The sequence below is a fragment of the Lentibacillus songyuanensis genome, assembly GCF_039548255.1.
GTDB lineage: Bacteria > Bacillota > Bacilli > Bacillales > Amphibacillaceae > Lentibacillus_C > Lentibacillus_C songyuanensis.
The window spans coordinates 1-57,671 of sequence record NZ_JBCLVH010000022.1 but is presented as its reverse complement, the minus strand read 5'-3'; the positions used below and the strand labels follow the sequence as shown (position 1 = coordinate 57,671).

At 38.8% G+C, this 57,671-nt stretch carries 45 protein-coding genes and 3 pseudogenes (1 of these 48 running past the window's edge); 13 read left to right on the top strand and 35 right to left on the bottom strand.

Going from position 1 to position 57,671, the window contains the following annotated elements:
* Positions 1-73: the beginning of an FAD-binding oxidoreductase gene (locus tag WMZ97_RS17520; RefSeq protein WP_343273387.1), read on the bottom strand. 1,244 nt of this gene lie to the left of the window's left edge; 73 of the gene's 1,317 nt are visible here — the first part of the coding sequence; the start codon lies at positions 71-73; the stop codon falls past the left edge of the window.
* Between the two features lie 270 nt (positions 74-343).
* On the bottom strand, positions 344-2,533 hold the full coding sequence (locus WMZ97_RS17515) for a malate synthase G (RefSeq protein ID WP_343273386.1): 2,190 nt from the start codon (positions 2,531-2,533) through the stop codon (positions 344-346).
* Positions 2,534-2,686: 153 nt separating this feature from the next.
* Here WMZ97_RS17515 and WMZ97_RS17510 point away from each other — a divergent pair, with 153 nt between their 5' ends.
* Positions 2,687-3,571, top strand: coding sequence for a LysR family transcriptional regulator (locus tag WMZ97_RS17510; RefSeq protein ID WP_343273399.1), 885 nt, complete (start codon positions 2,687-2,689; stop codon positions 3,569-3,571).
* 212 nt (positions 3,572-3,783) lie between these two features.
* Here WMZ97_RS17510 and WMZ97_RS17505 read toward each other — a convergent pair whose 3' ends face one another.
* From WMZ97_RS17505 to WMZ97_RS17480, 6 genes are all read right to left on the bottom strand, one after another.
* Positions 3,784-4,914 carry a Fic family protein gene (locus WMZ97_RS17505; protein ID WP_343273385.1) on the bottom strand — a complete coding sequence of 377 codons (1,131 nt, stop codon included), beginning with the start codon at positions 4,912-4,914 and terminating at the stop codon, positions 3,784-3,786.
* 141 nt (positions 4,915-5,055) lie between these two features.
* Positions 5,056-6,162: an amidohydrolase gene (locus WMZ97_RS17500; protein WP_343273384.1), complete on the bottom strand. Its 1,107-nt coding sequence runs from the start codon at positions 6,160-6,162 to the stop codon at positions 5,056-5,058.
* A gap of 178 nt (positions 6,163-6,340) precedes the next feature.
* Entirely contained in the window at positions 6,341-7,453 is a 1,113-nt protein-coding gene (locus WMZ97_RS17495) for a mandelate racemase/muconate lactonizing enzyme family protein (protein ID WP_343273383.1), read from the bottom strand.
* Between the two features lie 407 nt (positions 7,454-7,860).
* Positions 7,861-9,249, bottom strand: a complete 1,389-nt coding sequence (locus WMZ97_RS17490) for a YjiH family protein (RefSeq protein ID WP_343273382.1) — start codon at positions 9,247-9,249, stop codon at positions 7,861-7,863.
* A 10-nt stretch (positions 9,250-9,259) separates the two neighbouring features.
* Complete coding sequence (locus WMZ97_RS17485; RefSeq protein ID WP_343273381.1) at positions 9,260-10,105, bottom strand: MurR/RpiR family transcriptional regulator; 846 nt, start codon at positions 10,103-10,105, stop codon at positions 9,260-9,262.
* A 327-nt stretch (positions 10,106-10,432) separates the two neighbouring features.
* On the bottom strand, positions 10,433-11,419 hold the full coding sequence (locus WMZ97_RS17480; RefSeq protein ID WP_343273380.1) for a diaminopimelate dehydrogenase: 987 nt from the start codon (positions 11,417-11,419) through the stop codon (positions 10,433-10,435).
* Between the two features lie 184 nt (positions 11,420-11,603).
* Between WMZ97_RS17480 and WMZ97_RS17475 the strand changes: the two genes are divergently transcribed.
* On the top strand, positions 11,604-12,875 hold the full coding sequence (locus tag WMZ97_RS17475) for a SulP family inorganic anion transporter (RefSeq protein ID WP_343273379.1): 1,272 nt from the start codon (positions 11,604-11,606) through the stop codon (positions 12,873-12,875).
* Positions 12,876-13,263: 388 nt separating this feature from the next.
* On the opposite strand, the gene WMZ97_RS17470 is transcribed toward WMZ97_RS17475, so the two are convergent.
* On the bottom strand, positions 13,264-14,604 hold the full coding sequence (locus WMZ97_RS17470; protein WP_343273378.1) for a C1 family peptidase: 1,341 nt from the start codon (positions 14,602-14,604) through the stop codon (positions 13,264-13,266).
* Between the two features lie 448 nt (positions 14,605-15,052).
* On the opposite strand from WMZ97_RS17470, the gene WMZ97_RS17465 reads away from it, so the two are divergent.
* Positions 15,053-15,949 (top strand): AEC family transporter, encoded by an 897-nt coding sequence (locus WMZ97_RS17465; protein WP_343273377.1) that lies wholly within the window; start codon positions 15,053-15,055, stop codon positions 15,947-15,949.
* Positions 15,950-16,423: 474 nt separating this feature from the next.
* On the top strand, positions 16,424-17,413 hold the full coding sequence (locus WMZ97_RS17460) for a DUF2397 family protein (RefSeq protein ID WP_343273376.1): 990 nt from the start codon (positions 16,424-16,426) through the stop codon (positions 17,411-17,413).
* A gap of 55 nt (positions 17,414-17,468) precedes the next feature.
* On the opposite strand, the gene WMZ97_RS17455 is transcribed toward WMZ97_RS17460, so the two are convergent.
* From WMZ97_RS17455 to WMZ97_RS17425, 7 genes are all read right to left on the bottom strand, one after another.
* Complete coding sequence (locus WMZ97_RS17455) at positions 17,469-18,500, bottom strand: C40 family peptidase (RefSeq protein WP_343273375.1); 1,032 nt, start codon at positions 18,498-18,500, stop codon at positions 17,469-17,471.
* 89 nt (positions 18,501-18,589) lie between these two features.
* Entirely contained in the window at positions 18,590-19,636 is a 1,047-nt protein-coding gene (locus WMZ97_RS17450) for a dipeptide epimerase (protein ID WP_343273374.1), read from the bottom strand.
* A gap of 39 nt (positions 19,637-19,675) precedes the next feature.
* Positions 19,676-20,836, bottom strand: coding sequence for a DUF819 family protein (locus WMZ97_RS17445; protein ID WP_343273373.1), 1,161 nt, complete (start codon positions 20,834-20,836; stop codon positions 19,676-19,678).
* 122 nt (positions 20,837-20,958) lie between these two features.
* A complete protein-coding gene (locus WMZ97_RS17440) occupies positions 20,959-21,282 on the bottom strand; it encodes a DUF3870 domain-containing protein (RefSeq protein WP_343273372.1) in 324 nt (107 codons plus the stop codon).
* 828 nt (positions 21,283-22,110) lie between these two features.
* The gene (locus tag WMZ97_RS17435) at positions 22,111-23,535 is read right to left on the bottom strand and encodes an MFS transporter (protein WP_343273371.1); all 1,425 of its coding nucleotides are present in this window, start codon (positions 23,533-23,535) and stop codon (positions 22,111-22,113) included.
* Between the two features lie 250 nt (positions 23,536-23,785).
* Positions 23,786-24,913, bottom strand: coding sequence for a mandelate racemase/muconate lactonizing enzyme family protein (locus tag WMZ97_RS17430; RefSeq protein ID WP_343273370.1), 1,128 nt, complete (start codon positions 24,911-24,913; stop codon positions 23,786-23,788).
* 15 nt (positions 24,914-24,928) lie between these two features.
* Complete coding sequence (locus tag WMZ97_RS17425; RefSeq protein WP_343273369.1) at positions 24,929-25,783, bottom strand: NAD(P)-dependent oxidoreductase; 855 nt, start codon at positions 25,781-25,783, stop codon at positions 24,929-24,931.
* Between the two features lie 493 nt (positions 25,784-26,276).
* Here WMZ97_RS17425 and WMZ97_RS17420 point away from each other — a divergent pair, with 493 nt between their 5' ends.
* Both WMZ97_RS17420 and WMZ97_RS17415 read left to right on the top strand, forming a co-directional pair.
* Positions 26,277-27,716 carry an NAD-dependent succinate-semialdehyde dehydrogenase gene (locus WMZ97_RS17420; RefSeq protein WP_343273368.1) on the top strand — a complete coding sequence of 480 codons (1,440 nt, stop codon included), beginning with the start codon at positions 26,277-26,279 and terminating at the stop codon, positions 27,714-27,716.
* Between the two features lie 101 nt (positions 27,717-27,817).
* Positions 27,818-28,570 carry a GntR family transcriptional regulator gene (locus WMZ97_RS17415; protein WP_343273367.1) on the top strand — a complete coding sequence of 251 codons (753 nt, stop codon included), beginning with the start codon at positions 27,818-27,820 and terminating at the stop codon, positions 28,568-28,570.
* Between the two features lie 67 nt (positions 28,571-28,637).
* Here the strand turns inward: WMZ97_RS17415 and WMZ97_RS17410 are convergent.
* Together WMZ97_RS17410 and WMZ97_RS17405 are read right to left on the bottom strand one after the other, a co-directional pair.
* A pseudogene (locus WMZ97_RS17410) lies at positions 28,638-29,198 on the bottom strand (transposase); the annotation flags it as partial.
* 37 nt (positions 29,199-29,235) lie between these two features.
* Positions 29,236-29,403 carry a hypothetical protein gene (locus WMZ97_RS17405; protein ID WP_343273366.1) on the bottom strand — a complete coding sequence of 56 codons (168 nt, stop codon included), beginning with the start codon at positions 29,401-29,403 and terminating at the stop codon, positions 29,236-29,238.
* A gap of 862 nt (positions 29,404-30,265) precedes the next feature.
* Between WMZ97_RS17405 and WMZ97_RS17400 the strand changes: the two genes are divergently transcribed.
* A complete protein-coding gene (locus WMZ97_RS17400; RefSeq protein WP_343273365.1) occupies positions 30,266-31,153 on the top strand; it encodes a glycerophosphodiester phosphodiesterase in 888 nt (295 codons plus the stop codon).
* A 329-nt stretch (positions 31,154-31,482) separates the two neighbouring features.
* On the opposite strand, the gene WMZ97_RS17395 is transcribed toward WMZ97_RS17400, so the two are convergent.
* The 4 genes from WMZ97_RS17395 to WMZ97_RS17380 are packed head-to-tail and all read right to left on the bottom strand — an operon-like array spanning position 31,483 to position 36,169.
* Complete coding sequence (locus WMZ97_RS17395; RefSeq protein WP_343273364.1) at positions 31,483-32,274, bottom strand: HAD-IIA family hydrolase; 792 nt, start codon at positions 32,272-32,274, stop codon at positions 31,483-31,485.
* Positions 32,275-32,297: 23 nt separating this feature from the next.
* Positions 32,298-34,001, bottom strand: a complete 1,704-nt coding sequence (locus WMZ97_RS17390) for an ABC transporter permease (RefSeq protein ID WP_343273363.1) — start codon at positions 33,999-34,001, stop codon at positions 32,298-32,300.
* Positions 33,998-35,119 (bottom strand): ABC transporter ATP-binding protein, encoded by a 1,122-nt coding sequence (locus tag WMZ97_RS17385; RefSeq protein ID WP_343273362.1) that lies wholly within the window; start codon positions 35,117-35,119, stop codon positions 33,998-34,000. Before WMZ97_RS17385 ends, WMZ97_RS17390 begins: the two co-directional genes overlap by 4 nt.
* A 12-nt stretch (positions 35,120-35,131) precedes the next feature.
* The gene (locus WMZ97_RS17380; RefSeq protein ID WP_343273361.1) at positions 35,132-36,169 is read right to left on the bottom strand and encodes an ABC transporter substrate-binding protein; all 1,038 of its coding nucleotides are present in this window, start codon (positions 36,167-36,169) and stop codon (positions 35,132-35,134) included.
* Between the two features lie 752 nt (positions 36,170-36,921).
* On the opposite strand from WMZ97_RS17380, the gene WMZ97_RS17375 reads away from it, so the two are divergent.
* Positions 36,922-37,488, top strand: a complete 567-nt coding sequence (locus WMZ97_RS17375; RefSeq protein WP_343273360.1) for a glycerol-3-phosphate responsive antiterminator — start codon at positions 36,922-36,924, stop codon at positions 37,486-37,488.
* 579 nt (positions 37,489-38,067) lie between these two features.
* On the opposite strand, the gene WMZ97_RS17370 is transcribed toward WMZ97_RS17375, so the two are convergent.
* The 9 genes from WMZ97_RS17370 to WMZ97_RS17330 all read right to left on the bottom strand — a co-directional run bounded on the left by WMZ97_RS17370 (position 38,068) and on the right by WMZ97_RS17330 (position 49,078).
* The gene (locus tag WMZ97_RS17370) at positions 38,068-38,763 is read right to left on the bottom strand and encodes an L-ribulose-5-phosphate 4-epimerase (RefSeq protein ID WP_343273359.1); all 696 of its coding nucleotides are present in this window, start codon (positions 38,761-38,763) and stop codon (positions 38,068-38,070) included.
* 31 nt (positions 38,764-38,794) lie between these two features.
* The gene (locus tag WMZ97_RS17365; protein ID WP_343273358.1) at positions 38,795-39,853 is read right to left on the bottom strand and encodes a galactitol-1-phosphate 5-dehydrogenase; all 1,059 of its coding nucleotides are present in this window, start codon (positions 39,851-39,853) and stop codon (positions 38,795-38,797) included.
* Between the two features lie 359 nt (positions 39,854-40,212).
* On the bottom strand, positions 40,213-41,910 hold the full coding sequence (locus WMZ97_RS17360) for a ribulokinase (RefSeq protein WP_343273357.1): 1,698 nt from the start codon (positions 41,908-41,910) through the stop codon (positions 40,213-40,215).
* A 394-nt stretch (positions 41,911-42,304) separates the two neighbouring features.
* Positions 42,305-43,426 (bottom strand): ABC transporter ATP-binding protein, encoded by a 1,122-nt coding sequence (locus WMZ97_RS17355; RefSeq protein WP_343273356.1) that lies wholly within the window; start codon positions 43,424-43,426, stop codon positions 42,305-42,307.
* Positions 43,414-44,559, bottom strand: coding sequence for an ABC transporter ATP-binding protein (locus WMZ97_RS17350; protein ID WP_343273355.1), 1,146 nt, complete (start codon positions 44,557-44,559; stop codon positions 43,414-43,416). The genes WMZ97_RS17355 and WMZ97_RS17350 overlap by 13 nt, the downstream gene beginning before the upstream one ends.
* 17 nt (positions 44,560-44,576) lie before the next feature.
* Positions 44,577-45,392 carry a carbohydrate ABC transporter permease gene (locus WMZ97_RS17345; RefSeq protein WP_343273354.1) on the bottom strand — a complete coding sequence of 272 codons (816 nt, stop codon included), beginning with the start codon at positions 45,390-45,392 and terminating at the stop codon, positions 44,577-44,579.
* A gap of 9 nt (positions 45,393-45,401) precedes the next feature.
* Positions 45,402-46,364, bottom strand: a complete 963-nt coding sequence (locus WMZ97_RS17340) for a carbohydrate ABC transporter permease (RefSeq protein ID WP_343273353.1) — start codon at positions 46,362-46,364, stop codon at positions 45,402-45,404.
* Between the two features lie 60 nt (positions 46,365-46,424).
* Positions 46,425-47,840 (bottom strand): ABC transporter substrate-binding protein, encoded by a 1,416-nt coding sequence (locus WMZ97_RS17335; RefSeq protein ID WP_343273352.1) that lies wholly within the window; start codon positions 47,838-47,840, stop codon positions 46,425-46,427.
* A 170-nt stretch (positions 47,841-48,010) separates the two neighbouring features.
* Positions 48,011-49,078 carry an MDR/zinc-dependent alcohol dehydrogenase-like family protein gene (locus WMZ97_RS17330; protein WP_343273351.1) on the bottom strand — a complete coding sequence of 356 codons (1,068 nt, stop codon included), beginning with the start codon at positions 49,076-49,078 and terminating at the stop codon, positions 48,011-48,013.
* A gap of 303 nt (positions 49,079-49,381) precedes the next feature.
* On the opposite strand from WMZ97_RS17330, the pseudogene WMZ97_RS17325 reads away from it, so the two are divergent.
* A pseudogene (locus WMZ97_RS17325) lies at positions 49,382-49,678 on the top strand (DeoR family transcriptional regulator); the annotation flags it as partial.
* Positions 49,679-49,904: 226 nt separating this feature from the next.
* Here WMZ97_RS17325 and WMZ97_RS17320 read toward each other — a convergent pair.
* On the bottom strand, positions 49,905-50,699 hold the full coding sequence (locus WMZ97_RS17320; RefSeq protein ID WP_343273350.1) for a DeoR/GlpR family DNA-binding transcription regulator: 795 nt from the start codon (positions 50,697-50,699) through the stop codon (positions 49,905-49,907).
* Positions 50,700-51,227: 528 nt separating this feature from the next.
* Here WMZ97_RS17320 and rpiB point away from each other — a divergent pair.
* Genes rpiB through glpX form a run of 4 tightly spaced genes read left to right on the top strand, consistent with a single transcriptional unit; the run spans position 51,228 to position 54,361 of the window.
* Positions 51,228-51,695, top strand: coding sequence for a ribose 5-phosphate isomerase B (gene rpiB / locus WMZ97_RS17315; RefSeq protein ID WP_343273349.1), 468 nt, complete (start codon positions 51,228-51,230; stop codon positions 51,693-51,695).
* Complete coding sequence (locus WMZ97_RS17310) at positions 51,692-52,696, top strand: dihydroxyacetone kinase subunit DhaK (protein ID WP_343273348.1); 1,005 nt, start codon at positions 51,692-51,694, stop codon at positions 52,694-52,696. The genes rpiB and WMZ97_RS17310 overlap by 4 nt, the downstream gene beginning before the upstream one ends.
* Positions 52,697-52,708: 12 nt before the next feature.
* Positions 52,709-53,365 carry a dihydroxyacetone kinase subunit DhaL gene (gene dhaL / locus WMZ97_RS17305; protein ID WP_343273347.1) on the top strand — a complete coding sequence of 219 codons (657 nt, stop codon included), beginning with the start codon at positions 52,709-52,711 and terminating at the stop codon, positions 53,363-53,365.
* A 24-nt stretch (positions 53,366-53,389) separates the two neighbouring features.
* On the top strand, positions 53,390-54,361 hold the full coding sequence (gene glpX, locus WMZ97_RS17300; protein ID WP_343273346.1) for a class II fructose-bisphosphatase: 972 nt from the start codon (positions 53,390-53,392) through the stop codon (positions 54,359-54,361).
* Between the two features lie 634 nt (positions 54,362-54,995).
* On the opposite strand, the gene aspA is transcribed toward glpX, so the two are convergent.
* The 3 genes and pseudogenes from aspA to WMZ97_RS17285 form a co-directional block, all read right to left on the bottom strand.
* Positions 54,996-56,417 carry an aspartate ammonia-lyase gene (gene aspA, locus WMZ97_RS17295; protein ID WP_405027711.1) on the bottom strand — a complete coding sequence of 474 codons (1,422 nt, stop codon included), beginning with the start codon at positions 56,415-56,417 and terminating at the stop codon, positions 54,996-54,998.
* A 193-nt stretch (positions 56,418-56,610) separates the two neighbouring features.
* The gene (locus tag WMZ97_RS17290; protein WP_343273398.1) at positions 56,611-56,937 is read right to left on the bottom strand and encodes an MFS transporter; all 327 of its coding nucleotides are present in this window, start codon (positions 56,935-56,937) and stop codon (positions 56,611-56,613) included.
* A gap of 26 nt (positions 56,938-56,963) precedes the next feature.
* Positions 56,964-57,566, bottom strand: a pseudogene (locus WMZ97_RS17285) (MFS transporter); the annotation flags it as partial.
* Positions 57,567-57,671: the final 105 nt, after the last annotated feature.

The window sequence follows — 57,671 nt, the reverse complement described above, 5'->3', positions numbered from 1 at the left end:
ATGGGTGCCCTGCTTCTTCATTGTCTCTTATTTGTTCCCTTGGCAAAACCTCTTCTAAAACGGAAGAAATCATGCGAATCGCTCCCCCTGCCGTACTTTTGGATAAAAAGCCCTTCTTATTATATATATTAAACCATCAGACTATTAACAAGTCAATGCAGTATTTACAAAAATCAGAATTTTTTCACCTGAAAAGCAGTTAATAGATTCCTTTTAATGGAGTAGAAAATCTGACATCAAGCTAAAGAAAGCAGGGGGAACAATCATGTTTGATCGTTCATGACTTCCCCTTGTCTATCCATTCTTGTAGACATGCGTTCGTCAATCCCCTACTATCCATTTACTAGTTATTAAACTTTTCCTTTGCCTCCAAACGACGGGCATGAAGGATTGGTTCGGTGTACCCGTTTGGCTGTTCCCTGCCTTTAAATACCAGGTCGCATGCTGCTTGGAAGGCAACCGAATCAGAGAAGTTAGGTGCCATCGGACGATATTGCGGATCATCGGCGTTTTGTTCATCCACTACTTCAGCCATTCGCTTTAGCGTGTTCATCGTTTGCTCTTTTGTACCAATACCATGATATAGCCAATTGGCGATAAACTGACTGGAAATACGCAATGTTGCCCGGTCTTCCATCAGCCCAATATTGTTAATGTCCGGTACTTTGGAACAACCAACCCCTTGATCTACCCAACGAACCACATAACCAAGCAATGTTTGTGCGCTATTATCAAGCTCTGCCTGAATTTCTGCGTCAGACCAATTGATGTTTTCGACAACAGGAATACACAAAATATCATCACGATAATCATTGCTATCTTTGGAAAGCTCTGCTTGAACGGTTTGGACATCAACCTGATGATAGTGAATCGCATGCAAGGTTGCTGCCGTTGGTGAAGGTACCCAGGCTGTATTTCCACCAGCTTTCACGTGGCCAATTTTTTGTTCCAGCATCGCAGCCATCATATCAGGCATTGCCCACATTCCTTTACCAATTTGTGCTTTTCCTTTTAAACCGGCTGCCAGCCCAACACGCACGTTATTTTTCTCGTACCCATTTAACCAAACAGAAGCTTTCATGTCCCCTTTCTTAATCATTGGACCTGCTTCCATCGTGGTATGAATGTTATCACCCGTACGATCGAGGAACCCTGTATTGATAAAGCAAATTCTTTCTTTTACCTCATGAAGACAATTTTTTAAGTTCAGACTTGTACGGGCCTCCTCATCCATGAGTCCAATTTTAAGGGTGTGCCGTGCCATGCCCAGCATATCCTCTACTCGGTTAAACAATTCATTCGCAAAAGCAGCTTCCTTCGAGCCGTGCATTTTCGGTTTGACAATATAGATCGATTTTTTCGGCGAATTTTGATAGATTCCATTATCCAAAAGATCATGTTTTGCCATTAAACTGGTAAACACCGCATCCATGATTCCTTCATAGACTTCATTCCCATTTTCATCAAGAACTGCGTTGTTTGTCATTAAATGCCCAACGTTACGCACCAGCATCAGGACGCGGCCAGACAAGGTTAGTTGCCCCTCACCAGATGGGCTTGTATAGATACGATCAGGGTTTAAGGTCCGGGTTACTTCTTTACCGTTTTTAGTAAATACCGATGTTAGATCACCCTTGTTGAGCCCTAGCCAGTTACGATAGATGTGGGTTTTATCTGCAGCATCCACCGCCGCTACCGAGTCCTCACAGTCCATAATGCTTGAGGTTGCCGATTCCAAATACACATCCTTAACGCCAGCTTGATCCATTTTTCCGATTGGATGGCCAGAGTCAATTTGAATTTCCACATGTAATTGATGGTGCCTTAGTAAAATGGCGCTCGGTTTTTCTGCTGTCCCTTGATAACCTGCGAATAAAGCAGGATTTTGTAGTTGCGTTGTTTCACCGTTGGCCAGCGTGATTTCCAGTTCCCCATTTACGACAGCATAGTTTGTTGCGTCCGCATGGGATGATGATGGAAGCGGTACGTGTTCATCAAGGAATTGTTTCGCGAAAGCAATAACCTTTTCCCCACGAACAGGATTATACGATCCCGCTTTTCCTGCCCCGCCTTCTTCACTGATAACATCGGTTCCATATAACGCATCATAAAGGGATCCCCACCGTGCATTGGCAGCATTAAGCGCATAACGCTCATTGTCCATTGGTACAACCAGCTGTGGACCCGCTTGCTTGGTAATGACGTCATCAATGTTTTCAGTCAAATTTGTAAAATCGTCTACATCCCGCTCCAAATAGCCGATTTCCTGTAAAAACGCCTTATACGTGGCAACATCTGGTTTCTTATTTTCGCTAAGCCATGTATTAATTTGCTTCTGCAGACTTTCACGCTCTGCTAATAAAGCAACGTTTTTTGGAGTCAGTTCGGCCACAAGGTTTCCAAAATTCTGCCAAAATGTATCTTGATTAAGCCCAGTGTCAGGGAGTGCTTCTAAATTAACAAAATCATAAAGCTCTTTTGCGACTTGAAGATTACCTACTGTTACATAATCTGCCGTGATATAATTTGCCATTTTTTCGATTCCTCCCAATACTTTGTATTATCTATTATTCTAATGGGAATGGGCTAGAATCAAAAATACATATTTTGCATGATCACTATTCCATTTGGCTATACCTTGCCGTATAATAATGTTTACACGTATAGCGGAAAGGAGATGGAGATCCTGGATATTAGACAAATCGCCTACTTTGCCGAAGTCGCCCGACAACTAAATTTCACCAAAGCAGCCGCGACTCTACATATCTCCCAACCGTCGCTAAGTAAAACGATTAAAAACCTGGAATCGGAAATCGGTGGGTCCCTCTTATATCGAGACGCGAAGCAGTTGGAGTTAACCGATGCGGGCAAGGCATTCTTAGTCAATGCCAAACTCGTGCTGGAGGCTTTCGACAATTTGACTTCTGAACTAAATGATGTGATGGAGTTAAAAAAAGGGGAAATCAAAATTGGTATCCCTCCCATTATTGGTGCGGCTTTTTTTTCTAGGCTAATCAGCGAGTATAAAGAAAGCTATCCATCGATTGATTTGCACTTAACCGAAGTTGGCAGCAACAAAATTAAACAAGGAGTTGAGGAAGGGATGCTTGATATTGGTTTAATTTGCAATGTACCGGTCCAAGCGGAAAATTTCGAGACCATTCGACTGGTAAATGACCCACTCATGCTCATCATTCATAAGGACAACCCTTTAGCCAAGCAAGAAGCCATCGATTTATCGGATGTGGAAGATGAATCTTTTATCTTATACCGGCATGACTTCTCCCTGCATGACAGCATTATTGCCGCATGCCAGAAACATGGATTTTATCCAAACATTGCCTGCGAAAGCTCTCAAAAGGACTTTATGATTGAAATGGTGGAAGCCAAATTGGGAGTGGCTCTATTGCCAAGTAAAATTTGCCGCCAGATCACCAATGACAGTATCGTCTCGTTGCCTTTTCGTAAACCCGTCGTAAAACTGGAACTAGGCATGATCTGGAAAAAAAATAAATATCTTTCTTACGCTGTACGTGAATTTATTGAGAGGTCTAAAGCATTTACGATTTGAGACACGGGAGAAGGCAGGCTAGATCACTAACAAATAGTATGAAAGTTGACGGTGCAAGTCTAAGGCGATCGTGTGCCTGGACTAATCAAGAATGGATCCTATTGTATGACTTTTATTTGGGTACAGCACTGAAATATAAACAAAATGGAACTTCTATCCAAACATCCAGAAGTTCCATTCTCAACTTAATCCCGCAGCAATGTTTTCCTCTACTATTCTTTCAAAATACGCATAAAGTCATAATTACGATATTTACGATTTCGCTTTACATCCGTATCAACAAATAATATTTTTTTCTCCGCAAGTGCGTTTAATGCACTTCGAGCCGTATTGGCAGAAACCCCAATGTTTGCTGAAACGTTTTTTGCGGTTGTAAAAGGATCCGAAAATGTATAGAGCCATACTTTTTTCTCGGAATCTGTATTACATTGAGCTAGACCTTGCTTTGCCAGCTGTTCAGCGCCATCCAACTTACGACTGATGCGGTCAGCCGTTCGATCACAGGCGGTTAGAAAAAACAATATCCAATCACCCCAGTTTGGCTGATCTCCTCTGACCCCATTTAGCATGTCGTAGTAACGATGCCGCTCTTTTTCAAGTTCCTCACTTACAAAGAAAAATGGGTGCGTCAGTAGTTTTGACTGAATAAGATATAGCACAATTAAAATACGGCCAAGTCGACCGTTTCCATCTAAAAATGGGTGGATGGATTCGAATTGGGCATGAATGATGGCCGTCTTCAATAAGGGTTCCGCGTTCTCACTGATGATATAATCTTCTTCATTATAATGATCGGTCGCTAACTGTTCATTGTATGGATGGCGATTGATATAATATTCAAGGTTTTGCATATACGTATCAATTTCTTCCGCAGAAACCGGAATGTACGATGCATCCCCGATATTATTCGTAGGTCCAATGAAGTTTTGTATTTTCCGAAAATCACCTGAAGATTGTATCGAGCCTCCTGCTCTCTGCATTAACGTCTGATGTAATTCCTTAATCAACCTTGAGGATAGAGGATATCCATTCCTAATACGCTCATACCCTTCTCGAAGGGCTTGCTGATAATTGTTCACCTCAATAATTTCCCAGCGAGGGTGTTTGTCATTTCGTTCCTCGACCATATCGGTAAAAGTAACTTGAGTACCCTCAATTCTAGTCGATTCAACTGACTCACTTAAGGACAAAATTTGAACCAGACGTTGACTAACAACCGAATGATTTACTTTTTCCTCCAGCCGGCCAATTTTATGATTAACCTTTGCCAAAATTTCCATGACACGCAATGCATCTGCCGGTTTTATTCCAATTGGAAGTTTACTAATTCCTCTTTTCGCCAAGTTAACTCACACTTCCCATTAATTTTAGCTAATTACACCACACGACTATACTAAACACAAAACAAAAGAAAATTTTAGCTAAAAATAAGATGTGGAGTCCAGTGTCCCACTCAGATCATTATTGTTGAAAACACCAGCCTTTTAAGACGAACTCCCCACTGCCAAACACGCTTCCACTAAAATGTCGATGCCATTCGCAATGGCTTCTTGGTTAAATGTCATTTTCGGGTGGTGCAAGCCTGGCGTAACGTCTGCTCCAAGTGCCAGCATCGTGGCTTTTATCGTGGGTCTTAGAATAGTATAATAGTGAAAATCATCTGAACCAGGTGTGATAATCGACGGTCGCGTATGCTGTTTTCCCAGATATTTTACAATCGCGTCATGTACGATGGCTTCTGCTTCATTATGGATGACTGCTGCTGGGACATCGTCATCCAAGGAAACATCAATGGTTACGCCATATATCGCTTCCAGATACTTGCAAATGTTTGCGATCTTTTCCTTTATTTCATCCATCACATCATTGGTTTGCGCGCGAACATCAAGACCGAATGATGCGTTGCCCGGGATAATGTTTAAATTATTATTCCCTGCATGAAAATTGGTCATTTTAATCGTCGCTGGTATCTGTGGGTTGGTATGAATATGCTGCAGCTGCTGAACAATTGCGGTTCCAACCTCGACAGCATTGACCCCTTCATGCGGACGTGCTCCATGATGATCTGCGCCATTAATTTTACCTTTCACAAATAAACAAGCACCGTGTTGAATACCGGGAGCACAATCAGGAAAAGCAATCTCACTGTTTGGTCGCACATGGACACCAAACAAGTAATCCAAATCGTCAACTATCCCCTCGTGAACAACTCGTACGGCACCGTTACCTTGTTCCTCCGCTGGCTGAAAAATGGCTCGCACCGTTCCAGAGAATTGATCTTCCATTTTCTTCAATCGATGCATGACACCAGTCACGATCGTCATATGTGCATCATGACCACAAGAATGATTCGCTTGTAATTTTCCATCGACTTCCTGTAATAGAGCGTCCATATCCGCACGTAAGCCTATTTTTGGCTGTCCACTCCCAATTTCCACATAAAATCCAGGAATAGATTTGAACGCAACCGGTTGGAATCCCGCATCGCTAAAGTGATTCATCAAATAGGCTGTTGTATTTACTTCATTTAAACTTACTTCTGGGTGTGCGTGCAAATAGTTCCATAATGCATCTAAATCTTGTGCTGACATATTATTGCCTCCAATCTGATCGGGTATGGCCCACTGAAAAAAGTTATTCGATTGGTTAATATGCTTTCTCGATCGCTTGGCTTTCCTTCTCGATCGGTTAGCATGCTTTCTCGATCATTTCCAATGATAACAATCGATCCAGAGCCGAGCCAGATAACCCACCTGCCCCCCAAAAAACTCAATCCCGGACTTCTTCCTTTCTAATAGCAAGTTGTTCCAAAACATTCATATCTATCGTAATACCCAGACCTGGTTTATCGGTTATATTTACGTGTGGGAGTGAATAGCTTAAATCGCCAATGTCAGTTGAAAATTTAGTTGGGCCGGATAATTCGGTCGATACAATATTTTCCTTGGACAAGGCTACATGGAATCCGGCTGCTGAACCGATGCTGGATTCGACCATGGATCCGATTTGACACTGAATGCCAAAAAGATCTGCCTGAGTTGCCAGCTTGTACGATGGGTAAATTCCACCGCTTTTCATTAGTTTAATATTGATATAATCCACCGATCGTTGTTCCACAAACGTCCGCAAATCCTGCGTGTTAATTAAACTTTCGTCAGCCATTAATGGAATGGAACTGGCCTGCTTTAATTCCCGAAACATGGACAGGCTTTCTTGGGCAATCGGCTGTTCCACCCATGTAACACCGAATGGCTCCAGTTGACGCATCATATCTTTAGCAATCTGCGCGCTTTGCCAGCCCTGATTCACATCCACGCGAATTTTCACTCGATCTCCCACTGCTTCTCGAACGGCCTTTACGCGTAAAATATCTTTGGCATGATCAATACCGAGCTTCATCTTAATTTCATCATACCCCTCGGTAACCGCAGTTTTTGCTTGTTCAGCGAGCACTTCAGGTTCTAGAATACTTAATACTTTCGGGATTACCGGTTGAGCCTCTTTTCTTCCCCCAAGCAAGGTATAGATTGGCAAGTTGCTAAATTTGCCCAAAATATCATAACAGGCAATGTCGACCGCAGCCTTGGCCGCACCATTGCCCACCAGTTCTTGATCCATAATCGTATGTATTCCCTGAATGTTTCGTGGATCTTTTCCTAAAATTGCTGGAATCAGCTGGTATTTTAATGCTGCAAAAACACTATGTACTGATTCTCCGGTTACATGCTCATCTGGCACGCTTTCCCCGAAACCGAAGATCCCTTCATTCGTCTCGATACGAAGAATAATTGCCGGCATGGTGTGGAAACTCGTATAGGAAATAATGAACGGTTCCTTTAGTGGTAAATTAATTTGGTAAATATCAGCTCTGGTAATTTTCATGTTATTTTAGCCCCCTGTATGATATGTCGCCTGCATATATGTTGCTAGTCACAAACTATCCGAAACCTATGACAGTATCAATATTTCGCGAATTGTTATCATGCATACTACTCCGTCGATAATTATTCATGAAAATCAACCGTTAGTTATCATTTACATCTTAATAGTTAAAACTTCGTGTCGTAAAGAAAGCCCCTATTAATTGTTAGTTGAGCAGAAGCGGCCCTTTGTCATGCAGTTGTCCCACTTATCTTTTTTAGTTCCATCTCCAAATCCTGAAGTGAAAATCTCGTTGCTCGTTTAGAATGGGATAAATGCAAATTAATTATATTTTTCTAATAATTGATTTGCATGAAAATCATGCACAGCAGCGTGAGTGGTGGCACATATAATTTCTAATTAAAGACTTAGAAAATTATATGTGCCATTCCAACAACAATTGGCAGCGTGATGCATGTCCGCAGCAAGAAGATCCAAATCAAATCCAGTAAACTGATCGGCAATTTAGAACCAAGGATTAATCCTCCCATTTCCGACAAATAAACAAGCTGCGTTACAGAAACACATGCAATGATAAAGCGTGTCATCTCACTTTCAACTCCGCTGCCAAACACAGCTGGCATAAGCATATCCGCAAATCCGACGACCATCGTTTGCGCTGCCTCAGCAGCTTCTGGAACTTGCATCCAGGCTAAAATTGGTTCAAACGGTTTGCCAACAATGGTGAAAAACGATGTGAATTCAGCAATGACTAATGCGATTGTACCAATGGCCATCACAATCGGAAGCACACCCAGCCACATATCCAGTACATTTTGGGTTCCCTCTTTTAAAATAGCACGAACGCCACTACTCTTTTTCGCTTTTTCAACTGCCTGATTCAAACCCCATTTCACACTCGATGTGCCTGCTGGAATCTCGACTTCACTCTTTAATTCTACATTTTCGTACCCTGTATCAGCTTTCTTTGATAATGGCGGGATCCGTGGCATGATAAAGGCAGCGACCAGCCCGGCAATAACGATGGTTGTGTAGTACGACAAGAAATACGGTTCCAAATCCAAATACGAAAGAACAACAATCGTAAATGTGATGGAGACGACCGAAAACGTCGTAGAAATAACTGCTGCTTCACGTTTCGTATAATAACCTTCCTCGTATTGCCTTGCTGTTAAAAGAACACCTATTGTTGCATCCCCCACCCATGAAGCTAAACAGTCTAATGAGGAACGGCCAGGAAGTTTAAACAAGGGTCTCATAATCTTTAACAGTAATGCACCAAAAAACTCCAATAGCCCAAAATTCAGCAAAAGTGGTAGCAGAAATCCGGCTAACAGAAACATCGAAAACAGGATAGGAATTAAGTCATACATCAACAATCCACCTGTGTCTTCAGAAAAAATCATAGATGAACCTACTTGGAAAATAGTTACTATTGCAAAGACGGTTCCAATTAACCGCACGATCAGCCAAAAATAGCCGACATTTAATAGTGTATTTAAATAACGATTTTCTAATATAAAACGTGGCTTCATAAATACAGCTACAATCGTACCTAATGTTGACAGTCCCATCAATATAGCTGTAATGGCTGGAATGAACTTACCGAAATACGCATTAATTTGTTCCGCAAAGTATGCAACAGGTATCGTCATCCCGTCTCCTGTAGAAATGGGTACAATAAATAACAGAATTCCAATTAAAGAAGGAACGAGAAACTTTAATATATTTCCTATCGTATAAGCATTGTCTACTGTTTGTTCGATTGGTTCCATGGTTTTCGTTGTCTCTTTCATTATTTCACCCTTATTCTAAAAATAATCCTTGGTCCGTATAAAGCTGTTCTAATTTCTGCTGGCGAATACTAATTGGTTTATGATCTCGTTCTAAAAAGCCTGCAATGATAATTTCTAGTAAACTGACGACAGATGCAATCGAGTGATGGCCCGCATTTTCTCTTTCCTCCGTAGTTAACGTGATATCGGCAAATTGTCCAACTGCAGAGAATTGATTATTAGAAACGGCTATCATATGCACGTCTTGCTTCGCTAAACATTTGATCAATTCCATTGCTTCTCGTCGATACCTTGGGAAGGAGAAAACAACCCCTGCCGATTCGTGATTCAGATCAACGATATCCTCCAGTGAGAACCCCGTTGGACTTGAGATGAATACATTTTCCCGGTATTGCCTTAATGCATAATAGAACCAATACGCTGCACCGTACGAACTTCCAAACCCACCTATGTAAATACGTTTGGCAGCAATTAGCTGATCAACTGCGTCCCAAATAATCTTTGTATCCATTTGTTCAAGCAATTGATTTAAAACGGCTTTTTCCTTTTCAACAACTTGAACAAAACCTTCAAAGGTGTTCTCTTTTTGTGAAACATAGATGTCCCGATCTTCTTTTGTTGCCAACCAATCTTTCCGCAGCACATCCTGCATTTCGGAATAACCTTTAAATCCTAGGGCATAGGCAAACCGTATAACAGTTGTTTCACTTACTCCAACTTTTTCCCCCAGTTGAAAAGCAGTCAGCAGCACCCCTTCATCCTTATTGTGGTTTATAAATTCTGCAACCTTTTTTTGTCCGGGGGATAAACTAGTGTAGCTATCTTTCAAGATTTGCGAAATTGATTTAGTTTCCATAGTGTCTCCTCTTTATTTCTGGTTTGCAGGAAAAACTTCATTTAAATTATTATAATACATTTTATCCTTCAAAAAAAGAGTTTATTTATATTTACCCATATTTTTTTATGATTATACAATTTTTAGCATGATCCGTCATTACTCATTATCAAACATAATCAACCAAGTCTATCGAAGTATGTTTGCATAGATACAACCATTCATAAAAGGAAGGTACACAAACAAAATAAAAAATAACCATGACGATCAGCGCCATGGTAGGAAGAAAATTTTTATTATCAGTTTGTGAAATTTTTATTTTTTGAAGGGGACTTGGAACCTCGCTTCTTACAAGTAATCTTTGCGCAATTTCTCGGCAGACTTCGGTGAAATATAGCCTGGTGCGACATCATAGACCGTTTTTGCCCCGTGCTGTCCTTCTTCACTTAAACGGTGAGCGGCTCGCGCATACGCTACTAGCACACTTGAGGTGAATTCCGGGTTGCTATCCAGCCTCAAGCTAAATTCAACAATTTGATCATTACCGTCGCCTGTTTTCCCACTCCGGATCACGAATCCACCGTGCGGCATGGCGGAATGATCCCGCGCTAATTCTTCTTCGTTAATAAAATGTACCGTCGTCTCATACTCATCAAAGTAATTTGGCATTGTTTTAATTTCCTGCTCAATGCGCGCTGTATCGGCACCTTCTTCAGGAACGATATAGCATGTCCTCGTGTGTCGATCCACTTTGGAAACAGCTGGATTCTCCCCATTTCTAACTTGTTCGATCACCTTTTCCGATGGGATCGTATATTGCACGCCATTCTTCACGCCATCTAACCGGCGTACGGCATCCGAATGTCCCTGGCTCAAGCCTTTTCCCCAGAATGTATAAGTTTCTCCCTGTTGCAAGACCGCTTCCGACATCACCCGATTAATGGAAAACAGTCCCGGATCCCAGCCAACAGAAATGATACTTGTCGTCTCACTTGCTTGTGCTACGTGATCCACCGAAGCAAAATATTCCGGGATTTTCGCATGGGTATCAAAACTATCCACCGTATTAAACATTTTCGCAATCGCAGGTACTTGCTCAGGTAAATCGGTAGCAGAACCCCCACATAATATCATGACGTCAATTTGCTCTTGATATTGCTTAGCATCTTCTATATGTAAAACCTTCACATTTGGATCTTTTACTTGTAATGTGTCCGGGTCTCTTCGGGTAAAAATCGCAACAAGCTCCATATCGGGCTGTTGTCCGATTGCTGCTTCGACACCTTTTCCCAAATTCCCATAGCCTACAATACCGACATTTACTTTATTTTCCATCCATTTTTACCTCCGATAACTAAAAGATGTGTTTTATTGTACCGTTTTTACTATCTATGTGCAATAATTAGACGCTTTCACATGGATCAAATGTCTATTATACAGTCCACACCCGTCCATGTCATAAATTACTTTCAAATCGAATATTGTACAAGTATACCTGATTTTTTTGGAGGCTTTTCCTATGATTTTTAAACTATTGCCAGGACTAAAACAGCTTGCCCATTATAATATTTCCTATTTACCAAATGACATTACCGCTGGGCTAGTAGTTGCTTTTTTATTAATCCCACAAAGTATGGCCTACGCTGTGATTGCTGGTGTACCTGTTGTTTATGGCTTATTCGCCGCTATCTTTCCTGTTCTGATTTATGCCCTGTTCGGTAATTCAAAATATCTAAGTGTTGGTCCGGTTTCCATTGTATCACTGTTAGCCTTTACCGGTATTGCTACACTTGCCCAGCCGGATTCACCGCATTTTTTTGCATTAATCATTTTGCTCACACTCATCGTTGGCGCAATTCAGCTGATACTTGGTTTCGTTAAATTTGGTTCACTTTTTGATTATATTTCTCCCGCGGTTATTAGTGGGTTTACTTCAGCCGCTGCCATTATCATTGCCGTCACACAAATTCCAGCAATCATGGGAGTCCGATTGGCTTCATTTCAAAATATTTCCGATTATATACTTGAAGTTTTTCATCATTTCCCAGAGGCAAATATCTTCACTGCCATCATTGGTGTTGGCAGTTTAGGCATGCTAATTCTGATGAAGACAACATTTCACACATCATTAGGACCGCTTTTCATGATCATTTTATCGATCATTGTCGTTAGCTTTTTTCATTTAGAGCAAGTGGGCGTTGCAATTATCGGCGACGTTCCTCAGGAATTACCACGATTGGCCCTAAACCTGCCGACTATGGATACATTACTGTCATTACTTCCAATCGCTTTCATGATTGCTTTCATCTCCTTTGCCGAATCTTATGCAGTTGGTAAAACACTGGCTGTAAAGGAAAAGGAACAGCTTAACCCGAATCAGGAACTATTTGGTTTGGGGCTAGCTAATCTAACCAGCTCCATGGTTGGTGCTATCCCTGTAGCAGGAGGAATTTCACGAACAGCGGTCAATTATCAATCAGGAGCAAAAAGCAATGTATCGCTATATGTAACAGCCGGCCTTGTGCTGATCACATTACTTTATTTGACACCGCTCCTTTACTTTTTACCAAAAGCAACCCTGGCTGCTGTCATCATTGTCGCTGTCGCCAACCTGATTAATGTCAAGGATATGCGGTATTATCTAACGCATTCGCCAATGTCTGCGATCATCATGTTTTCCACATTTCTTGCTACGTTAATGGTAGACATTTTTGCCGGGTTGATTATTGGTATTTTTTTGTCGTTGTTATACACGTTTGTAAAGACCAAGCTATTGCATGTGACTGAATGAGACACGGGGACTAATCGAGACCACTGAAAAAACGAAACTGGTTCGCTCTGAAAACTTTCAGGCGCGTTCTCACATGTTTAAAATCTACTATCGTACATTTCATTTCAGACGTAACTTCGCACGTTTTGGGCGTGACTTCGCACGTTTCGAGTCTGATCTCGCACGTTTTGGACGTAACTTCGCACGTTTCAAGCATATTCCTGCACGTTTTCTAACATGTGAAGATGATGTACTTTTTTCGGTGGTCTTGGACAGGTCCAGTGTCTCACTATAAAATGGAAAGTGTATACCCCTAACTATTTACCCACGAGCTTGCAACACTTCTTTTAGCAAGCATTATTAATCCGTGCAGCCAAGCAATTTCCTATCCTGTCTTCCTACTGTTCCCCTACTTCATCATCGCCAATGAACCCATTGGATCCCATGGCTTAAGCACGGTTGGTTCTTGTTCCCAGGCTTGTTTTAGCTCATCAGAAAGATACTTCTTATGAATGACAATTTGGTATGTATAGGCATCCATCCAAGCATCACTCATCACAAAATAACCTTTGTTTCCAACTTTTTCGCCCCAGCTGTTTTCAACCTTCCACCGATTCGGTTGTTCATTGATCAGATTCACTCCCGTCAGTACCATCGCGTGGGTCAGCATTCCATCATGATAATCCAATCGTTCACCTTTTGACATCTGAATAGGAAACCCGAATGCCTTTTCATAATCGTATAAAGCCGTATCCATAATCCCGTCTTTACGATTGGAATCCTGCCCAACATCGCATCCAAACCAGACACTTTCGTTATCCTTGATCTGTTTGACAGCAAGATCTTTTAACGTAGCCATATCCACATTTAAATATTTAATCGGCGTACCACCGACAACATTGCCCAAATGCTGTACCGTATACGTTTTTCCGTATGGTTTATCAGAAGTAGGCGCATTAATGATACTGACATAATCATGCAGATCAAAGCCCAAGTATTTCGCGTAAAATGCTTGAGGTGTCAGCTCCTCCTCACGATGAAAAACATTGTCCTGATCACGATATTCGAAAGTAAACGTTTGTGGTGGCTCACCTAACGAAAAACTGAGCATCTGATAGATTTCCGACAGCATTTCTTCCTTCGCTTTTTGCAAATCGGCTGCTGGCGTAGACTCCTGATAAAGTTTTCGCAGTTTCATAGCATCCGCTCGCAATTTAGCGTTTAACAGCTGGTTTAGTTCGCGTGAGCTGCTGCTGTGAAATGTTTCCGGCATGATTTGTTTCGGGACAACCCCATATTTTTCAACAAGCGAAACCAGCATATCCCACTGTCCCCCATCTTGCTGTGGGGTGTCCAAAAGCCAGGATACCAATCTTCGTGACAAGGCTTCATCAGCGGTCTCCAGGATATTTTCGTAAAAGTAGTTGACTTTTTCAAATTTATCCCAGAAATTAATGTAGTTCTGTGATAGTTCAAAATCCGTTGTTCCCAATACATCATTTAGTCGGTGGGTAAATGTATTTAACGCGGCAAACATCCAGCAGCGCCCGCTTTGTTGCTGATTGGTAACCTTCCCTGTTTCAATCTCTTCAGAAAACACATGATTCATAGAAACGTTGGATGCATTATTTTCCAATGAATTCTTAATCCCATTTTTCATCATGGCATGCTTGATGACGTCATTTTGTGGTTGTTCATGCATCTTATTCGAAAAGTGTTGAATCTTTTGTTTGTCGATCTCATTTGTCATATTGAATCTCCCCTTTGTAAACTTCTATTTTAATTGTATTCCTTTTATTCCATAATTTCGAGGCTGAGGTTTTGGTCTCTCTCAGTCGGTTATCGCGCTTCCCCGCTCGTTTGGCTTGTGCTCTCTCCCGTTTCAGGCACGGTCCTTCCTGTTTTTCAGCAATTACAACCTGTTCAGGATAGCCGAAAACGTATCTTACCGCGAAGAAAAGTTTGATTGAATTTCTGGTCACTCTATCTACTTTTACGGGGGCACAATCAACTTTCACCCGGACTCGATCTACTTTTCGTCTAGTTCGATCAATTTTCGTGCGATCATGATCAACTAATATACGCCAAATGATGTCCACTTTTTCAGCAGCATGACCTGTCCCCCGTTCAATGTCCCTGTGTCATCCGGTCAAATATGATACACTATTGTTTAGTTTGATTTGATGGAGATGTTTGCAATGGGGTTATTCTTAAGTGTCATTTTGCCAATTATGGCTGTGTTTGCTTCGGGTTTTATTTTACAGCGGATTCGGGTGCTCGATGTGTCATCGGTAGCAGCGGTTTCATTGTATATATTATCACCTGCGCTAGTATTTACCACCTTATATGATGCAACATTTGATCGTGGATTTTTGGTCGTGCTCGTATACATGTTTCTACTATTCTATGTCATGGTGCTGCTTAATAAAATACTTGCAAAGATTTTCAAATGGGATCGCAATACAGAGAGTGCATCCATCCTGGCAACAGGTTTTATGAATTCGGGGAACTACGGTTTGCCGGTGGTACTGTTTAGCGTAGGCGAGGCTGCCGTACCATATGCCATTTTTATCATGGTTATCCAGTCGTTGCAGAATAATTTTTTCGGAATCTATTATGCATCAAGAAGTACAAGCGGAATGCGACGAGCGCTGATGAACGTGCTGAAAATGCCGACAACGTATGCTGCCATTCTAGCGTTTGTCCTGCATTATTTTTCGGTGGCTGTTCCAGATGCGATTCACTCTACCATATCGATGGTCGGAGATGCCGCCATACCGGTCATGATGGTTATGCTTGGCATGCAGCTTGGATCGATAACCGGGCTGAAACTTAACTGGCAGGTTGTCACGTCTGCCGTTACATTGAAAATGATCGCGGCACCACTAATTGCTTGGGTTTTTGTTTCAATTGTCCATGTTGATCCGATTATCGCATCGGTTTTGATTATTATCTCTGCCATGCCAACCGCCGCGACAACGACGATGTATGCGATTGAATTCGATACCGAGCCGGAACTAGTGTCAAGTATTACGTTGATTGCCACTTTAGCGAGTGTTGTTACATTGAGTGTGTTGTTGAATATTGTGGTTTGATGAGGATTTGATGGGTGGTCTTATTCAAAGTTGAGAGATGTAGCCTTGAAATAAAGACTGATCAAAACTTATTAGTAAACCCGTATTTTATAACCTTTATAAGAATCCATTTTGAAAAATATTTTTGCTCAAAATGGATTCAGGATATGGCTTTTTATTAAACTGGACCCCACTTATTTCCTTTAGCAATATTTTTCACGCTCTTCACACTATCAAAATAAAACCCCCCACAATTCTACACCATTCTCACCTCTGTCGATCCATGTTATAATGCTACCAAGTGAGGTGCGTATCATGAACTTGGAGCAACGAATGTTATCCCCTTTTGTAAAAGCAAAATACTTATCAGAACCCAATTATAGACGATATACGAGCATCATTCATTACTTATACCAGCAACATGGAGTATTACTATAGTACTCCTGCACTCCCGGGAAATATTTTAACCACATTGTCGAAAATGACACCTTGCAGTTGTTTCGTGATTATACCGAGAAACAGCTGGATGAAGATCTTAAACAATTGGAGGAATGGGGCAATGTCGTTTCCCATGCCAATAATTCCAGAGTAAGCAAAATTCAAGATTATAACCGTAGCAGACTGCGTTATCAATGCACCGATGAAACGATTGAAATCGAACGGATGTTGGAAAAGCTGGATGGCCAAATACATCGGATCAAAGGTTCTTTAGACTCAAAAATGGTCAGTTCGCTGGCAGCACTCGTGTTACAATTTCAAAAAATGGATTTTCAATCAGCCCTGACAAAAGACGAACGCTCCGAATTCAACGAACTTTGGACAGATATTATCAAACGGTTTAAGACGTTGCACGAAGAGGCATCCGATTATCTGGGTATCATTCAAAGCAGAAACATTGAAAAAGCGATGCAAAGCAAGGACATTAGTGCATTTCGGGTTAAATTTACCACCTATTTGACCGATTTTATCATCGCATTACAAAAAAATACCGCAATCATAGAATATGCATTAAAAGATATTCAGCATCGCGGACTTGTCGAACGAGCCATTCAGGAACTAGTTATCTATCAAAAGGACAAGCCAAATCTGGAAGAAGTAATCAGCGATAAAGAAATGGAAAAAATCTATCACATGCAATGGAGCGGAATTCAAAAATGGTTTGTCCACGATGAATTCGGCGAACGGTATGTGGACTATCTACTTAAACAAACCAATGAAACGATCAGCAAGTTTATGAAATTCCTGGAGCAACTGACCGAACGGGAACAACAAATGAAAAGTAGAAAGCATGAATTCCTGCATTTGGCAAAACTGTTTGAGGAAGAGGTAAACTTTGATAACTGTTTGCACATGTTTGGTGCGATTACCAATATTGAACACCCGCCCCATTACTTCTCCGAGCGAAATCAGGAAATTTACCCTGACGAAAGCCTCATCGGTTTTTACTTATATTGGAAAAACATCTTGGTTTCAGTTTCATGTTAACAGAACAAGAACAAACGGGAAGTGCGCACACCACCCGTTTGACTCGGTTTTATTGTTAATTTTTATCCGGAAGATATCGACGTATTCCGGAAAGTTCCTCATAATACCCTTTGGTTTTGACTGGAATCATTTCTACATCTTTTTTCGAATTGGGTGAATGAATCATCATACCATCCCCTGCATACATGGCAACGTGGTGCACATTCCCTTTGCCATGATCATGTGCGAAAAATAATAAATCACCAGGTTGCATGTTAGCAAATTCTACTGGTTCCCCGTGGGTTGCTTGTACACTGGAATCGCGGGGAATCGTGATGCCTTGGGATTGGTACATCGTGAACGTAAAGCCGGAGCAATCAAAACCAAATCCACTCATTCCTGCCCAAAGATAATGCAATCCCAAAAATTGTTTACCAGTATTCACAAGGTCCTGTCCAGTAGGTGTTGGAATAGCAGCTTGAGAATCATAACGATGACCATCTTCCTTGCTGATCCAAGCATGTTTTCCATCTGGTTTCATGACCCGATAAGCATCCTTTGTTTCACTCAAATATGGTAAGCGCGTATTATAACTTAATTCCATGCCTTGATGATGAAACGATGGGGTCTGGTAAAGATATGCAGTCGGTGAGGTTACCAACACAAATGAATTATCCGCTTTTCCATCGAATTTCTTGGTATACGTCAACTGCGATTCTGGCATCCAGCCACTGTATCCTAATGTTTCATCTGGAGAAGGTTGCCCCGCCACCGCAACTTTTACCCAATCGCCATCTCTTTTTAAAATATTTACCTTATTGCCATAAAGCGCTTGCGTTTCTAACATATTGTCATCAGATAGCTGTAGTTGTTGATCATACGTCATATTCTGTGTCCATTTCCACATATCCACTGGCTTAGTAGCTGAGGGCGCATCCACTTCTCGTAAAATATCCGGTGCCGTCCAAAGTGTTGCCACCGCCACGTCTACATATGCCGTTTTCTTTTGCTCGTTATGCGTTTTTTCTTCTGCGTGAGATACAGATGGGAAAACTACCATACTTCCGAACAGAAAAATGGTTACCATTTTAATTAGTCTACGAAACATGTATATTCCTCCTCAATAGAATGATAGAAAAGAGACGGATCACTTGATTTTTATTTATTGTCGAGACAATAGACCTGTCCCCCCAGTCTCTATATGCCGGGGGTGTTGGACAAGGTGATTTTCTCGCCTTGATACGTAATGGCTTCTGGTGTTTCGGTGAGCCATAGTGGTGCATCTAAATCATAATAAACCACATTCGGGTGGGCGGCGGCGAAATGGGCTGCTGATCCAACGGAATGAGCTGGCTCCATCATACTGCCGATCATGCACGCGATTCCACTGATTTCCGCCAGACTGGCAATTTTCCAGGCGTTGGCGATCCCTCCGGATTTCATCAGTTTAATGTTTAACAGATCGACATAGTGCCCGCTCACTAACTGCAATGCATCTTTTGGTGAAAATAAACTTTCATCCGCCATGATTGGGACATTGACATGTTCGGTTACAAATTTCAGTCCATCCAAATCCCGGGCTGCAACAGGCTGTTCGATGAATTCAATGCCTGCATTCATGTCCTCCATTTGCTGAATTAACTGAACCGCTTGTTTCGGCTTCCATCCCTGATTAGCATCCAGCCGTAGCGTGACATCGTCCGGGACTGCCTGACGAATTGCGGAAATTCGAGCGATATCCAGCTCTGGCTGGGCGCCTACTTTGATTTTCAAACAGGTGAATCCGTCCGTCACACATTTCATTGCATCCGCGGCCATTTTTTCCGGTGTATCAACACCAACCGTCATGGACGTTTTCAACGGCTTGTTGTCACCTAGCAGTTGATATAGCGGAACTTGAAGCATTTTACTATACACATCATAAAGCGCCATATCTGCTGCAGCCTTGGCACTGGTATTTCCAATGCAGCTTGTTTGAATCGCCGAAAGCAATGTCTGAAAATGGCGAATATCCTTATCCACCAATGCCTGCTTAATCGGTCCTAGTAACGCAGCTTGAATACTCTCTGTTGAGTCTCCGGTGATCACCCAGGTTGGCGCAGCTGCTCCCTCTCCAATAATTCCATTTTCCAGTTCGATCGTTACCTCGATGCTCTCGATTTCAGTTGCTGTCCTTAATGCTGTTTTAAACGGTGTGTGTAGCGGTATGTTGCGGTGTGCAATTTGCAAATCCCGGATACGCATAGCCATTCCCCCTCTTTATAAAAATGTAGACTTTTTCCGTTACATGATACCAAGAATTTTTCCAACCAGCATACCGAAATACGTTCCGAGAAACGAGCCGATTAGCGCCATGATGACACCAACAGGGATCAGGGTCCGGCTATAAGCGGCCGCAAGCATCGGTGCGGAGGCCATACCGCCAATATTGGCAAGACTTGCAATTCCAAGTGTGAACAGGTCAAACTTAAACAATTTCCCGAGCAATAGCATGATCACCAAGTGAAACAGCATAATCAGAAAACCAGAAACGAGATAAATTGGTGCCTGAGCAATCTGGGTAAAGTCCGATTGCGATGCGATCAGTGCAACGATAATATAAAGCATCACATTGGAAACATCCAGTGCCCCCGGAATTCGGGATACCGGTGTCTGACCAAGAATCAAACCAACAACGGACGCAATCAAAATGGTCCAAGTCGTGGCACTAAATACGTCTCCCAATGCCGGTAAATGATCACCTGCAAACGTAGCTAGGGCAGAAACAAGCAGCCCAATTCCTAATAAATACATGATATGCTTGAATTGTGGCCCTTGATTCATCTGATCAGTTGAAGGGCTTTCTCCCAGACCATTTTCCATAATGCTCGTATCCGCTTTCGTCCAGCGATTAAATGCACCTGCAAACGGAACAAGCCAAAACATGAACATCACCCATACCGCATAATTAATCGTATCCATCATCAGTGCATATCCAAAAATATTTTCCGGTACCTTGAGGATATCTTGCAATGCCACCATATTTGCTGATCCACCTGTCCAACTTCCGGCAAGCGCACCAAATGCACGCCATGTATCAGCAACATAAAAATGTTTAAAAATACCGTAAACGATAATAAACCCAAGCATGATACTGATAACCGCAACAAGGTAACCACCAAGCATCCGTGGCCCAAGTTTAATGATACTGCGAATATCACATTTCAACAGCATAATCATCAGCATCGCCGGAAGCAATGCGCCTTTCACGTTCGTATACGCGGCCTCCGTGGCGTCATTGTCAAATAGCCCGATTGTCTGTAAGAAAGCGGCACCAATATAAATCAGGACTATCCCTGGAATAAATTTAAAGAAGCGATTAGAGCTAAACTTGTTTTCGATTCCTACCATCAGGGCAGCAAGTGCTACTAAAACACCAATATACAAAAAGCCATCTGTAATCATATTTCTGTTCCCCCTTTAATGTAAATAAGTTGCTGTAGTTAAAGTACAACCTGTATTTTCTCCCTATTAAACGTCAAAAATCCAGCCCAACAGATAAGTGTCAGGCTGGATTTTGACTAGGTTCATGTAGTCAAAGCAGCTTTTGCTTGCTCATATTTATGTTTGGCATCATGAAACGCAACAATAAGCGCTTTCTGTGATGCGCCTTGATACCGCTGGCGTATATCCTCTTCCAAACTATCATCGTTGACATTACGACTGATAAATAAGGAACGGACAAACTGATTGGTTAACTGGATTGTCGCCGAACATTCGCTGTCAACAATTTCATTCGTTGTCGCATCAATAACTAATGCCAGGAAAAATTGACTGTACTTCTTGGTAATCGGGTTGTTTTGCGGTGCCTTCGCATCCCCGATGACATAGATGGTATTCTGATTATACAATTTGAAAAATCTCCTTCAACGCACTACAGACGATACAAGGAAACCAACAAGGGATACTTGAGAGTGGCTTGTATCATGCGAGCGCTTACAGGTAACGTACTTATAATATAGCATGTTGAAATTTATCAGTCAATGGGGGGAAGTAGTTTATTTTCTTCTCGAAAAGGCACATTTTTCCATGCAAAGACCCCTAAATGAATACACTAGTTTTATTGAAAATGACAGCTTTTTGGTAGCACAAATAAACATACTACTCCTTACGGTAAATCAAGCTATTCAGTTAAATAATTCAAAGCTGCAATGCTGCAGGAGAACAACTTATTATAACCAAAACTTATATAAAAAGTTTCCCGTGCATGATTTGGCTCTTAGAAGAAGAGTAGAAATCAATTTTCGTTCGGAAATAAAAGGGACCGTCTATAGTTCTTCAGCCAAATCAGATGCAAAGTCAAAAATGGAAGGTTTTGCAGTGTAAATTGCTTGGAGAAATGTGTTATGATTAGACATGAATAATCTTCTTTTTGTGTTGATAAATCTTATCAAGTTAAGGTGGCATTTCTTTTTATTTATCAATAAATTACATACATCTTGGTTAAATAGGCTAAAAAAGGTACCGAAAAGTCCATTTTTGACAAGGCTTTTCAGTACCTAAATAATTGTTGGAAGTCAATCTCTTTTTTCGGGTAAACTAAAAAGATTGTAAGCTCCCAGACTGTTAATTACATTAATAAATAACGCTATTTCAATCTTTATAAACATTGAAAAGGATATTATCCAGACTTTTTGAAAGCGTTATCAAAAAATGGTTATGAATTGACTCTCCCTTTATTATACAGATGCCTTCTGATCTTCCAAATACTGTACAATCTCTTCCTCCTCTTGTTCAATATCCTTGCCTACAGGGTCCCATTTGATAATTAATGAAGTGATTAAACCAACTATTGGTGCAAATGTTAAAATGAGCATTGTTCCTGCAAGCCCGACTGCATTAAGAATGATAGGAAAAGCAAAAGTACCAATCATCCCCCCGACTCGACTTGATGCCTCAACGAATCCCGTACCATACCCCCGCAGGATGGTTGGATATGATAGCGTTCCTATGGTTTTTCCTTGTGGTCCAGGGCCGGCTGAGTGTCCAAAGATGAACAAACTAATTAAGGCAACTGTTAGCCACATAGAAATTCCATTACCGTATACTATTCCGATCAAGACCATTGATAATAAGACAATCAAATAACCAAAAATTGCAATTTTACGTGTGCCATACTTAATTGTTAATTGAGCTCCAACAAACGCCCCGATAATTCCAGCCACATTAATTAGGGCTGTCCCGGTAAGACTTTCCAATTTTCCTTCACCTACCACAAACACTGCGATAAGTGGGATGTATAAACCAACAGCGTAGTATTCCATACCTTGCGTTGCTGCTATAACACTTGCTAATATTGTTCGCGGTCTGTACTTTTTGTTAAAAATGACTTTTAGCAGCGACTTCTCAATTTCTTTATTTCGTTTTTCTTGCACTAAACCTGGTTGCTGTTCTAATTTCACAGAAACATTATAGGTATTTTCTAAAACTTTTGCCGCTTCTTTTAATGATAAATTTTTTGCCGCCCACATTGGGCTTTCACCTAAAAAGATCAGTCGCAAAACCAAAACAATCACAGCAATTACGGCGCCAAACCCTACGGACCATCTCCATAGTGAATCTCCAGTATTTAAGGCATATAACCCCATCACTATTAAAGTCGAGGACACAGTAGCGATGTACCAAAACACTTGCCAGTAGTTAACATTTCTTCCTCTTGTTTTGGAATTACTAAACTCAGCAATAAAGCTTAATGCTATAGGCATGTCAAGTCCAATTCCGAGACCCATCAAGAATCTAAACACAAATAGCCATTCCGGGTTTGGAGCTAAAGCGGCGCCGGCAGCACTTAATGCGAGTAATATTAAATCAATCAAAAACATTAATTTTCGTCCAAATCGGTCTGTGAATACGCCCCCTATCAGAGCACCAATCAATGCACCGATAGGCATTATAGTCATAATAGATGATAATGCAAAAGGCGAGAGGTTAAATTCACTGGTCAATTGGTCAGTTGCAGTACCTAATATGGTTAAATCATAAGCATCAAGGAAGATACCTCCTAATGCAATAAGGATAAGGAGTAACGTTCGTTTTTTAGTCGGATTCTGATCAACAAATCGAATAATATCATCCTTTGATTTAACAATTAATTCATTTTGCATAATAACCCTCCTTCATATAGTATGTTTGAACCTAATTTTTTAGGTTCTTATAGATTTACGGTAACCGTTATAAACACTAGATTGTGGAGGCGGCAAACAGAGCCCCAGTGCATGACCCTGTTTGTACCCGCTATTATGCCAAGAAGTTAACGGAACCGAAGTAGTTTTCTGGAAAACAGTTTTTACGTTTACAACTCGTATACAAATTCAATTGATCTTTTACCTGCCGAAGACCTTAATAACCTACGTTTCACAATTCGTCTAAATCAATCCGATAATAATTAACAAATTCTTCGTCCAATTCAAATCCAAAACCCGGCTTGTCAGGTACAGCTATTTTCCCCTTATTTACGACAAAAGGTTTTGTAAAAAGTTTTTCCCTCAGGGGATTTGGATTGGCATCTAGCTCGAGTATCATACCATCAGGGACGCTGGCCATAAAATGAAGACTTGCTGCAAAGCAAACGGCCCCACTTAAAAAATGAGGTGCATATGGAACTTCCCAGCTATGGGCCATTTCAGCAACTATCCTAGACTCAGTAATTCCACCATTTTTGCTAAGATCTGGTTGAATTACATCAATTGCACCTGCATTTAATGCTTGAAGCGCATGTTTTCTTCCGTAAAAATTTTCACCAGCAGCAATACATAGTCCTGTAGCATCTCGAACTATTTTTAATCCTTCTAAATCGTCACATCGCACCGGTTCTTCAACCCAGCTTAGTTGAAATTGGTTTAACTGATTTAAGTGTTCAATTGCTGTACGTCGATCCCACCCTTGATTGGCATCAATCATTAATTGATCTTCTATATCTAAAATCTCTCTCATTTTTTTCACATGAGCTAAGTCCTTATCAAGACCAGTTCCTACCTTTAGTTTAAATCGCTTAATACCCATCTCTTTATGTTTTTCAACTAAAGTTTCGAATCCTGTGGGGCCTAAACCGCTTGCATAGACCTCAATTTCGCTTACATTTCCTCCTCCCAATAATTTATAAACAGGCTTATGACAGTGCTTTCCAAGCAAATCCCACAATGCAAGGTCAATGCCGCTTATACTCTGATAAATTGGACCTGTTGCACCCCATTGCAAACCTAGAATCTCACAAGAACTAAACAGCTTGTTATTAATGTTTCTAATATTTCGCGGGTCTTCTCCGATTAAAAGCGGTTTCATTCCATAGTTTAGCGTTGCTATTTTTTCATAAATGCCCCATGACGGAAAGTTATTCCACACTTCTCCGATTCCAAATTCCCCAGTATCAGTGTGGACTTTTACATATATACCTGTTCGTGTGTTCATACTACCAAAGGAAGTTACTACCGGATTCTGAAGCGGTAGTGTTAAAACGATAGGTTCAATATCTATAATCTTCATATACTTTCACTCTCATTAAAATAATTTGTAAGCCGCTGCGCAATCTTCATTTCCATATCCTAAATCCTGAGCCTTTTTGTAGTAATCTTTTGCTAACGAACTAAATGGCGTGATCTGCTCGATACTTTCTGCCATTTTTACACCCAAAGCGATATCCTTCAAGGTTAGATTTACTGAAAACTTTGAAGTGTAATCTTCATTTAAAAACATTGGCCCACGTAATGTAAGTTGATAAGAATCAGCGCCAGTTCTTGATAATAGTTTCTGAAAAAGCTCCGGGTCGATTCCAATCTTATCTGCTAAACGAACCCCCTCAGCTAGTACCAGTGTGTTTGTCATTCCAATCATATTACTAATTAACTTAAAAGCAGTTGCTTGCTCTACATCACCAAGATGATTTACCGAAGTACTAATTGAAGTTAGAAAGTCCTTATACTCCGAAAAAACTTTCTCCTTACCTCCAACAAAAAACGCCGCTTCCCCTTCTTCTGCTTGTGAAGGACCTTTACCTAAAGGGCATGCCAAGAACTTCACATTTTTCGCTTCGCTTGCAGTGGATAATTCACGAGCTGTTTTAGGATCGACTGTACTTACATCTATAATTAATGAATTTTCTTGCATGTCATCCAGAATTTTATCTTTTTCAATCAACAAGTCCTTTAAATGCTGGGGCAAAGGTAAACTTGTAAATAACACATCTGCTTGTTCAGCAACTTCATGTGCTGATGCGGCAGCCTTTCCTCCGATATTCACGGTATTTTCTATGGCTTTCTCGCTAATATCATAAACGATTACATCATAGCTACTACGAATGATATTTCGAGCAAGGGATCCGCCCATTGCGCCTAGTCCAATAAAACCAATTTTCATGATTCTTCTCCTCCTCCTGTAATAGCTTACAATAGTTCATTTACTAGTATGCTTTCAAAACTTCAATGCCATCTTAAACCGAGTTATCACCTCGCTTAAGGTTAAATAAATTTTAATTGACTAATTGTTATAACAATATAACTATATGAAATATAAAACATTTTATAACCTAAGTCAATATTAAAAATTAGATTTCTTGGGAATTTTATTATAATTTAATAATATTATATATACGTGATTTTTGATTAGCGCGTTGACATTTTAAAGATCACACCTGAACTTCACTATATATTTTGTTTATCTGATATATCAAGCGCTGTAAGCATATCAAAATTGCTAACCCATCTAATTTTAAAGATATTATTCTCGTCCAAAACTATTCTTAAAATACAACGAAGGTGAATTTTCAATATTTTCTTTGACAACAAGTAGAAGAGTGGTTATCATTAAATAAAAGTTATAACTATAAAACATTTAAGAAGGGATGTTGGAAATGAAAGGTTATCTGTTTATAAATGGAAAATGGGAAGATTCAGTTGAAGGCAAAAGAGAAAATATACAAAATCCTGCAACAGGAGAAATTGTAGGAACTGTACCTGCTTCTACACGAGAAGATGCAGCAAGAGCAATTAATGCAGCGGATGAATCTTTTAAAGAATGGTCAAGCAAAACCGCGGAAGAACGTGCTAATTATTTGTATACTGCTTATGAAAAGTTGATGGACCGGGCAGATGAAGTCGCCACGCTTCTTACAAAAGAACAAGGAAAACCGTTCTTTGAAGCAAAAGGTGAAGTACTACAGACCGCAAAGTTTTTACAATGGTACAGTGAAGAAGCTAAACGGATTTACGGGGAAACAATACCTGCTTCATCACCCTCCAAGCGGTTAAAAGTCATCCGTCAACCTGTAGGTGTTGTTGCAGCTATAACACCATGGAACTTTCCATCATCCATGGTCACTCGAAAAATAGCCCCAGCATTAGCCGCAGGCTGTACTGTTGTCTTGAAGCCTGCAGAATCGACACCTCTTACAGCAATTATTTTATTTGAAGTCTTTGAAGAAGCAGGGTTTCCAGCTGGTGTCGTCAACCTTATTACCGGAGATGGACCTGTATTAGGAGAGGAATTCTTGACGAATAGTAAAGTAAAAAAAATTACTTTTACTGGATCTACGGAAGTGGGAAAACATTTGATTAGAGGTTCCGCAGACCAGATTAAAAAGGTTTCGCTGGAATTAGGAGGACATGCACCTTTTATTATTTTTGACGATGCAGATTTAGATCAAGCTGTCGAAGCATGTGTGGCCAGTAAATTCAGAAATGCTGGCCAAACATGCATAAGTGCAAACCGAATCTATGTGCAAGATACAATTATAGATACGTTTACAAGGAAATTCATTGACCGTGTGCAATCCATGAAAATCGGAAATGGTTTTGATTCGGATGTTGAAATTGGTCCACTTATTGATAAAAATGCATTGGAAAAAGTTCAAGGCCAAGTTCAAGATGCTACTGCCAAAGGAGCGGAAGTTTTACTCGGCGGGGAAACATGGAAACGAGAGGAATTGAACGGTATATTTTACAAACCTACAATCATTGGAAAGATAGACCAGTCTATGAGGATCTACTCAGAGGAAACGTTTGGTCCTGTGGCTCCAATTATTCCTTTCACATCAGAAGACGAAGTAATTGATGAAGCGAACAATGTACAATATGGATTATCGGCTTATGTTTTCACAACAGATTTGGGAAGGTCTGAAAGGGTGCCAGAAAAACTAGAGTATGGGATTGTTGGCGTTAACGATCCATTACCAGGCACACCTCAAGCGCCTTTTGGTGGCTGGAAAGAAAGTGGAATAGGTAGAGAAGGTGGCCACTATGGTCTGGATCCATTTTTAGAAATCAAGTACATCTCTACTATACTAAACGATTAATCTGTTATAATAAAATTTAAGTTTGCATCCTTGTTTGTAGCGGATGAAGATTAATAGACAAGGATGCAAGAAATAGAAGAGAATGAATTTTCGGGGTGATTATGATAAAAACATCATTAGAAGACCAATTGAATCATAATAGTCCGATCCCACTTCACCACCAATTATCGGAAATTATTCGACGTAGAATGTTGAATGGGGAACTGACTGATGAAGATGGGAAATTACCAACTGAAATGGAACTTACCAAACAGTTTAATGTAAGTCGCATTACTGTAAGGACTGCATTGAAAACCTTATTAAATGAAGGGATGTTGTTGCGCAAACGAGGACGGGGAACCTTCCTTAAAACCAACAGCGCTGAAAACTGGAATGGAAAATTAATGGGGTTTTCCGAAGCAATCAAGTCCGCAGGTTTCAATCCTGGCGCAAAGGTTGTTCAAAGCGGGTTAACAAATATATTTCCGGATAAAGTAAAAGAGAATTTTGCATCAGAAGAGTTATGGGAATTAAAAAGAATTCGATTTGCTGATGGAGAGCCTATTGCAATTGAACAAAGTTTTTTTTCCAAGAAAATTGGTGAGGAATTTGAGAAACATGGGGATTTGGATCATCTTGTTACTTATCAATTTATAGAACAAAGACTTAAAATCAAAATACACAAAGGAAAACAATTAATCAGCGCCGTCAATGCGGATCTTGAAGAATCAGAGGTTTTAAATATTAATAAAGGCCAGGCGTTGCTATATATGGAACGATTAGCTGTTTCCTCTGAGAATGAACCCATTGAGTTTCTAAAATCTGTGTATCGTCCTGATTATTTTCAGTATATTGTTCAATTGAATAGAAACTGAGAAGGATTAGATGTTTTAAGGGGGTTGTCAGGTAAAGTGTGTAAGTTGCAATTTACTCTAGATATTTTTAAACCCTATCTTTTAAGTGGTCATCTAGTAGAAACTGGTTCATGACCATTGCCCAATTTTGATATGACCGTCGTCCCACTTGGATTCCAATTCTTGAATACGCAAATATAAAATTTTCAACAGGGCATTCCCATTGGGGGAAAGCCCCTTTTTTGGTGACTTTTCTAAAGCTGGAATGAATACTTTCAACCGCATTGGTGGTACATAACTTTACGGATTGCACTTCCAAAGTCAAAAAGTTATTCTATGTGTTGGAAAGTTCCTCGTCCAAACATCAATGGCACCTGGGTAGGTAGATCCACTGTTGTTTACGATTCAAATGCGCTTAAACAGGCCTTGAGGCTTGGAGCGTCATACACCTTCTTTAGGGCTTTGGTGAATGGCTTGTAGACTTTACTTGGTACATATTTGATGGAATTAGGATTAGATGGACCATGCATCGCTGCACAACCACATTTGGAAATATAGCCCACGCTCCTTCTTCCAGGCCACATACGCCATCCATTGATATAAAGAAGATGTCTTCTACGCCTCTGGCTTTAATTTCATCAAAGATTTGCTGTTTTAGCCATACCAAAAAGACCGTAAATTGACGGTTATGCCTGACCAGAAGTAGACTGATAGTTTGCCTGATTACGGCCAACTAAATGTACCACCTGTGACATTTTATTTACCAACGAATGATAAGAAATGCACCACTGAATGACAACTTTTTTACCAGTCTTATGGAATGAAGCCTGAGCCACAGCGAAGCGGCTTTCCATTGACTGTAACGCCCGATTCTTTGCAGACGCTGGAAGGGGGGGCACCAGCGAATGCTTAGAATCGGCTTGTCCGTGTTATCATGTTTGAGCAGGTGTGCCTTAGGCATTATTTCTGCCACACCTGCGATAGTTCCACAACACGGACAAAAGTTAAAGTCAATGGTGGCGGACTACTGAATTCGCACTGCTTCGGGCAAAGCAGAGTGACCCTTTTCCTGTAGTAGGTTGGCATCACTCGGTAAATTGTTTGTCAAACACTGGTACAAAGAATGGCAGAGGTGGTAAAAAACGCTGGCAGTAATCTATGCCGAAAATAAACTTTTGGAAAGGAAAAGACGCCCCCATTAACGTGTAACTGCAAGTTTCACTGGAGACGTCCTCGATACACAAGACATGCTCATTATTATCAGACAATGGGGGAATTGTGATTTCAGGAATGCGGTGGATGGGCTAAAGTATCTAGTGACCCACTTTCACCGTTACACCACCCCAGGACGTATACTCACAAACACGAAGTAAAAGAAAGAGGCAATAGGAAACATACAGATATGATGAATACTGACGATCTCTTTTAATATCAATTACCCCTCGTAGATATTAGTTTTTTCTTCTTCAGATAACTATATATCTTATATTTTCTAGGAATAAACATTTCAAACAGTCTATTTTTTTAAGCAAAAGTACTCAACAGATCATTCACACTCCATTATATTTTATTGTAAAACTAGTTATTTCAACTCTTTTAACTAGTTAGAAGTCTATTTACAATTGAAAGTAACCTAGTTCGAAAGGGGGTTATGACACTCTTTTCACCTTAGATAGCTCATCAAGAGAAATCTAATATGAAGGAGATGCAAAAATAATGAAGAAAGTCATGTTCAGTTTGGTCATTCTAGTACTCTTTTCAACCGTATTTCTATCGAATGAAAATGTTGCGTCAGCCAAGAAGCAGGATCAACCTTTATTAAACCCGAATCGATTATTGAACGTTGCCCACCGTGGGGCATCTGGCCATGCCCCAGAGCATACACTCGCGTCCTATGAATTGGGTGAGAATATGAAAGGTGATTATATTGAAATTGATCTGCAAATGACGAAAGACGGTACATTAATTGCCATGCACGATGAAAAAGTGGATCGTACAACCGATGGGACTGGCTATGTCAAAGATTTCACGCTGGAAGAAATCAAACAGCTTGATGCGGGATCATGGTTCAATGAAAAATATCCGGATAAAGCTAAACCAGAATATGAAGGTCTACAAGTTCCAACTTTAGAGGAGATCATCCAAACATTTGGAAGAGGATCCCGGTACTATATTGAAACAAAATCTCCAAACGTTTACCCTGGTATGGAGGAAGAACTGTTAAAGATTCTAAATAAATATAAGTTAATCGGACCGAATGCGCCATCGAGTAAAGTACTGATTCAGTCCTTTAGTCCAGACAGTCTAGAAATTGTACACGATATGAACCCGAATGTTCCGCTTATCCAATTAATCTCTTATTCTAAACCAGCAACTATCACCGATGAAGAATTAAATGAAATAGAAGAATACGCAGTAGGAGTTGGTGCGAGTTATACCAAAATTGACCGTAATTATGTTGAAAAAGTCCGTGAGCATAACCTGCTAATGCATCCATATACGGTAAATACTAGGAAGGACATGGAAAAGGTCTTAAATTGGGGCGCAACCGGAATGTTTACTAACTACCCGGATGTGTTGAATGAGGTTTTAAGAGGAAGGTAATGTAAGAGAACAGAGCAAAAACGAATACTTTCACTGTATCCGTTTGGGGAGCTTGGATTAACGTCTTAGCTCCCACGGTTACGTTGGATTTCAATAGCAAAATTGCAGAGTCAATCGATAACTATGATTTTTGCTATGAATTAAACAATGAAAAAATAGATTGCCATAGCGAGACAATAGGCAAGCCTGCACGTTTAAAGTACGTAACGGTTGAAAGCTAAATTAACATAGAATTAAAATTATCGCTATTGCCCGCATAAAATCAGTAACAGGACTTAATTAAACTGGTTAGAAGCAGGAGCAGTGGCTATTCTTTCGGAAACCCCAAACTATGGGATCTTGACTTTTAAATTTAAAATATCCTTTATACTATTAAGAGTGAAATTTGGCTTATATGATGACTCTTTTAGCGCAACTTCATCCGTTACCCCAGTAAGTACTAAAATGGTATTCAAACCATAATCAATACCCATTTTTATATCAGTTTCCAATCTGTCACCAACCATAAAGCATCTTTCAGACGGAATCATTAGTATATTATCTACTATAAATTTGGCTGCTAATAGAGAAGGTTTACCAAGTACTATGTCTACTTTTTCACCAGTAGCACCCTCAATAGCACCTATGATAGCACCACAATCCGGTACTTGCCCATCTTCCAATGGACAAGTACGATCAGGATTGGTAGCTATTATACGTGCTCCTTTTTTCCAAGCCTGAAAAGCCTGATTCAATTTATCATAAGTGAACTTTCTATCCCAACCTAATACAACATATTTAACTTCATCCGGATTATCAGAAACTTTAATATTGAACGAAGTAATTTCATTTACTAAAGGATCTTCACCAATAATCATAACTTTTTCATTACAATTTAAATTTTCAGTTAAATATTTTGCTACCAGTAAATTAGAATTAATCACGTTTTCTTTTTGGGCTTCAATACCAAGAGTATTTAACTTTTGTACATAGGAGGCAGTAGTTTGGATAGATTTATTCGTAAAAAAGACTATTTTGTCCCCACGTTCTTTAAGGGTCCTAATTGTTTCAACTGCTCCATTTATCACTTTATCATCAAGATATACTGTTCCGTCTAAATCAAAAATATAACCTTGTTGCATACCTTAACTCACCTCATGTTACCCTATTTAGAATCTTTGTTTGTAAGTTTCTCTGCGATAGCTTGAAATATTACTACTATGACTACAAGAATAATTGACATAGCGGCAGCTGAGTAATACTCCGCTCTCATTACGTTTTGAAAAATGGCTAAACTCATTGGCGCCCAATCCGCTGGGGCCATTAAAATTGATATACTAGTTTCCTTAATAACCGTCACAAATACTAGTATTGATCCCGCTGCTATCCCCGGTAGCATTAAAGGACCGACTACCGTTATTAAAGCTGTAAAAGTCGAAGCACCTAAATTAACTGCTGCTTCTTCAATATCCGCCTTTATAGATTTCATAGTACTCATCGTAGACCTAACCATATATGGCATCCTACGAATCGCATAAGCAACTATTAATATAAACGCTGTACCTGTAAGTTGTAATGGCATTGTATTAAAGGTTTGAATTAATGCTATACCAATAGCAATCCCAGGAACAATAAGTGGTACCGTGGTTATAAAATCCAGCGTTGTTGAGTTTTGCCTCACAACAAAATAAGCCACCGCCGATGCAACTATAACACTAATTATTAAAGCTCCTACAGCCAAGACTATACTATTCTGAATATTACCAAGTGAAGAAGTAAAAATAGTTTTGTAATGTTCTAAAGTATAACCATTAGGCAAAGGATCCTTTCCCCATGTTGTTGCTATTGATTGCATAAAAACAGTAAGTACAGACAGTAAAGGTACAATTACTACCACAGCAGAAAATAAAAATAATGGAACTGTAAGCAGTTTGTTGTTGTTTAATTTAATCATCTTAGGCTTTCCGGACACAGATCCGTAATTCATCCCTTTTGTGAAGTGATTTTGTAGCCAATAGGCAATTCCCGCTATGGCAATCATAACAACAGTGAGAATTGCAGCACCACCCCAATTGAAAAAGCCTGAAATTTCCCGATATGCTTCGACTACAATTAAATTCAAATCGTTAGGCGCTAAAATAATTGGTGTTCCAAAGTCGGAAAAACTAACAGCAAAAATAACGAGCGCTGTTGATAAAACACCGGGAATGACCAGTGGAAATGTAACTGTTGAAAAGGTTAACCAGCTTTTTGCTCCCATATTTCTTGAAGCTTCTTCCAGAGATACATCACTTATTTTAAATGCGGCTACCAATGGCCAAAGAGCATAAGGGAAGAAGAAAAATATCTGAACTATTGCTATCCCAGTCATTGAATATGGGTCAATTAAAAGTCCATGTCCTCCTAACGCTTGGTAAATATATGTTGCCCATCCAGACCGTCCAAACATTATGATAAATGCATATCCTGAAATAAATGTTGGAACAACTAGAGGTATAGTGCATAAAGCACTTATTGTTTTTTTAAAAGGCATTTTAGTTCTTGCTATTCCATATGCAATTGGAATACAGATAATTAAAACAATTATTGATACCGATACAGATAAATACAAACTATTTTTCAAAGCACTAAAGTAAGTTGTATCTGAAAATATATGTTTAAAATTATCTAATGTAGCATTTTTAAATTGGGTAATTGTTGTTTGTAGTGTATCTAGACTTATTAGCGAACCAAACAAATTAATTGGTTCATCAGTTAGACTCACTAAAAATATTGACAGTAAGGGAATTATTAAAAACAATATAAAGAAGATGTATACTAGTAGTTTAACAATTCCTAATCCCGTCAAATTCCTTTTTAACCAGTTCATATTAGCAGCACCCTTTCTGGGTGTACAACTAATTTAAATTTAGCACCAGGGTTAAATATTTTTTCCCCAGATTCATATACCGTATCAACTAGCAAATTATGTTGTCCTACTTTAATATCATATCTAACAGTAGAACCTAAATAAGTAGCTAATTCTACGACACCCTCAAAATAATTATCGTCACTACTATCCTCACTATCTTTTACTATTATATTTTCTGGCCTAATTACTACCTGTACATCTTCTTGGTTGACTTTCAAACTAGATTTAATTTCATACTTACCCACCTGAATGTAAGTAAAGTTGTTTTCTTTTCTGGTCACCTTTCCTGGTAATATATTTGAAGTACCAACAAAATCAGCAATAAACGGCGATTTAGGGTAACTATATAACTCTGTTGGCGTTCCTATTTGTAATATCTCACCATCTTTCATTACGGCTACACGATCAGCCATGCTCATCGCTTCTTCCTGGTCATGCGTAACAAAAATGGTAGTTATTTTAAGTTCCTGCTGTATTTTTCTAATTGTATTTCTCATTGTATGCCTTAACTTTTGGTCTAAATTAGAAAGAGGTTCATCCATTAACAGGACTTCTGGTTCCATTATTAATGCTCTAGCCAACGCAACCCTTTGTTGTTGTCCTCCAGATAATTCCCCAGTAAGCTTTTTGGCATGATCTTTTAGTTCAACATATTCTAAAATGTTTGATACCTTTTCCTCTATGTGCTTTGGATACTTTAATATCTTACTATTAAGCATTCTTGTATAAGTACCTAGTTTTTTAAACATATTATTGTTTCTTAGTTGTTTTATATTCAAACTATACGCAACGTTATCAAAAACATTCATATGCGGGAACAATGCATAACTTTGAAACACCATACCACAATTTCTCTGGTGTGGGGAAACATTGTTTACAGTTTTTCCACCTATTTTTATTGTTCCAGTGGTTGGTGACTCAAAACCAGCAATACATCTCATCGTCGTAGTTTTCCCACATCCCGAAGGACCTAAGAGGGCAAAAAACTCGCCCTCTTCGATGTCCAGTTCAATATTTTGAAGTACATTAACTCCTGAAAAGTCTTTTGTTAGTTGCTCTACGACAACTGACCCCATACTATCATTCCTTTATTTTATTTTATTCTTCCATTCATCTCTAATACGGTCGTAGTTTTCATTTACCCACTCAATATCTAAATCAATAGCATTCTCTTTAACACTATCTAACGATAAAGATGTCTCAGATTCTACATCAGGATTTATTGGTATATGATACCAAGATGCCAAAATCTCTTGCGCATCTTTACTTAACATAAACTCCATAAACTTTTTTCCACCTTCTGGATTTGGACCATCTTTAACTAGAGTCATAGGATTAACTAATACTGGTGTTTCTTCTGGGACAATAAAATCTATATCTTCTCCATTTGCTTTATGCTCATATGCCATAAAATCAAATCCAATTGCCACTTCAGCTTCTCCCATAGCAGCCCCTTTAGTTGGCCCTGAACCGGAATCTGGTATTGAGTTAGCTTGATCAGTCAATTTTTGAAAGTATTCCCATCCTTCTTCTTCTCCATGTTCCATCATATAACTTAAAACCATAAGTGTTGATGTACCGGATGCAGCAGGATTTGGAAATTGAATTTTACCTTTCCATTTAGGGTCTAACAAATCTTCCCATGTTTTTGGTGCTTCTTCTTCTGAAACTAACTCGGTGTTATATGCAAATCCTAGTACAAATATCTCAGCACCTGTATAGTATCCGTCTTGATGTTTCATTTTAATCCCATTCTCAGTAACCTCCCAATCCTCAGCACTTTCCGGGATATACTGAGTAATTATATCTTTATCAACGGCTGCTTCAAACGGTAGAATACCTCCTCCTCCATACCACACATCGGCTTGAGGGTTTCCTTTTTCCGCAATCATTTGATTAACCAAAACGTTAGTGCCGGCATAGTTAACATTAACTTTTTGTCCGTTAATTTCTTCATACTTTTTCGCTAGTTCTTTTGTCAAATCGGGAGTCTCTGGAGAATATAGTGTGATCGCTTCATCAGATTCTCCATCTCCTCCTGAATCGTCTCCAGCACAAGCTGTAAGTAATAAAACACTAACTAAAAATAATACCGTCAATATCATGTATACCTTTTTTCTCGCCATCTTAATTTCTCCCTTCTTTATGATTAATAACTAATAGACTAAAAAAAGAGAAGAATCAACTCAGATAAACCTTTCCAAAATAAAAAGGGCATTATCCAACTCTATCTTCTCCCACGTCTCTTAGAGTTATTTAATTATCTATTATAATAGCAAACGCTTTCAGTTTTGTAAACCAAATTTCTCATTTTTTATTCTAAATGGAAAATTAGTTAAGATACTTCGTCAGTTGCCTTTACAGGAATTGGCGTAAAATACTTGTTTCACATTGCTGTACATTGAAACGCTAAATCAAAACCGGACTGTGGATAATCTCCTTACACCTGACTAACTTTAAGGAGATATCTAAACATCTACCCACAGATATATACGATTGATATGGTATCTGTAAAATTTAAAAAACATCAAAACCATGTTATAATAATATTCCAAATTGATTTTTGAGAGGAGTGGTATTTTCCTATATCCTACTAATATAGAAGTCCAAAAAGACGCTGCAAAAAATTAAATTTATCCTTTTCCATCTTCCCTTTTGGAAACGATTGCAGTCTTGTCTATTTTGTCAATAGTAAAGTTATACCTCCAATAACGCTCGTCCTTAGCTACATTTCAAATACAGCTATGTTAAGGGACAAAGGAAAAGAATGTTAGTAATTCATTGAACAGTCATTTGGTTTTCAAAGAGTAATGAAGCATTTCCCAAGGGGCCATCCCTTGTTTTTCAACTATTTATATGTTACGAGGGAGGATTTATTATGGGTAGAATCACAGATATGGTTCAATCACAAGTAATTGCATCAGTGAAAAACGAAAATGATATAGAAAAAGCGATTAAATCGGGTTCAAATATAGCTTTCCTTCTAACCGGCAACCTAATGAATACCAAAGAATACATTAATCGATTAAAAGATGCCGGGAAAATAATATTCCTGCACATTGACTTTATTGATGGTTTAGCTAACACACCGAGTGCCATCAACTACATAGCACAAAAATGGAAGCCGGACGGAATTATTACAACGAAAAGTGGTCTTATAAAATATGCAAATGAGGCAGGTCTGATTACCATTCAGCGTATTTTTCTAATTGATCATAGCGGGCTGAACAAAGGAATTGAAATTGCCCATAAATGTAAACCACGTGCAATCGAAGTACTTCCAGGAATAATGCCAACGATTATTGACGACCTAACTAAAAAAACACACCTACCAATTATTGCTGGTGGATTGATAAGTAACAAAAACGAAATACTCGAGGGCTTAATCGCCGGTGCACTGGCAATTTCGACAGGTAACCCCGCGCTTTGGAATCTTGATTTATAGTCGGGAGTGAATATAGAATCCGATTTGGTAAACTGCAAAAAGTGACTTTTAGCCATCGCTTCAATGTCTTCTTTTGGTTTCCCGAAAAGGCGGGATACTAATTGTAATACACTGATTCTATAATATAAGTCTTCGCTAAAGGTTTTGTTTTAAATTGCTGTAAATAAGTTATTATTAACTTGAGCGATGCCATTATTTGAACCAATGATATAGAAGAAGTTGTATTGCGCGCAAAGAACTCTTATTCATTCTGCTGTAAATGTTTAATTCTTTTTTACTTCTTGCACATCGATCACTAATAGGCTTTGGACCCCTTTATCCGAAATATATACAGGGGATATATTTGTTGCAAACGTTGTATCTTTCACCTTCTAATCAATCGCTTTTATTCATACTAGCTACCGTTTTAAAAAGTGCCGATTGTTCCATTTCATTCTCGATAAATTTCAAGAGGTTTAATTGTATTATAAAGGGGGCTTCTGAATGGTAGCCTCTTCAATCCCCCATTCATCGAATAAATTAAATCAACCGCTTCACAAATTACTTTTAAAATATAACCACTCGGTATTTTATAAATCATTAATTCTGCCCATAATATGCATATCTACCATGTTTTCTTAAATAATGTTTGTCAAGCAACTGCTGATCTATTGTAGAAATATTTGCATTGAGTGTTAATGTGTTATATGCCATTTTACAAGTTTCCTCTAAAACAACTGCATTCTCAAGGGCTTCACCTGCATTTACCCCCCATACAAATGGTCCATGGCTATGTACCAATGCAGAAGGCACTATATTGGGGTCTATATCACGTTCTTTAAATGTTTCTACTATTACGTTCCCGGTTTCTAATTCATAATCCCGGTTAATTTCCTCTGCCGTTAAATTTCTAGTACATGGAACAGATCCATAAAAGGTATCCGCATGAGTAGTTCCTAGTGGGGGAAGATCCATTGTTGCCTGAGACCAGATAGTTGCCCATGTGGAATGCGTATGAACGACTCCACCGATATCTTTAAAGTTTTTGTACAATATAAGATGTGTTTTTGTGTCTGAAGATGGTTTTAGATCCCCTTCCACAATGTTGCCATTCAGATCAACAACTACTAAACTATCAATGGTTAACTTGTCATATTCAACTCCACTTGGCTTAATTACGACCAAACCGGATACTCGATCAATTCCACTTACATTTCCCCAGGTAAATGTAACTAAACCGTAGTTCGGTAAACCAAGGTTAGCTTCCAGCACTTCCTTTTTTAGTTTTTCTAACACTGTAACCGACTCCTTTTTGAATGTTTAGCGATTACTTATCATCGAACGACACAAGAACTTTATTACATATTAATGTTCTTTCAGCCATTCCTTTTAGATATTCACCAACTTTATCAACCTCAATTTTATGTGAAATCATTGGTTTGAATTTTATCTCCCCTTTCGTCATAAAATCTAAAGTTGCTTGCCATGCCAAACCAGGATATGGTGGCGTATAAGAATTCCATGATCCTTTAATCGTTAATTCCCCACGCATGATATGCTCCATCGTCTTTTCTTTTAAGTTTAGACCTTTATGTGTAATGCCCAAAAAGACTACTCGCCCCTTTTTCTTGGCGGCTAGGATAGCTTGCTGCTGGGTAATGACGCTCCCCGCAGTTTCCGCAACGACCGCAGCTCCACCCCCAGTAATTTCTTTAATTTTTTGAACCGCATCCTCTTTTTTAGAATTAATTGTAATGTCAACACCAAGCGCTTTTGCTAATTCAAGCTTCTCGTCAATAATATCGACAGCAATTACTGTAGACGCGCCAAAAACTTTGGCCCATTGAAGTGTCAATTGACCAATTGGACCACATCCCATGACAACTACTGTTTCACCCGGTTGTATATTTACTTTTTGCAAGCCATGGTAGCCAATTGTTGCAGGTTCAACTCCGGCAGCTGTTTCGAATTCCAAATTATCATCTATTGGCAATATATGATTTTTCGGAGCTTTAACATACTCGGCGAAAGCACCATTACTACCTGTACCAATAATGTTATAATTATCACATAATCCATAGTCTCCTGCTTTACAATGCTGACATTCACTGCATGGTATAAGAGGAGCAACTACAACACGGCTCCCTGGCTTAAAGTTATCTACATTTCCTCCTACTTCGGCCACTACTCCGGTAAACTCATGACCAAGGATAAGTGGATACTTTCGCGCTCCGCTTATCATAGAACGTGGTACATCCGAGCCGCAAATCCCGCAATATTTAACTTTAATTAATACTTCTTCATCATTTATTTGAGGTATCCCAACTGTTTCCGTACGAAAATCACCTAATCCATGTAAAACTGCTGCCTTCATTTTTCCTTCCATCCTATGTCCTCCCAAAATATCATTAAAAATTTTTAGCGCTGCACTAGAATAGCGTAGATTCTGGCAATGCAATGGAATTATCAAGCAAGATTCCACCGGTATAAAAAAATAAAATTAATCTCCATTTTCTCTACTACCTTCCCATTACCAGTTGTAATAAAAATGGGCAAACATAATGCATAGAATAGTTAAACAACTACAAGTTAACCACTAGTTATTCAATGTTCATTTTTCAATTATCTCCAAATACTGCACGGAAGTCTTTTACTCTTTAATTTCTACAAATGTTCCTCACCTGAATGTTGCATGTCTTACCCGAAATAATATGACTTAACTGATACTGATTCACCATCCTCCTTTCAGATCAGATGGGCCTCATTACCATCTGTTTGCTTTGCTAATTGAATAGCACGTAATTGTTTCATTACATCATTTTCACCTTTCCCGAAGTAGTCGTATAGTAAGGAATATTCTGCGTATATTTTTCCATATACGTTTACATTTTGAAGTATCGGTTTTACAACGGTATTTTTCATTGATGCCATTACTTTTGCCGCTTCAACGATCGAACTATAACCTCCATTTTCTTTGCCAGCTGCAACTGCACCAAACATTGCAGCCCCCAAAGCAGAGATGTGTTTAGAATCAGCTATCTTTATTACTCTATTTGTCACATCAGCATATATTTGCATTAACAACCCATTATTATGTGTTAAACCACCGCAAACGTAGAGTTCTTTCACCTCTAAGCCGCTATTGGAGAACTCATCCAAGATCCTGCGAGTACCGAATGCAGTAGACTCCAGTAACGTACGATAAATCTCCTCGGGTTTCGTTTGCAGATTTATTCCTAACAAGAGACCACTCACATCAGCATCAACAAGAATGGAGCGATTTCCGTTCCACCAATCTAATGCTATTAGCCCAGATTCTCCCGGCTTATATTCAGCTGCTTTTTCCTCTAATAATTGGTGTATACTTATTCCTTTCAGCTTAGCCTCGTCATATATGTATGCTGGAACGGCTCTGTTAATATACCAAGCAAAAATATCTCCAACTGCAGGTTGACCTGCTTCATATCCGTAATAACCGGGTATAATGCCGTCTTCAACTACACCGCATATCCCCTTTACTTGTTTTTCTTCGGTACTAAGAAGCAAATGACAAATAGAAGTACCCATTGTCATTACTAATTTACCTGGCTCGGTTACCCCTATTCCAGGAACTGATACATGTGCGTCTACATTTCCAACAGCAACAGCTAAACCTTCCGTTAATCCTGTTAACATTGCCATCTCTTTTGTTAAAACCCCAGCCCTTGTACCCGGAGGATAGATCTCTCCACGGAGTTTCGTACAAGTTACATCTTCTAATTGTTCATCGAGCGATTTAAAAAATTGTTTGCTAGGATATCCCCCTCTTTTAGCCCACAATGACTTATAACCCGCAGCACAACTATTCCGGACAAAATTATTTGTTAATTTATATATAATCCAGTCGGAGGCCTCTACAAAAAGATCCGTTTTCTTATATAAATTAGGTGCTTCTTTTAATATTTGCCACAACTTGGGAATCATCCACTCGGAAGAAATCTTACCGCCATATCTATTCAACAAATTTTTATCCATTTGTTTCGTAATTTCATTTAATTGATTTGCTTCCTTATGGGCGGCATGGTGTTTCCATAGTTTTACCCAGCTATGCGGGTTATCTTTAAATTCAGGATTTATACACAATGGCTCCCCATTTTGATCAATCGGCAGCATGGTACAAGAAGTAAAAGTGATACCTAATCCTATTATGTCAGAAGAAGGAATTCCTGCATTTTGTATTACTTTAGGGATCGAATTTTTCACAACAGTTAGGTAATCCAGTGGATGCTGAAGTGCCCAACCGCTACTTAATTTTATCCCGCTTTCAGGCAATTCCTGATCAATAACACCATGTTTGTATCGTGTTACATGTGAAGCAATTTCTAAACCGCTATCAACTGACACCAGGACAGCCCGACCTGATTCAGTTCCAAAGTCAATACCAACAACATATTTGCCTGCCATTATATACCTCCTTTGGAATGGAAAATTCCATTATAGTGCGTGTTCAAAAAGGATGATAAAAAGGACCGAGAAGTTCGAGGCGGCGTAATTTCGAGCAGCAGAATGTATGCAAATAGATACATGAGCACAAGTAAATGCTTCCCTGAATCCGCATCGCACGCCGAAAAAGTGGTTTTCTTTTCCGAGCAGCGGAGAAACAAGCCAACGAGCTTTCACAGGATGTGATGACTTCCGCGTTGTCCACAGGACGTAAACGGTTTTAGCGGAAGCTCCCCTATCGATGTGTCATTTTTATCGACTTTTTGAACATCCTCTTATAAGAATCTCAAAATGAATCATTTCTTTTAAAGCCTAAGGTTCAAAAAGATTACCAGCACCTAGGTAGAATCGCCATTCAGACTAAAACCTGTTTTTTTTCGATTCGTTCTCCTGTATCTTTATCAAATATATGAATTCTTTCCGAGTTAAATAACAAATTAATTTTATCTCCGGCATTATACTGCAAAGGGTCATCAGATACTACACTTAACATGCTATCATTTTCAAGCTTTATATGGATCCTGCACTCCTCACCTAAATTCTCAAACACGGATATTGTTACCTTAGTGGTATAATTATCATCATTCATTACCACTTTTATATCGGTAGGGCGTATTCCAAAACGATATTGTTCCCCTTCATTAACAAATTTCAAATAGAATTCAGGTACTTTAAATTTAATTTTGGAGTCCTTTGTTTTGAAATGTAACTCGCCATTTTCAATAATTGTCAATACATCAAATAGATTCATAGGCGGTTCACCTATAAACCCTGCAACAAATTCATTTACCGGATTGTTAAAAACCTCCAACGGTGTTCCAAATTGCTGAAGAACTCCATTGTCAATGATTGCAATTCGGTCAGCCATTGCCATTGCCTCAAGTTGGTCGTGAGTCACAATAATAGTAGTACAGTTAATTTTATAATGGAGGTGTTTAATTTCCGTTCTCATTTTTAGCCGAACCTTTCCATCAAGATGTGACAGTGGTTCATCTAAAAGAAGAACTTCAGGTTGTCTTACAATGGCCCTTGCAATATTTACTCGTTGTTTTTGACCTCCTGATAGGGCGTTTGGACTTACATTAAGCAAATCAGTAATATCTAATAACCTTGAAATCTCTTCTACTCTAGATTTTATTTCCCTTTTTGGAACCTTTTTTGCCCGTAAATTAAAACTAATATTCTCGTAAACTGTTAGCGGAGGATACATTGCATAGTTTTCAAAAGCAAGACCAATATCTCGGTCTTTTGGAGCTAAATCATTAATTCTGGTATCACCTATAATAATATCCCCATCTGTTATATCTTCTAATCCAGCTATCATTCTCAACGTTGTAGATTTACCACATCCTGAAGGTCCTAACAACGCTACGAATTCACCATCTTCAAATTCCAAATTTAAGTTCTTTACTGCTGGAACAGGTTGTTTATTTTTATAATAGGTTTTGAAAATATTGTTTAACACTAGTTTTGCCATGCAATGACTCTCCCCTCTTTCCTCTTTGTAGAAAGAAGATTTTTTCTATCTGTATCAAAAAAGATTGCATTTTTAACGTTTAATTCGATAAAAAGTTCCTGATTGATTTGGACTTTTAAATCAGATTCTACAATTATCCTAATTGGACGGTCATGTACTTTCACTGTCATTACAGCTTTTGCACCTAATGGTTCGAAACTGTAAACAGTAGCTTTAATCAAGCTTCTATCATTGTTTTCAAACTTAACTTTTACATCTTTTGGCCTAATTCCTACTCTTACATTTTCACTTTCTTCTGACGTAATAATTTTTTTAATATCCTCCGTCATATTAAAACTATACTTGCCGTCAATAAGCCCTACACGTAAGTCATCACCGTTATGCTTTATTATTTTTGCATCAATAATGTTAATTTCGGGCTCTCCGAATGAACTTGCTACAAATTCATTCCTAGGGGCATAAAATATTTCCATTGGACTTCCTACTTGTTCTATTTTCCCATTATTTACGACCGCAATGCGATCACCTAGACTAAGTGCCTCCAAATAATCATGGGTGACATAAATTGTTGTTGTATCAAGGTTCTTTTGCATATCTTTTAGTTCGGCTCTCATCTGATGACGTAATTTAGCATCCAAGTGTGTAATCGGTTCATCCATTAAAAACACATTTGGATCCCTTACAAGTGCACGACCCAAACCAACACGCTGGCGTTGCCCATTCGATAGTTCAGACGGATTTCGGTCTAGTAACATATCAATCTTTAACATTTTTGCTACACGCGATATTTCCTGGTGTACTATTTCTTTTGCTACTTTATATTTCGGGCTTCGTAATGGAGAAGCCATGTTATCATAGACGGTAAGATGAGGATAGAGTGCATAGTTTTCAAATACCATTGCTATATTACGATCCTCAGGTTCCATATTATTAATATTTTTCCCATTAAGAATGACCTCACCTTTGTCAGGCAGGTGTAACCCGGCAATAATATTTAATAATGTTGTTTTACCTGCACCTGCCGGACCAAAGACAATAAAGAATTCTTTATCCTTTATTTCCAGATCGATTTCTTCTAAAACGGATTTCTTATGGAAACTTTTATAAATATCCTTCAATTGAATATCAGCCATAATGCTCTCCCCTTTATTTAACCTTTCACGGCCCCCATGCTAAGACCACGAACAAGATGCTTCTGAATTGCCAATGCAAGAATAATAATTGGTAAGGAAGAAATAAGTACTGCCCCAGCCATTTGTCCATAATGAACGGTATCCGAAGCTACATACTTTAGCATAGCAACTGTTGTCGTTGTTACATTTTGGCCCGCCAAAAGCAATGAAAAAGTAAAGTTATTCCATACAAAAATAAATGAAAGTAACGAAGATGCAACCAATCCCGGCTTTATTAAAGGCAGGATGATTTTTATAAATACTTGCCACCATTTATAACCATCTAAACGAGCAGCGTTCTCCATTTCCACTGAGATATCTTCAAAGTAACCACGTAAAATCCAGATCAGCAGTGGTAAAGAAATTACTTGAAACACCCATATCAATCCAAAATACGTGTCATACAATCCGATTTGCTGGTATATTAAGAAAATCGGAAGCACCACTAGAATTTCCGGGGCAAATCTAAAGGATAGAAAGGTAAAAGCTATTGATTCCCTTCCCTTAAAATCAAACCTTGCTAACGCATATGCTGCGGGAACTCCTACAATAATTGAAAGTACGATAGCTCCAATACTTACAATTAAATTATCTATAAAATATCCAATAAACTCTCCATCAGAAAATAAAATTTTATAATTAGATAGAGTGGGCGTAAAAATGAACCTAGTATTAAACATATCCTTGTCTGCTTTAAATGATAATATTACGAGCCATAATAATGGAAACAAAGCAAAGATGGCATAAACAACTAAAGCAATATTTTGTAAAAATCCAGAAATTTTTTGTTTCATTATTTCACCCTACCTCCCTGAAGCTTTTTTCTGGGTATGCGACCAGTATTTAACCATAAAATAACTAACTATATATACAAAAACCCAAAGGATTAACATATATGGCAATGAATATCCTAGATCTTTATATGTAAATGCTTCGGTATATGCCGTCAACGGTAGCGTCATCAAAGTATCCCCTGGACCCCCGCGTGTTAAGGCAAAGATAATATCAAACATTTGAATAGACAGCATAAAACGAAATAAGACTGCAATTAATAACATTGGCATAATCATTGGTAATGTTAAATTCTTAAACGTAAACCACGCTGATCCTCCATCTATTTTTGCAGATTCGAAGGGAGCTTTTGGCAAGGATCCCAATCCCGCTAATACAAGAATAGTTACAAAAGGAGTATAAACCCAAGCATCAATAACGATAACCGTAAATAGGGCTGTTGATGGATCAGCACCCCATGTAAAATTCTCAACTCCGAGTGATCGTAACCAATCGCTTAAAATACCAACGGAATTGTTAGTCATCAATTGCCAAATAAGGGTTGCAATTACTGGAGCTATAACTAAAGGGAAAATTAAAATTGTCCTTAACGATTTTGCTAATATATTCTCCCTATTTAAAAGGAGGGCAATACCCACCCCTAATATTGTTTCTATAATAGTTGACAATCCTGCATATGACAGTGTAACCTGCACACTATGCCAAAACGTTTTACTTTGAAACATGTCAATATAATTTTCTAATCCCACAAAACTAAAACCTGGATACTTAAAAGAATAATTTGTAAAGGAAAAGTAAATCGCCATTCCAAATGGAATTAATATTCCAACGGTGAGTAAGAAAGCAGGGCTTAATATGATAAGGGGCCTAATTTTTTTGCCTAATGAAATTCCTGTGTCTGAATCTTGCACTTTACCTTTATTAGGAGTTTCATTATCCATAAACTCTTCCTGTTCAGGTTTTCTAATTCCCATTTTACTTTCCCCCTTTTTTATAGAGGCGAAGAGTGATCTTCGCCTCTATTTTATATTCATTTATTCAGTTCTTATTCTGGATACACTTTTATCAATTTCCTCAGCTAGTTGATCCAACCGTTCCTGTGTGTCCGCTCCGTTTACAATATCCTGTAAGGCTGCAGCCCACTCAGTTGTCGTGTTAAAAAATTCTGGTTGCGGGGTGAACTTAACGGTTGAATTGTCGATTACGGTGTTAAATGTTTCTTCATACCCATCTGTGTTACTGATTAGTTCCTTAAATTTTTCATCTTCCCAAACTGAATTTCGTACAGGGTCAACAACATCGGCCTCCGTAGCTCCCCATAGCATATGTTCTTTGCTTGTAAAGTACTGCATGAACAACCATGCTGCATCTTTCTTTTCAGAAGAATTATTCATTGCAAGAGACCAAACCCACATGTTGGAACCTATTTCTCCATCTTTTGATTTTGGCGGCGGTGCTACTGCTAAGTTTCCAGCTTCTTTTGAAGCACCTTCCTTATTGTAGTTGATTGGCCACCAACTAGCGTCATAAGCCATAGCGGACTTTCCCTCAGCTAAATCTGTTGCCACCTGATACCAAGTGTAGTTTGACCAATCTGACGCTCCGCCCTTTTTAATTAATTCCACAAATTTATCAGTGATTTCAACAGCTTCGGGACTGTTCACTTTTGTTACGAGTTTTCCATCTTCAATTTCAAAGTCTTTTGCCCCATGATTTGTAAAAGAAGTCATAAAACCAGGATGAATGGTTGCCCATGATCTGGTCCCTCTTAGCCCAATCCCGTAGGTTCCTGATCCATCCCATTCCTGAAGTTCAGCGGCAACTTTTATTAATTCATCAAATGTTTCTGGTGGTCCATCAATTCCTGCTTCTTCAAAGGCTCTTTTATTATAGTGCAAATAATTGATTTCAAAACCAAGCGGAACAGTCCATAGATTACCTGTACCTACTTGATGTCCAGGGACACCATCCCATCTATTTGCATTTAATGCACCTTCGATAAAGTCATCCACATCATAATCCGGTGAGGTTCTATTTTCATCATCTAAAAACGAATCTAATTCCTGCATATAATCGGATGTTGAATATTCCCATACTTGATATGCACCTGTCATGAATACATCTGGATTTCCGTTTTGAGCATTTAATGCGGTCGTCAGTTTATCAAAATAACTTTCCTCCGGTGTGATGGAATGTTTAACCTTTATACCTGTCTTCTCTTCAAATTCAGGTAACTTTTCAATGATTGCTTCCGCGTAAGGGTGCTGATTTAACATGACATTAATTTCTTCACCCTCGAAACTTTTCCAATCAAAACCATCCAGTTCTTCTAAATCAGTGGATTCTTTCTCACCTTTACCCTTAGAGGAACTATTTGAACTCGAACATGCACTTGCAATCAACAATATCATTAAAAACAATGCAAAAATGGTTACCCTCTTTTTAGACATAATTACCCTCCTAATCTTCTATTTTTTCGAATGTAAAACGGAAATAAATACTTGTTTATATCTCCTTTCTTGTAATAATATCTGCTTATATTTTTCACATCCTACCTCACGTGAAGTTAAAGCAAGTCATTATCTGTATATTTAGTAAGATGAAATTAAAATATGTTGCTTTAATTAGGTATTAAAGCAACCTTTAACGAGTTTTCTCCTTTTTTGACCAGTTCAAATCCTTTTTCAAATTCCTCCAGCGACAATTGATGTGTGACTACACCCTCCGTAGGCAAATCGCCATTTACAATTCCATTAATAACATGTTCATAACAATACGGTCCTAAATGGGAACCAAGAACATCCAGCTCTTTACGATCACTTATAATACTCCAGTCCACGGTAACAGGATCTTTAAAAACGCTGAATTCTACAAATCTGCCAAGCTTGCGGATCATCGACAAGCCTTGTTCCACTGATTTTCCGGCTCCAGTGGCTTCAATATAGATGTCACACCCATACCCATCTGTTAATGATTTAACTATCTCTACTACATTGTCCCTTTTCGGGTTTAACACCATGTCTGCCCCAAACTTTTTTGCCAGTTCCAAGCGGTCATCAAATAAATCAAGAACAATCAATTTCTCCGGTCCTGATTTTTTAATAGCACCAATCATTCCCAACCCCAACGTACCTGCTCCAGCTAGCACAACAACATCTCCCAGTTGGATCTGTGCACGCTGAACGGCATGGAAAGAACATGCATATGGTTCTATTAAAATGGCCTTTTCCAGTGGAAGATCGTCAGGAACCCGATAATTGATCGCTTCTTTTGTAAACTTCATGTATTCTGCCATACCACCGTTTACGTTATTTTGAAATCCATAGAGATCATGCTTTTCACACATCCAATATTGACCTCTGTTGCAAAAGCGACATTGCCAACATGGGACAATTTGTTCAGAGATGACACGATCTCCTATTTCAAATTCTGTAACATCGTCTCCTAGTTCAACAACATGTCCAATAAATTCATGACCTGGGATCATTGGCGCTTTAATATACGGGGGCTGTTTGTCATCTCCCCAGAAACTCGGTGCCCCATCGTATGCCTTCAAATCACCAGCACAAATACCGCAGCCTTCAACTTTTATCAAGATTTCATCTTTATCAACAGTTGGGACCGGAACCTCCTCTAAACGATAATCTCCAGGTGCATAAGCAACAACCGCTTTCATTTTTTCAGTCATCTTTTCTCCCCCTGATTTAAAATTTTAAAACAGAAATCGCTTACAATTCTTAAAATAATCATTTTATCCCAAGATAAATTTTCGATTGTTTTCGATTTCCGCTGACTGCTTACTTTTTAGTTTAATTATTTTCATTATATTATTGTTATTTATGAATAGTCAATATATTTTTTCGTTTTTTTTAATTTTGTTATTTAATATTGATTAATAAAAATATCTGACGCGCAATATGAAGAAAAAAATCGGACAGCTTGCGGCTGAGCTAATTGAGGATGGACATCACATTATTCTGATTCCGGAGCTGCAACAACGCATATAGTAGATACCATTACTGAAAAGCAAAATCTAACTGTTATTACGAATGATATTAACATTGCAGACAAACTGAGATTATCACGTGGAATGAAAATAATCGTAATAGGAGGCATGCTTTTTCTGGAAGACTATATTCTAAATGGTATGATTACCGATGAAACATTGGACAAATTGCATGTTCATATTGCTTTTATTGGAACTCCTGCCTTCCATCCCGTACTAGGAATGATTCATTTTGATGAAACCTTGGTACCAGCAAAAAGAACAATGATTCAATCTGCATAGAAAACGGTTGTCGTGTGCGATCACACCAAAATTGGCAGGGTTCCGTTACATACTGTAGCTGAAAATAGAGAAATTGATTCTTTAATAACAAGTCAACTGAGTGACGAAAATATAAAAAGCTTAACAGACAAGGGTATTGATGTCCTGCTTGTTTGAAAGTAAATAAGAGGTATTCAAAAACACATTTTGAACACCTCTTACTCATTCCAATCCAAGCAGGTAAGCGTTATTGTCTGACACCAGAGACTATGAAAACGTTAATTCCTTCCTCCTCAAGAACCTGCAGTTCATGATCCGGCATATTATAGTCTGTAATAATCGCATTAATTTGTTGGATGGAAGCAAAGGAAGCAATCGAATTATTATTTATTTTTGAATGATCAAGCAGCGCAATTACATTTCTAGCTGCATCCACCATAGCTTTTTTCAATTGCACCTCGTAAACACTGAAATCTGTAAGTCCTGCTTCAACCGAAAAACCATTTGCTGACGTAAATAGAAAATCAATATTAATTTCATCCAAGATATTTATCCCTAGGTTACCTTCTAATGAATTGGATCCTCTTCTAAGAATCCCTCCGAGCATAATCACCGTAATATCCGGATGTTCATTCAATTCCAAAGCAGTATTTATGCCACTCGTAACAACGGTAATCCTAATTTCTTTATCCTTTAACAACTTTGCCAGTTCAAGGGCTGTGGAGCTTGCATCAAGCATTATACATTGGCCATCCGAAATTAGTTTGACTGCTTGATTTGCAATTGCATGTTTTTCATTTTTATTGGTTTTTTCCCGGCTTGAGAAGCTAGTGTTTGCATCAATTTTATTATCCACTAAAATTGCTCCACCATGTGTACGCTGCAGAAGACCTTGATCTTCCATTTTGCTAAGATCCATCCGAAGTGTTGCTTCTGAAACGTTCATTTCATTAGAAAGATCCTTAACAATAATTCGTTTTTGCTCATTTAGTTTTTTTAGAATTACTTTTCTTCTCTCGGGTGCGAACATCTTCATCATCATATCACCACACTTTTATATTAGATTTTAACAATAAGGTGAAACTTCATTAAGTGCGGTTGGCCCTTCCTTCCCCCACTTATACTAAGAAACAAAGGCTAAGTTCGCAACGTCTGAGTTGCAACGCCTTTGTGACCTGCGTCCTGCATGCCCGAACAGAATCGGACCTTTGTCATGCAGTTTACTCCCACTTATCCTTTGTGATTCACCTCAATATCTTGAACTGGGGGTCTTACTGCCCATTTAAGAGTGGGATAAAAATTATTAGCATAAATCGATTCTACTACCCTATCATAATTTAAAATCCAAAATAATGAAAGTAAATGATTACAATTAATAATAAATAAAAATTTTATTGACTATTCAATAATAAAAGTAATATAATGAAAATAATTATTTGTCAAATAATTAATCGACCGGTGTTTTCGTGTGTTATGAAAGCGGTTGCTGAAGTGCCGGCTTTAGTGACGTTGCTTTGCTGCATAGTAATTATAACGAAGAACATTTTTAAATGAAAGGAAGTTGTACGAAATGAAAATCGGTTTAGGCGCTGATCATAATGCCTTCGATCTGAAAGAAAGTATTAAAGCACATATTCAAGACCTTGGACATGAAGTAAGTGATTACGGGTGCTACTCATGTAATGAAGTTGATTACCCCGGTGTTGCTTTTGAAGTTTGCACGGATATAAACAAACAAAACATTGACCGGGGAATATTAATTTGTGGAACCGGAATTGGAATGGCAATATCCGCGGACAAAGTTCCTGGCATAAGAGCCGCTCTTTGTCATGACACATATTCCGCAGAACGAGCACAAAAAAGTAATAACGCACAAGTCCTGACCATGGGGGCAAAAGTTATTGGGGTGGAAATAGCAAAACAAGTTGTCAAAACCTATCTTGAATCAACTTTTACCGGTGGCAATTCAGCTAGAAAGGTTCAACAAATTATCGATAAAGAAAAAGAATCTTTAAAAGCAGGAGGAATGCAGGAATGAAGAAATTACTAAATGACCCTAACAACGTTGTGGAGGAAATGCTGGAAGGGTATGTAAAGGCCTTTCCAAATTATGTGAGACAACTGCCGGAAAATAAACGATCATTAGTTACAGCAAAGACAATTCCTGAAAATAAGGTGGGCGTCATCATAGGTGGTGGCTCGGGACATGAACCAGCTTTCATGGGATATGTTGGTGATGGAATGGCTGATGGTGTTGCAGTTGGCAATATTTTTGCCTCCCCCCCACCCGATCCAATACTAGAAGCAACAAAAGCGGTTGATAAAGGGGCTGGCGTTGTCTATGTCTACGGGAATTATGCGGGAGATGTCATGAATTTTGATATGGCAGCGGAATTAGCAGAGCTTGAAGGCAATATATATGTTGAATCCGTCATCGCTACAGATGACGTTGCTTCAGCCCCCAAAGAAGAAAGCGAGAAGCGAAGAGGAATTGCGGGTGAATTTTTTATTACAAAAGCAGCAGGAGCGGCAGCTGAAAAGGGGTACGATGTGCGTGAGGTTGCAAGAATAGCTAGAAAGGCAAATGACTATGTACGTACAATGGGCGTTGGACTTAGTCCATGTACACTTCCGCAAACCGGGAAAGCCAGCTTTGAACTTGCAGATAATGAAATGGAAATTGGACTTGGTCACCACGGAGAACCTGGTGTAGAGAAAGGAATCTTGCAAAAGGCCGACAAAGTTACGGATCGTCTTATTCATGATATTTTAATAGATATGCCTTTAACAAAAGAAGACAAGGTTGCAGTACTAGTAAATGGATTAGGGGCAACCACACGAATGGAGCTACTAATTGTTTTTCGAAGAGTAGAGCAATTACTCCATGAAAGGGGAATTATGATTCATCGTTCTTACATCGGTGATTACAGTACTTCACAGGAAATGGGAGGTTGTTCTGTTTCTTTATTGAAATTGGATGAAGAATTAACGGAAATGGTCGATCATCCTGCAGACTGTCCAATGTACGTTCAAATATAGGGAGGGAATGCGTTGAATTTTACAGCGATAAACTTTAAACACTTTCTAATAAATGTAAGCGATTTAATGGAGGAGAACAAAGATTACTTATCTGATTTGGATATAATGCTTGGCGATGGCGACCATGGTATTACGATGTCGATTGGTTGGAAAGCAATCCGTACAAAACTTGATGAAGAATTATTAGAGGAAGAAGATTGTGGGAAAATTTCCATGGTTACAGGACGATCTTTTTTAAGTGCTGTCGGTTCTTCTGTGGGTCCCTTGTACGCAACAGGGTTTTTAAAAGGTGCAAAAGTAATGCAAGGAAAAACTGCTTTTACCGAAGAAGATCTTGTGAATTTCTGGACTGCTTTTATTGATGGCATAAAAGAACGTGGCCAGGCAGAAGTTGGTGATAAAACAATGGTCGATACGTTTGAGCCTGCAAAAAATAGTCTAGTAAAAACATTTGAAGAATCACAGGATGTTTTAATTTCATTTACAAATGCAGTAGAGGACGCTAAAGAAGGAATGGAATCTACAAAAAAAATACCATCTAAAAAAGGGAGATCCAGCCGGTTGGGAGAGAGATCAATTGGACATCTGGACCCAGGAGCAGCATCGGCATTTATCATTTTATCTGCATTCTTACAAGAGATAAATGCAATTGCAAATACATCCAAATAGATCGGGATCGGAGGTGCAATTACAATGAAAAATAGGCTTTCAACTTTTGGGCGACCATTTATTTTGGATTTTCTCGAAGTAACTCAATCAGCTGCCATAGCCGCATTCCCCTGGGTAGGTAAACTTAATAAAATAGAGGCTGACCGTGCTGCAACTGAAGCAATGAGGCACCAATTGAACCTGATCAATATAGATGGCAAGGTAATAATCGGAGAAGGAGAAATGGACGATGCTCCAATGCTTAACATTGGGGAAAAAGTCGGTACTGGTATCGGTCCGAAAATAGATGTGGCGGTTGATCCTATTGAAGGAACAAATTTGATTGCTTCTGGACAAAATAATGCCTTAACCGTAATCGCTGTTTCAGAAGCAGCGACCCTATTACATGCGCCGGATATCTATATGAAAAAAATAGCCGTTGGACCGGAAGCTAAGGGGTGCATTGATTTAGATGCCCCATTATTGGATAACTTAGTTTCTGTAGCAAAAGCAACGGAGAAAAATATGGATCAATTAACCGTTATGATTCAGGATCGTCCACGACACCATCATCTAATTAAGGAAACGATTGAGGCCGGGGCTAATGTTAGACTGTTTTCCGACGTTGATATTATAGGTGCCATTTTGACATCCATATCCGAAAGTGACGTGGATATGTTAATTGGTACTGGCGGTGCACCAGAAGGAGTAATTGCTGCAGTTGCACAAAAATGCTTAGGAGGTGACTTTCAAGGAAAACTGATCCCTTCTAATAATACAGAAATTAACCGCTGTTTAAACATGGGGATAGATACCCCGGAAAAAACATTGACATTAAATGAACTAGTAAGATCGAATAACTGTCTCTTTGCCGCTACAGGTATTACCAATGGTGCCCTTTTAAAGGGAGTAAAAAGAGGAATGGGCGATACCCTGCATACGCACTCGTTTGTTACATATGGGATAAAATCTAACGCGAACTATGAAGTAATTGAAAGTGCCCATCTGGATTCGTAACCATTTCCCCTATCTTTTTTTCTTTATAGCTTTTATTTACGCCAATTTAAAGACATTGTGCGTCTTGGGAGCATAAAACGATAAAGTAAACCATAAGAAAATGGTGCAAAGACTTGTTGATTTAAAGAGCATTTGTAAATCCGAACTTTCCCGGAAGCTTAGCGCGCTGCCACCGGAGATGTTTCAGGCTATCCTGCATCCTCTGGTTCAAAAATTATAGGAATGTCGTATTCCCAAAAAATCTAAATAAAGTATATATCAAATCCCATCTGTATTAATAGATTGGATGTGCTTGACGCTTACCTTTTGGAACCGCATTTATAAGTGGCATTAATCGAATACGTCTTAATTAGCGTTTTGATAAGTATTTTTACCTGATTTCCCATTCCAACCCAAGATTTCAACGCTTTTTAGTTTTATAAATTACTTGAAGAAGTTCCTTCATTATTCTTTCCTTTGGTTCCATAGACGCACTTCGAATATCAATTCACTAACTATAATTTAATCGTTTTCAAACAATAAGTCTTTGTTTAAAAGGCCGAAAAAAGAGGCAATGTTTTGTATTTAACAATAACATTGCCCCTAATTATTCGTAAGAAATTATTTCATAAATGGAAATTTATATTTAAAGCGATTAATCTTTATTCAGCAAAGATTCTCCCGCAATACCGGGATGGGTCATTTCAAAAGGATCCAAAATCAAATTCAGCTCGTCCTCGGTTAGAACGTCATATTTTAAACACAAATCTCGTACGGATTCCCCAGAATTTATAGCCTCTCGGGCTATGCGTGCAGCTGCTTCATAGCCCAAATGTGGGTTGACCGCTGTGATAATTCCAACACTATTTTCTACAACTTGTTCAAGTTTTTCTTTATTTGCTTCTATTCCTTCCAGACAATGCTCAGTGAACCCCTGAAAAGCATTGTTCATAATGCTAATTGACTGAAGCAAATTAAAAACAAGTACGGGCTCCATTACGTTTAATTCAAGCTGTCCCGCTTCCGATGCAAGACAAATCGTATTGTCGTTGCCAATAACTTGAAAAGCTACCTGGTTAATCAATTCCGGCATCACAGGATTGACTTTGCCCGGCATAATAGAAGAGCCAGGCTGGCGTGCAGGCAATTTAATTTCACTAAAACCGGCTCGTGGTCCTGATGCCATCAACCTTAAATCGTTTGCCATTTTGGACATATTCATCATACAAACTTTCAAAGAAGCGGAAACCTCCGTATAAGCATCCGTATTTTGTGTGGCATCAACAAGGTGTTCGGCATTTATCAAAGGATATCCACTAATCTCTCTCAAATGTACAACGACACTTTTTATATACTTCGGATTAGCATTTAAACCTGTTCCAACCGCCGTTGCTCCCATATTTACCTCAAGCAGATGATCTTTTGTATTTTCTATTCGCTTGATATCTCGGTCCAAAACCCTGTTATATGCTTTGAATTCCTGGCCGAGTCGAACAGGAACAGCATCTTGTAAATGTGTCCGGCCCATCTTAATAACATCATTAAATTCCTCTGCTTTTTTGCTTAAAACATTACTCATTTTCCGAAGTGTTTCCAGCAGCTTATCCAGTAAAGACAATATAGCAATGTGGATCGCCGTTGGAAATGAATCGTTTGTTGATTGAGCCATGTTGACAATGGAATTGGGACTAAAATGAAAATAATCTCCCTTTTCTTTACCAAGCAATTCGAGACTTCTATTAGCGATTACCTCATTCATATTCATATTAATGGATGTTCCGGCCCCGCCTTGTATTGGATCAACAATGAATTGATCATGCCATTTTCCAGCCAATATTTCATCCGCCACCTGGACAATCATTTCACCTAGCCCTCTATAAAGTCTGCCCACATCCATATTAGCAAGAGCGGCAGCCTTTTTAACCATAGCCATCGCAAGTATCAATTCTTCATGGATTCGGTAACCGGTGATAGGAAAATTTTCTACAGCTCGCAACGTTTGTATGCCATAATACACATCTTCGGGTACCTCTTTTGTACCTAAAAAATCTCTTTCCAGTCTTAACTTCTCCTCCATATTATCCACTCCAAAAATGCATCTTTTAGTATCTACTTCATAGCCTAAAAACTATAAAAACAAGTTTCTTTTTCATTTGTATCTATGAATACAAGTAAACCTTCATTAATTCACTAGACTCGTAATAGAATCTTAACAGCAAACTTCTAGCAACCTGTAATACCGTAATTTCATTGCTTACTCGCACCAATTATCATTCATTTTGACTCTCAATTTTTAATGCATAAGTTAGTAGTGATATGCCTAACATGATAATTGCTAGTATCCTCCACATTGCTTGATAAGAACCATTTACATCAATGATTATTCCAGACAACGGTGCCCCCAAAATGGCACCTAAATTTGTAATCATTAACCCAACACCACTTGTAAGACCAACATCAGATTTTGAACCACTTTCCGATAACATAATAATAAATATTCCATTCCATCCCTGCGTCGTAAACCCAAGAAAAAAGGAAAGAATACAAATAAATAAAATCGGTATCATTACATTTACGGAACCAAGTAGGAATAATATTAATCCCGAAAAGGCGCCAATAAAGGCTAGGATTTTTTTCTTTTCCTATTAAAAAATCTATCACTAATATATCCCCATATTGCTCTTCCAAAAATGCCTCCACAATATACAAATGCCAAACAAAGGGTTGATATGGATAACGAGAATTGAACATCCTGATACAGATAGATAACAATAAAAGTTGTTACACTAACTTGAACGGCAATATAATAAGAAACAACAAGAGCGAGTAATATTACTTTTTTATTCCGAACAACTTCTTTTAAACTTTTAAAGTAATTTTTGCTAACCTTTTCTCTTTTCGACTTACCATGGAGATTCATAAACATGTAAAATATAACAACCAGTAGCAATAAATTTCCGATCGCAAAAAGCGATATTCGCCAGGAAAACTGTTTGGCTAGGTACGGTAATATAAATGTTGCAATGACAACTCCTAGAGGAACTCCCATTTGCTTTAGGCCCATAGCAGTTCCACGATTTTGTAACGGAAAACTATCCATAATTCCTCGATTTGTTGCTGGAGTAATGCCACCATAACCAATACCAAATAGAATTAATAAAAAAATAATGGTTATATAGCTTGATGTATGTAAAAAAACATAAAGGACGCAAACGATTACCATACTAAAAAGTGTTAATGTTTGCTTAACCCCTTATAATGGACCCATAAATCTAGACACGAAATAAGGAGATGTTAAAGTAGATTTATGGGGAAAAGAAAACAATATTCA

What these genes read in the sequence shown, in the direction of transcription:
- WMZ97_RS17515 (WP_343273386.1), bottom strand. Translation starts at nt 2,533, where the DNA reads ATGGCAAATTATATCACGGCAGATTATGTAACAGTAGGTAATCTTCAA.
- WMZ97_RS17500 (WP_343273384.1), bottom strand. Translation starts at nt 6,162, where the DNA reads ATGTCAGCACAAGATTTAGATGCATTATGGAACTATTTGCACGCACAC.
- WMZ97_RS17495 (WP_343273383.1), bottom strand. Translation starts at nt 7,453, where the DNA reads ATGAAAATTACCAGAGCTGATATTTACCAAATTAATTTACCACTAAAG.
- WMZ97_RS17490 (WP_343273382.1), bottom strand. Translation starts at nt 9,249, where the DNA reads ATGAAAGAGACAACGAAAACCATGGAACCAATCGAACAAACAGTAGAC.
- WMZ97_RS17485 (WP_343273381.1), bottom strand. Translation starts at nt 10,105, where the DNA reads ATGGAAACTAAATCAATTTCGCAAATCTTGAAAGATAGCTACACTAGT.
- WMZ97_RS17480 (WP_343273380.1), bottom strand. Translation starts at nt 11,419, where the DNA reads ATGGAAAATAAAGTAAATGTCGGTATTGTAGGCTATGGGAATTTGGGA.
- WMZ97_RS17475 (WP_343273379.1), top strand. Translation starts at nt 11,604, where the DNA reads ATGATTTTTAAACTATTGCCAGGACTAAAACAGCTTGCCCATTATAAT.
- WMZ97_RS17470 (WP_343273378.1), bottom strand. Translation starts at nt 14,604, where the DNA reads ATGACAAATGAGATCGACAAACAAAAGATTCAACACTTTTCGAATAAG.
- WMZ97_RS17465 (WP_343273377.1), top strand. Translation starts at nt 15,053, where the DNA reads ATGGGGTTATTCTTAAGTGTCATTTTGCCAATTATGGCTGTGTTTGCT.
- WMZ97_RS17455 (WP_343273375.1), bottom strand. Translation starts at nt 18,500, where the DNA reads ATGTTTCGTAGACTAATTAAAATGGTAACCATTTTTCTGTTCGGAAGT.
- WMZ97_RS17450 (WP_343273374.1), bottom strand. Translation starts at nt 19,636, where the DNA reads ATGCGTATCCGGGATTTGCAAATTGCACACCGCAACATACCGCTACAC.
- WMZ97_RS17445 (WP_343273373.1), bottom strand. Translation starts at nt 20,836, where the DNA reads ATGATTACAGATGGCTTTTTGTATATTGGTGTTTTAGTAGCACTTGCT.
- WMZ97_RS17435 (WP_343273371.1), bottom strand. Translation starts at nt 23,535, where the DNA reads ATGCAAAATGAATTAATTGTTAAATCAAAGGATGATATTATTCGATTT.
- WMZ97_RS17430 (WP_343273370.1), bottom strand. Translation starts at nt 24,913, where the DNA reads ATGAAGATTATAGATATTGAACCTATCGTTTTAACACTACCGCTTCAG.
- WMZ97_RS17425 (WP_343273369.1), bottom strand. Translation starts at nt 25,783, where the DNA reads ATGAAAATTGGTTTTATTGGACTAGGCGCAATGGGCGGATCCCTTGCT.
- WMZ97_RS17420 (WP_343273368.1), top strand. Translation starts at nt 26,277, where the DNA reads ATGAAAGGTTATCTGTTTATAAATGGAAAATGGGAAGATTCAGTTGAA.
- WMZ97_RS17415 (WP_343273367.1), top strand. Translation starts at nt 27,818, where the DNA reads ATGATAAAAACATCATTAGAAGACCAATTGAATCATAATAGTCCGATC.
- WMZ97_RS17405 (WP_343273366.1), bottom strand. Translation starts at nt 29,403, where the DNA reads ATGGAAAGCCGCTTCGCTGTGGCTCAGGCTTCATTCCATAAGACTGGT.
- WMZ97_RS17400 (WP_343273365.1), top strand. Translation starts at nt 30,266, where the DNA reads ATGAAGAAAGTCATGTTCAGTTTGGTCATTCTAGTACTCTTTTCAACC.
- WMZ97_RS17395 (WP_343273364.1), bottom strand. Translation starts at nt 32,274, where the DNA reads ATGCAACAAGGTTATATTTTTGATTTAGACGGAACAGTATATCTTGAT.
- WMZ97_RS17390 (WP_343273363.1), bottom strand. Translation starts at nt 34,001, where the DNA reads ATGAACTGGTTAAAAAGGAATTTGACGGGATTAGGAATTGTTAAACTA.
- WMZ97_RS17385 (WP_343273362.1), bottom strand. Translation starts at nt 35,119, where the DNA reads ATGGGGTCAGTTGTCGTAGAGCAACTAACAAAAGACTTTTCAGGAGTT.
- WMZ97_RS17380 (WP_343273361.1), bottom strand. Translation starts at nt 36,169, where the DNA reads ATGGCGAGAAAAAAGGTATACATGATATTGACGGTATTATTTTTAGTT.
- WMZ97_RS17375 (WP_343273360.1), top strand. Translation starts at nt 36,922, where the DNA reads ATGGGTAGAATCACAGATATGGTTCAATCACAAGTAATTGCATCAGTG.
- WMZ97_RS17365 (WP_343273358.1), bottom strand. Translation starts at nt 39,853, where the DNA reads ATGGAAGGAAAAATGAAGGCAGCAGTTTTACATGGATTAGGTGATTTT.
- WMZ97_RS17360 (WP_343273357.1), bottom strand. Translation starts at nt 41,910, where the DNA reads ATGGCAGGCAAATATGTTGTTGGTATTGACTTTGGAACTGAATCAGGT.
- WMZ97_RS17355 (WP_343273356.1), bottom strand. Translation starts at nt 43,426, where the DNA reads ATGGCAAAACTAGTGTTAAACAATATTTTCAAAACCTATTATAAAAAT.
- WMZ97_RS17350 (WP_343273355.1), bottom strand. Translation starts at nt 44,559, where the DNA reads ATGGCTGATATTCAATTGAAGGATATTTATAAAAGTTTCCATAAGAAA.
- WMZ97_RS17345 (WP_343273354.1), bottom strand. Translation starts at nt 45,392, where the DNA reads ATGAAACAAAAAATTTCTGGATTTTTACAAAATATTGCTTTAGTTGTT.
- WMZ97_RS17340 (WP_343273353.1), bottom strand. Translation starts at nt 46,364, where the DNA reads ATGGGAATTAGAAAACCTGAACAGGAAGAGTTTATGGATAATGAAACT.
- WMZ97_RS17335 (WP_343273352.1), bottom strand. Translation starts at nt 47,840, where the DNA reads ATGTCTAAAAAGAGGGTAACCATTTTTGCATTGTTTTTAATGATATTG.
- WMZ97_RS17330 (WP_343273351.1), bottom strand. Translation starts at nt 49,078, where the DNA reads ATGACTGAAAAAATGAAAGCGGTTGTTGCTTATGCACCTGGAGATTAT.
- WMZ97_RS17320 (WP_343273350.1), bottom strand. Translation starts at nt 50,699, where the DNA reads ATGATGATGAAGATGTTCGCACCCGAGAGAAGAAAAGTAATTCTAAAA.
- rpiB (WP_343273349.1), top strand. Translation starts at nt 51,228, where the DNA reads ATGAAAATCGGTTTAGGCGCTGATCATAATGCCTTCGATCTGAAAGAA.
- WMZ97_RS17310 (WP_343273348.1), top strand. Translation starts at nt 51,692, where the DNA reads ATGAAGAAATTACTAAATGACCCTAACAACGTTGTGGAGGAAATGCTG.
- glpX (WP_343273346.1), top strand. Translation starts at nt 53,390, where the DNA reads ATGAAAAATAGGCTTTCAACTTTTGGGCGACCATTTATTTTGGATTTT.
- aspA (WP_405027711.1), bottom strand. Translation starts at nt 56,417, where the DNA reads ATGGAGGAGAAGTTAAGACTGGAAAGAGATTTTTTAGGTACAAAAGAG.